This is a genomic window from Streptomyces sp. Ru73 (assembly GCF_002920575.1).
In the GTDB taxonomy this organism is placed as follows: Bacteria; Actinomycetota; Actinomycetes; order Streptomycetales; family Streptomycetaceae; genus Streptomyces.
This window is the reverse complement of the sequence record NZ_PQSQ01000061.1, coordinates 1-49,464: the sequence shown is the minus strand read 5'-3', so window position 1 is coordinate 49,464 and position 49,464 is coordinate 1. Positions and strand designations below refer to the sequence as shown.

Sequence of the window (49,464 nt, the reverse complement as noted above, 5' to 3'; positions counted from 1 at the left end):
CGGGCTTCGACTGCGATTGTCATGGAAAATCCGGTCCGCCTGCGCATCATCCCCCTGGTGCAACAGGCGGCGGGGGACTGACCGAGGAGATCCCCGGATGAGCTTCTGGGAATACGTCGCAGGCCGGCACACCCAGCTGCTGATCGATACGTATCAGCACGCCAGTGCCGTGTTCCAGTGCATGGTCCTCGCCACCCTCATCGGGGTGCTCGTCGGCGTCCTGACCTACCGGAGCGAATGGGTCGGCAACCTCGCCACCACCGCGACGGCCACGATCCTGACCGTCCCCTCGCTGGCCATGATCGGCCTGCTCATCCCCATCGTCGGCCTGGGCGTCGCGCCCACGGTCGTCGCGCTCACCCTGTACGGACTGCTGCCGATCGTCCGCAACGCCGTCGTCGGCCTGCGCGGGGTCGACCCCACGCTGGTCGACGCGGCGAAGGGCATCGGGATGTCCCGGGCCGCCCGGCTGTTCAAGGTCGAACTGCCGCTCGCGTGGCCGCCCATCCTCACCGGCATCCGGGTCGCCACCCAGATGCTGATGGGCATCGCCGCGATCGCCGCGTTCGCCTCGGGCCCCGGCCTCGGCAACGAGATCTTCCGCGGCATCGCCTCCCTGGGCAGCGCCAACGCGCTGAACCAGGTCCTCGCGGGGACCCTCGGCATCGTGATCCTCGCGCTCCTCTTCGACGCCGCGTACGTCCTCATCGGACGCCTGACCATCCCCAGGGGGATCCGTGCCTGAGCAGACCACGACGGGCGCCGCCATCCAGCTGGAAAACCTCACCAAGCGCTACCCGGGCGGTGCGGTCCCGGCGGTGGACAACGTCACCATGGACATCAAGGCCGGCGAGATCGTGATCCTCGTCGGGCCCTCCGGGTGCGGCAAGTCCACCACGCTGAAGATGATCAACCGGCTGATCGAGCCCACCGCGGGCCGCATCCGGATCGGCGACGAGGACGTCACCGACATGGACCCGGTCCGGCTGCGCCGCAAGGTCGGGTACGCGATCCAGTCCTCCGGGCTCTTCCCGCACATGACGGTGGCGCAGAACATCGCGCTGGTCCCGAAGATGGTCGGCTGGTCCCGGTCGAAGATCAAGAGCCGGGTCGAGGAGATGCTCGACCTGGTCGGCCTGGACCCGCGCGAGTTCCACGGCCGCTACCCCCGCCAGCTCTCCGGCGGCCAGCAGCAGCGCGTCGGCGTGGCCCGCGCGCTCGCCGCCGACCCGCCCGTCCTCCTGATGGACGAGCCGTTCGGCGCGGTCGACCCGATCACCCGCGACCACCTCCAGGACGAGCTGATCCGGCTCCAGCACGAGCTGCACAAGACCATCGTCTTCGTCACCCACGACTTCGACGAGGCCATCAAGCTCGGCGACCGGATCGCCGTCCTCCGCGAGCGCTCGCACATCGCCCAGTTCGACACCCCCGAGGCCATCCTCACCAACCCCACCGACGACTTCGTCTCCGGCTTCGTCGGCGCGGGCGCGGCCCTGAAGCGGCTGAACCTCACCCGCGTACGCGACGTGGAGGTCGTCGACTTCCCCACCGCGACCATCGAGGACCCGCTGCAGTCGATCTTCGACAAGCTGCGCGACGGCGCCAGCAACGAACTGCTGCTGCTGGACCGGCACAACCGGCCGTACAAGTGGCTGCGCCGCGGCGACCTGACGCTCGCCAAGGGCTCGCTCGCCCGGGCCGGGACGCTGGTGCACGACACGGTGACCCGGGACGCCACGCTGCGGGACGCGCTGGAGGCCGTCCTCACCGACAACGCGGGCCGGGTCGCGGTCACCGGGCGGCGCGGCGAGTACACCGGCGTCGTCGACATGGAGACGCTGATGAACAACGTGCACGAGCTGCTGGAGGCGGACCGGATGGACGCCATCGAGCACCGGCACGAGCTGGAGGAGCAGCGCGCCCTGCAGACACAGCGGGAGCAGGAGGGCACCGACTCCGCCCACGGGGCCTCCGCATGAGCCCCCGGGAGGAGCGGAACCGGCCGGACGACCGGCCGCCGGGCGAGCACGAGGTCATGGGCGTGGCCTTCCGGGACGAGGTGCGGGCCGGCGAGCGCGAGGACGAGCCGCCCGCCGCACCGGCCCGGCAGCGCCGCCGGATCACCTGGCAGAAGGCGACCTTCCTGCCGTTCGTCCTGCTCGCCGCGCTGCTCGCCACCTGGCTGTGGTTCCGCGGCGCGCACCTGGACTCCATCGCCCACCAGGCGGTCGACGACGGCAAGGTGTGGCTGGCGCTGCGCCAGCACCTCTGGCTGACCGCGGTCTCCACCTTCTTCGTACTGATCATCGCGATCCCGCTGGGCATCGCGCTGACCCGGGCGAAGCTGCGCAGGGCCACCCCGGCGGCGATGGCGGTCGCCAACCTCGGCCAGGCCATCCCGGCCCTGGGCCTGCTGGTGCTGCTGGTCATCTGGCTCGGCGTCGGTCCCCGCGCGGCGATCATCGGCATGATCATCTACGCGGTGCTGCCCGTGCTGGCCAACACCATCGCCGGGCTCCAGGCCATCGACCCCACCCTCACCGAGGCGGCCCGCGGCGTCGGCATGTCGCCGCTGGGCGTGCTCACCAAGGTCGAGCTGCCGCTGGCGGTACCGCTGATCCTGGCCGGCGTGCGCAATGCGCTGGTCCTGAACGTCGGCACCGCCACCCTCGCCACGTTCGGCGGCGGCGGGGGCCTGGGCGACCTGATCTCGGCCGGCATCGTCACCCAGCGCATGCCGGTGCTGGTCCTGGGGTCCGTACTGACCATCGCGCTCGCTCTGCTGGTCGACTGGCTGGCCTCGCTGGCCGAACTGCTGATGCGGCCGCGCGGCCTGGAGGGGACGTCGTGATGGGGAACCGGCGTACGTACCGGACGGCCGCACTGGCGGCGGCCGGAACGCTGCTCGCGGCGCTCGCGCTCGGCGGCTGCGGCCTGGTCAGTGGCAGCCCGATGACGGACGACGTGCAGCCCGGCAGGTCGGCCGGCTACCAGGGCCGGCCGCTGAAGGGCGCGGAGCTCACGGTGACCTCCAAGGAGTTCACCGAGCAGATCATCCTCGGCCAGATCATGGGGCTGGCCCTGAAGGCGGCCGGCGCCACGGTCGTGGACAAGACCAACATCCAGGGCTCGATCGGCGCCCGCGAGGCGGTGACCTCCGGCACGGCCGACGGCAGTTACGAGTACACCGGCACGAGCTGGATCACCTACCTCGGCCACACCGAGCCCATCCCCGACGAGCGGAAGCAGTGGGAGGCGGTGCGGGCGGCGGACGAGAAGAAGGACCTGGTCTGGCTCCCGTACTCGGAGCTGAACAACACCTACGCGCTGGCGCTGCTGCCGTCCGACCAGAAGAAGTACGGCGTCAGCAAGCTCTCGGACCTGGCGCGGATGCTCGAGGAGCACCCGGACTCGGTCACGCTGTGCGTGGAGAACGAGTTCGCCACCCGCAACGACGGCCTGCCCGGCATGGTCAAGAAGTACGGCCTGAAGATCCCGTCCGGGAACATCAAGCGGATGTCGGCCGGCGTCATCTACACCCAGGTCAAGAAGGGCGGCACCTGCACCTTCGGCGAGGTCTACACGACCGACGGGCGCATCCGGGCGATGGGCCTGAAGACGCTCGCGGACGACAAACACTTCTTCCCGAACTACAACGCGGCGCCGCAGATGTACGCGCCGACGATGAAGAAGTACCCGGCCATCGCCGACGTGCTCGCGCCGATCACCAAGGCGCTGAACAACAAGACGGCGCAGCGGCTGAACGGCAAGGTCGACGTGGCCGGCGAGGACCCGCACCAGGTCGCCAAGGACTGGCTGGTGCAGGAGGGGTTCATCAAGGCGAAGGACTGAGCGCCGGTCCGGCCGGGGCGGCTGCCGGCGGCCGGACCCGCGCGGGGCGGCCGGGCCGCCCGGCTCTCAGCAGCTGGGCACCTTGCCGCCGGAGTTCAGCGCCTTGAGCGAGTCGACCGCGCCGTTCAGCGTGGTGACGGGGATCAGCCGCATGTCCTTCGGCAGGTTGGCGCGGGCGTCGGAGCACTCGTCGCGCGGCACGAGGAAGTACTTCGCGCCGTCGCGGTGCGCGGCCTGCGTCTTGAGCGCCACGCCGCCGACCGGCCCGACCTTGCCGCCGGTGGTGATGGTGCCGGTGCCCGCGACGGAGCGGCCGCCGGTCAGGTCGTGGCCCGCGCCGTCCCCGTCGATGGTGTCGATGATGCCGAGCGTGAACATCAGTCCGGCGCTCGGCCCGCCCACGTCCGCCAGCTTCAGGTCCACCCGCACGTCCTTCGGGGAGCGGTGCAGGTAGCGCAGCGCGGCGCCGACCGCGGCCTCCTGGGACTGCTTCATCTCGGCCGCGTTGTGCTTGGCCACCTCTTCGGCGTTGTCCCCCACCGGGTACACCGCGTCGCGCGGCATCACGGCCTCGTCCCGCCGGAACCAGGCCCGCAGCACCTCCGGCAGGTGCGCCGAGACCTGCGGCCCCGTGGCGACGATGGCGGTCATCCGCAGCTCGCCGCTGGTCTTCCTGGCCTTGGCGCCGTGCACGGTGATGACCGGCTCGCCCTTGTGCTCGCCGAGGACGTTCGCGGCCGGGCCCGGATAGGCGATCGAGAACGGCAGCGGCACGAAGGCAGCGACGGCGAGGAGCGCGATGACGAGGGCGGAGCAGACCGCCAGGGTGCGGGCGCGAGAAGACACCCCGCCACCCTAGATGACCTCCGTACCGAAGATCCCACCGCGGCACGGTTCGCGGCGGTCAGGCACGGGCTGCGGAAGGTCCGCGGTACGCCGGGGCGGCCTACCGCAGCGCCTCCGCCACCTCCTTGGCCGCCGCGACCACGCGGGCGCCGACCCGCTCCGGCACGGTGTCGGCGAGCAGCACCACGCCGACGCTGCCCTCGATGCCGCTCACTCCAAGGAGTGGTGCCGCGGCCCCGCTCGCCCCGGCCTCCAGCTCGCCGTGGGTCAGCGCCAGCCCGTCGCTCTCCGTACGGCCCTGCCGGGCCAGCAGGATGGCGCGGCCCGCGGCCCCGCGGTCCAGCGGGTGCCGGAACCCCGCCCGGTACGCGACGTGGTAGTCCGTCCAGGTCGGCTCCACGACGGCGACGGCCAGCGCTTCCGTGCCGTCGACGAGCGTGAGGTGGGCGGTCGCGCCGAGGTCCTCGGCCAGCGAGCGCAGCGCGGGCAGCGCGGCTTCCCGGACGAGGGGGTGCACCTGACGGCCGAGGCGCAGCACGCCCAGGCCCACCCTGGCCCGGCCGCCGATGTCGCGGCGGACGAGGGCGTGCTGCTCCAGGGTGGCCAGCAGGCGGTAGACGACCGTCCGGTTGACGCCGAGCTTGTGCGAGAGCTCGGTGACGGTGAGGCCGTGGTCGGTGTCGGCGAGCAACTTGAGGACGCGCAGTCCTCGGTCGAGCGTCTGAGAGGTCTCCGCGGTCACGACGCCCCCTCCTCGGGTGAGTGGCGGCTCTTCGGGGAGGTAGCGCTGCCGGTCCCACGGCAGCGCTGACGAGGCCGCCGGTCTGTGGCACCGGCTGCGCTCCGCGGCGGCGCTGCCACGGGGCGTGTTCGTGACGGGGACAGTAGCGATACAGTCCGGTCAGCGGAAGAGTCCGTCCAGAATCCGGTCTCGGCTGACCGCTCTATCCGTATTGATCCTGCGCTGACGGCACTCGATGCCACCCCTCCGTCCCGAAATGCGGAAAGGGCGCCCCGCTCGCGGGACGCCCTTCACCACGCCCGCGCAGGGGCGCCCTTCACCACGCCTCGCGCGCCGGCGCCCGGCTCAGCGCATCCGCGTGGCCCACTCCTGGACCTTCTTGATCCGCTCGCGGATCTGCCCGGCCGTGGCCTCCGCGCTCGGCGGCCCGCCGCACACCCGGCGCAGCTCGTTGTGGATCACGCCGTGCGGCTTGCCGCTCTGGTGGACGTACGCGCTGACCAGCGTGTTCAGCTGCTTCCGCAGCTCCAGCAGCTCCTTGTGCGTGACCACGGGACGCCGCTCGGCGGGCAGCTCCAGCAGGTCGGCCTCCTCGGCCGGCTTCTTCTTGCTGTGCGCGATCTGCCGGGCCTGCCGCTTCTGCAGCAGCATCTGCACCTGGTCCGGCTCCAGCAGGCCGGGGATGCCGAGGTAGTCCTGCTCCTCCTCGCTGCCCGCGTGCGCCTGCATGCCGAACTCGGCGCTGTTGTAGAGCACCCGGTCGAAGACCGCGTCGGACTCCAGCGCCTCGAAGGAGAACTGCTCCTGCTCGCCGGTGTCCTCGTCCTGCTGCTTGTTCGCCTCGTCCATCTCCTTCTCGGACTCGGCGTACGGGTCGTCCTCGCTGTCCTTCTTCGGCTTGTCGAGCACGTGGTCGCGCTCGACCTCCATCTCGTTGGCGAAGCCGAGCAGCATGGGCACGGTCGGCAGGAAGACCGAGGCCGTCTCGCCACGCCGCCTGGACCGCACGAAACGGCCCACGGCCTGCGCGAAGAACAGCGGCGTCGAGATCGTCGTGGCGTACACGCCGACCGCCAGCCGCGGCACGTCGACGCCCTCCGACACCATCCGGACCGCGACCATCCAGCGGTCGTCGGACTGCGAGAAGTCGTCGATGCGCTGCGAGGCGCCGCTGTCGTCCGAGAGGACCAGCGTCGCCTTGTGCCCCGTTATCTCGCGGATCAGCTTCGCGTACGCGCGCGCCTGCTCCTGGTCGGAGGCGATCACCAGCGCGCCCGCGTCCGGGATGGACTTCCTGACCTCCGTCAGCCGCTGGTCGGCGGCGCGCAGCACGTTCGGCATCCACTCGCCGCGCGGGTCCAGCGCGGTACGCCACGCCTGCGAGACCGCGTCCTTGGTCATCGGCTCGCCCAGCCGCGCCGCGATCTCGTCGCCGGCCTTGGTCCGCCAGCGCATGTTGCCGCTGTAGGACATGAAGATCACCGGCCGGACGACGCCGTCGGCCAGCGCGTTCCCGTAGCCGTAGGTGTAGTCGGCGGCGCTCCGCCGGATGCCGTCGTTGCCCTCCTCGTACGTGACGAAGGGGATCGGGTTGGTGTCCGAGCGGAAGGGCGTACCGGTCAGCGCGAGCCGCCGGGTGGCCGGCTCGAACGCCTCCAGGCACGCCTCGCCCCACGACTTGGAGTCACCGGCGTGGTGGATCTCGTCCAGGATCACCAGCGTCTTGCGCTGCTCGACGCGGTTGCGGTGCAGCATCGGCCGGACGCCCACGCCCGCGTACGTCACCGCGACACCGTGGTACTCCTTGCCCAGCGGCCCGGCGCTGTAGTCCGGGTCCAGCTTGATGCCCAGCCGGGCCGCCGCCTCCGACCACTGCTTCTTCAGGTGCTCGGTCGGCGCCACCACGGTCACCTGCTGCACGACGTGGTGGTGCAGCAGCCACGAGGCGAGGGTGAGCGCGAAGGTGGTCTTGCCCGCGCCCGGGGTCGCGACCGCGAGGAAGTCCCGCGGCTGGGTCTCGATGTACTTGTCCATCGCACCCTGCTGCCAGGCGCGCAGCTTGTTCGCGGTACCCCAGGGGGCCCGTCCCGGGAAGGCCGGGGACAGGTGCTGGTTGTTCATGGCGCTGGTGGTAGTACTCACGGTCTCCGTCGGCTGGCTCGGCGATCGGCAACCGCGTCAGGGTACCCGTGTCGCCTCGCCGGCCGCGGAATTCCGGCCGGGCGGCGGGACGGGTGCGACTCAGCTCACACCGCCGGCTCCGCGACCGGCCCGGTGCCCGGCGCGGGCCGCAGCCGGGTGGCCACGTACGCGCCCACCAGCGCGACCAGGGACATCGCCGCGAAGACGACGGCGAAGGCGGCCGGGTGCGCGGCGACGGAAGCGCCGGGGTGCGCGCCGGCACCGGCCGTGGCGACCGCGCCGCCGCCGAAGGCGACGAAGAGGATGCCGCTCAGCCCGACGAAGACGATGTTGCCCAGCGCGTCGGAGACCTGCAGGGAGGCGGAGTTCCGCCCCGCGTCGGCCGGCGGGGAGAGCTCCAGCAGCAGCACGCTGCCGCTGGAGATGGTCAGCCCCATGCCGTACCCGGCCACGATCCAGGCGAGCGCCACCACGGCCGCCGGTACCGCCTCGATCAGCGCCAGCGGCACGAGCGCGACGGCCAGGGCCATCAGGAGCATGCCGACGCACATCAGCCGCTCGCGGTACGGGTCCATCCGCGGCCGGCTCTGGGTGTACGAGCCGAGCGCCCAGGTCAGCCCGCCGCCGGTGAGCGAGAGCCCGGCCAGCGTCGGGCTCAGCCCGCGCTGCGTTACCAGCATCAGCGGCACGAAGCTCTCGGCGGCGAGCAGCGCGCCGGCCGCGAGCCCACGGATCAGCACGACGGACGGCAGCCCGCGTGCGGCCCGGAACGTGCCCCTGGGCAGCAGCCGCAGCACGGACGGCACGAGCAGCGCCAGCCCGGCCGCAGCGGGCAGCAGCGCGAGCGGGCGCAGGTCCTGCCCGGCGTACTGCAGCAGCCCGGCACCGGCGGCCACGGCGAGCGCGAGGAGGATGCGACGGCGGTCCAGCGGCGCCGCTGCCTCCTCGGTACGCGGCAGCTTGCGCAGCGCCGGCAGCATGACGGCCAGCGGCAGCAGCACCAGCACGGGGATCGACAGGAAGACCCAGCGCCACCCCAGGTGCTCGGTGACCGTCCCCGACACCACCGGCCCGACGATCACCGGCAGCACCCAGGCGGCCGAGAACGACGCGAGCACGGCGGGCCGCAGCCGCTCGGGGTAGGCGCGGCCGACGACCACGTACAGCGCGACGATCACCAGCCCGCCGCCCAGCCCCTGCACGGCGCGCCCCGCCACGAACGTCCACATCGACGGCGCCGCACCCGCCACGACGAGGCCGCCGCCGAACACGAAGATCCCGCTGAACAGCGGCACGAGCGGCCCGTTCCGGTCGCACCACGCCCCCGACAGCGCCATCGCGAACAGACTCGCCGTGAAGTACGCGGAGAAGGCGAACGCGTACAGCTCGATCCCGTCCAGCGCCCGCGCGGCCACCGGCATCGCGGTGTTCACCGCGCTCGCCTCGAACGCGATGAGCGAGACGACGGAGATGATGCCGAGGGTCAGGGCACGGTAGGTGCGGCCGAGCACACCGCCTTCGGGGGGCGCGGCACCCGGTACCGGCACGGACTCGGGTACGGCTCCCTGGACTTCAGTGGCGGCGGCATCACTGTCGCGCGGTTCGGCGGTGGTCATTCCGCCACAGTAAGGGCCTCGGGCGGGTCATGCCCCTGTCGTTCGCCCGAATTCCGGTCCGTCGCTGGACCTACGACGCGCGGCGCACGGGACCGTCCGCCCGATCCGGGCACACTGCCTGCATGCCTCATTACCGCTCGTACGACGGCACCGAGCTGCCCTACCGCGTGCTCGGCCCCGAGGAGCCCGAGACCGGGCTCCCGCCGCTGGTCTGCCTGGCCGGCGGCCCGGCGCGGGACGCCGACTACCTCGGCGGCCTGGGCGGGCTCGACGCCGCCCGGCAGCTGATCGTCCCGGACAGCCGCGGCACCGGGTCGGCACCGGCCGCCGAGGACCCGGCCGCCTACGCCTTCCCCCGGCTCGCCGAGGACCTGGAGGCGCTCCGCGCCCACCTCGGCCTGGAACGCTTCGCCCTCCTCGCGCACAGCGCCGCCGCGGCCACCGCGCAGGCGTACGCGGCGGGCCACCCGGACCGGCTGAGCCGCCTGGTCCTGGTCTGCCCCGGCTCCCGCCTCCAGGGCGAACTCCCCGACGACGCACGGCAGATCTTCGAGTCCCGCGCCCACGAGGAGTGGTGGCCCGACGCCTCCGTCGCCGTCCAGCGGCTCTCGGAGACCGGCGACATGGACGAGGTACGCGACCTCCTGCTGCGCGCCGCGCCCCTGGCCTACGGCAGCTGGGACGAGCCCCAGCGCGCCCACGCGGCCACCGAGGGCGGCCAGCTCAACCCCGTCCCCCGCGCCGGCTTCTGGCAGTCGGTCGACGACCGCACCCGCGAGGCCCTGCTGACGGCCCTCCGCGACGTCACCTGCCCGGTCCTGGTCATCACCGGCGACCGCGACGCCCTCTCCGGCATGCGCGCCGGCGAACTGGTCGCCGCGTCCTTCCCCGACGCCCGCCTCCGCCCCCTCCACCTGGCCGGCCACTACCCCTGGATCGACGACCCGGACCGCTTCCGCACCCTCGTGGAAACCTTCCTCCACACCGGCGAGGCCCCCCTCCCCTAGCCCGTTCATGAACGCCGTGTTGCCCCCGATGACAACCCCATGGCACCGGCCCCGTCCCCCTGGCCCTCCGCCCCCGCCCCGCCCTACTGTCGAACCCACGCACCACCCCCCGGCCGTGTGCCCGAGTGGTTCAGGGACTCGCCTGCAAAGCGAGTTACGCGGGTTCGATTCCCGCCACGGCCTCTTTTTCTTCTCCCCCGGGCGGCGCCCGGGGCGTCCCTTTTCTCGGGCGTCCCGCATGAAGCGCGGCCTCGTGCGGTACCCAGCGGCTGGATGGTTCTTTGCCGGTGGGAAGGAGTCTGTGATGGGTGAGACCTATGGGCCCGGCGGGTCCAGTGCGGATGCCGTGGACGGGGTCGACAAGGATCAGCTGGAGAAGGCCGACAAGGACCGGCGGGAGGCCGAGGTGGCCGAGGAGGCTGCGGGGGACGTGACGTTCCCGCCCCGGGCCGGGGAGGCGGCCCGGGGCGGCGAGGAGCGCGGCGGAAGCGAGTAGCCCGGCCCTCAGGTCAGCGGGGTGAGGGCCGCGGCCTGGGGGCGGATGGGGAGGCGGCCTATGGGGCGGCCGGTGGCGGCGCGGACCGCGGAGGCCACCGCCGCCGGGGCCGCGACGACCGGCGCCGCGGAGACCGGCTTGGCACCGAAGGGGGCCACCACGTCGCGCTCCTCGATGAGCTTGACGATGCGGATGTCCGGGGCGTCGAGCGCGGTCGGCAGCGGGTAGCCGGTCAGGTCCGGATGGCGCACCAGGCCCCGCGTCGTACGCAGGTTCTCCATGAGCGCCGCGCCCAGGCCCTGCGTGACGCCCGCCTCGATGCGGGCGCGCAGCTGGGCGGGGTTCAGTACCCGGCCGACGTCCTGCGCGACGGACAGCTCGACGACGCGGATCGTGCCCAGCTCGATGTCGACGTCGGCCACGCAGCGGATCGCGCAGAAGGCGAGGCCCACGAAGGCGTCGCCCTGGCCGGTGTCGTCCAGCGGCTCGGTGGGGTGCGGGCGGCACTGGGCCGTGGCCCACAGTTCCTTGCCGTCCAGCGCCTCCGCGACCGTGGTGCTGAGGACGCCGTCGTAGGACGTGATCTTGCCGTCGGCGATCTGGAGGAGTTCGGTGGACATGCCGAACTTGTGGGCGAGCGGCTGCAGGAGCTGCGTACGGACCATCTTGGCCGCGCGCTCGACGGCTCCGCCCGAGACCCAGGTGTGCCGGCTGTGGCAGGCGGCGCCGGCCGGCGGCTGGTCGGTGTCGACCGCCGCGACGTGCACCTCTTCGACGCCGAGCGTCTCCTGGACGATCTGGCGCGCGAGGGTGGAGAAGCCGGAGCCGGTCTCGACGGCGGCACAAATGACCGTCGCCACCGAGCCGTTGACCTTGACCGTGGCCGTGGAGACCTCGTCCGCGCCCTCGGCGCCGAGCATGTGGACCATGCCGATGCCGTACCCGACACCGCGGCGCACGGCGGACGGGTCGCCCGCGCCCTCCGGGCCGCCCGGCAGCAGCCACTCCTCCTGCGGCGCGTCCTTCGGCAGGTCGGGCAACGGCGCGTCCTTGACGGCCTGGAGGAGTTCGGCGACCGGCGCCGGGCAGGTCACGGTCTGGGAGGTCGGCAGGATGTCGCCGGTGGCCATGGCGTTGCGCAGCCGCAGCTCCGCCGGGTCCAGCCCCAGCTTCGCCGCCAGCTTGTCCATCTGGCCCTCGTACGCGGCGCACACCTGCATCGCGCCCTCGCCGCGCAGGTGCCCGGCGGGCGGGTTGTTCGTCCGTACCGCCCAGCCCTCCACGAAGGCGTGCGGCACGACGTACGGCCCGCAGGCGAAGGACACCGCGGCAGCCAGTGCGTCGGCCGAGGTGTCGGCGTACGCGCCCGCGTCCATCAGGATCTGCGCCTCGACCTTCACCAGCTTGCCGTCGGAGTCGGCGTGATGGCGGTAGCGGAGGATCGTCGGATGCCGGTGGGCGTGCGAGAGGAAGGACTCCTCGCGGGTCGCGGCCAGCTTCACCGGGCAGCCGGTGCGCAGCGCCAACAGGCCCAGCGGAAGCTGGATACCGGGGTCCTCGCGGTCGGCCGTCGCCCCCGGCACGCCGGTCACCACGACCTTGACCTTGTCCTGCGGCAGCCCGAAGCAGGCGGCGGCGAGGTCGCGGTCGGTGTGCGGGTCGGTGGCGGCCGTGTAGATCTCCACGCCGCCGTCCGGGCGCGGCACGGCGAGCCCCGCCTCGGCACCGATGGGCGCCGGGTCCTGGCGGCCGATCCGGTACAGCCCCTCCACGACGACCTCGCCGGTCGCCTCGGGGTCCCCGAAGCGCAGCGGGATGTGCCGCACGAGGTTGCCGTCCGGGTGCAACGGCTCGGCCTCGAAGGCCAGTTGCGGGTCGGTGACCGGCTCCAGCACCTCGTACTCGACGGCGATCGCGGCGGCCGCGAGCCGGGCGGTGTCCGGGTGGTCGGCGGCGATGGCCGCGATCGGCTCGCCGTGGTGGCGCACCTCGTCCTTGGCGAAGACCGGCCGGTCGGGCGTGCCGCGCCCGTGCCCGGCGTCCCCCGGCACGTCCTCGTGCGTGACGACGGCCCGTACGCCCGGCATCTCGGCGGCCTGCTTGGTGTCGATCGACAGGATGCGGGCGCGGGGGTGCGGGGAGCGCAGGATCGCGGCCCAGAGCAGGCCCTCGGCCCACAGGTCGGCCGCGTACGGGAAGGTGCCCTGGGTCTTGGCGGGGGCGTCGGCGGACGGCAGCGAGGCGCCCAGGCCGTGCGGCAGCGGCTCGGTCGCGGCGGCCGGGGCGCTGCTGGGCGCGGCGGTCACGGTGACGGAGCCGGCGCCCTCGTTCGTGCCGGTCATGCGAGGCCTCCCGATTGCGGGTCGGCCCCCGGGCCCTGGGTGTTCGGGTCGTGGGGGTGGGGGTGGCGGTGCGTTTGCGGGTCGGGATGCGGGTCGAGGCCCGGGTCCAGGTCCTCGATCAGCGCGTCCTGGCCGCCGAGGGCGTCCCGGCCGTAGGAGTCGTGGCCGGCGAGCGCGTCACGCCCGTACGAGGTGTCATGGCCGGCGAGCGCGTCACGCCCGTACGAGTCGTGCGTGGCGTACGGGTCGCCGTTGTACGCGGGCCCCGCACCGGCGTACGGGTCGGCGCCGCCGTACGGGTCGCCGGTGAAGCCGGGAGTGGCGTACTGGTCGGCGCCGGGCACGCCTTCGGGGTACGTGCCGTCCGGATACGTGCCGTCGGCGTACCCGCCCTGGGGGTAGCCGCCCTGCGCGTAGCCGCCTTCGGGGTACGTCCCGTCGGCGTACGTGCCCTCGGAGTACGCGGGGTCGGCGTAGGAGCCGTCGGGGTACGTACCGGCCGCGTCGGCGGCGTGCCCGCCCTCGGGCAGGTGCCCGCCCTCGGGGACGTGGAAGCCCTGGCCTTCCGAGGGCTGGTCGGTGTACGGCTGCCCGCCGGACGTCCCGTCGTCGCCGTACGCCTGCTCCTGGTACGTGTCCTCGGGATACGTGTCCTCGGGGCGCTGCGCCTCGGAGTGCGGTTCGGCGGCGTACTGCTCGGTGGCGTACTGCTCGCCGCCGTACTGCCCTTCGGCGTACTGCTCCCCCGTGTACGCGTTCGGGTCGGCCGGGCCCGCCTGGTGCGGGATGCGGGCGACCGGCTCCTGATGGCCCTGTGCCGGGTCCTGGTGCTGGTGCTGGTCCTGCGGCTCGGCGTGCTCCTGCTCGTGCGCCTCGGCGGCGGCCTGGGCCGCCTCCTTGCGGGCACGGGCGACCTCCTGCACGGCGTCCAGGACGCCGCGGTACCCCGAGCAGCGGCAGAGGTTGCCGCACAGGGCCTGGCGGGTCTGCAGCTCGGTGGGGGCATGGTTGCCCTCCAGCAGGTCGTGCACGGTCATGGCCATGCCCGGGATGCAGAAGCCGCACTGCACGGCGCCGGACTCGGCCAGCGCGCGCTGCACGTCGGAGGGCGTGCCGTCCTTGGCCAGGCCCTCGACCGTACGGACCTCGCTGCCCGCGGTGGTCGCGGCGGGCACCAGGCAGGACGCCACGAGGCGGCCGTCGACCTGTACGGAGCAGGCGCCGCACTCCCCCTGGGAGCAGCCGTCCTTGGCGCCCGCGAGGCCGAGCCGCTCGCGCAGCACGTAGAGCAGCGACTCGCCGATCCAGGCATCCGTGACCGGGCGGTCGACGCCGTTCACGGCCAGGACGTAGGAGGCCCGCGGGTGCTCCAGATCGGCGTGCGGGGCGGGATCCACCGGAAGGGCGGCGGCGAGCGCCTCTTCGGGGGCGGCAGGGGCCTCCTCCGGGGCGGCAGGAGCCTCTTCGGGGACCGCGGGGGCTCCCTCGGGGCCGGCAGGTCCGGCAGGCGCCGCGAGGGCGTCCTGGGGGGTCTGGGGCTCCTGGGAGGCTCGGGCCGTCTCGTCGTTGTCCGGGGCAGGGGCGTCCTGCGCTTGAGCGGAGTCCGGTGCCTGGGCGGCATCCTGCGCCTCGGGGCCGGTCTCCGGCTGCGGTTCGGCCGCTGCCTGCGGTGCGGTGTCCGTGGGCAGCGCGGTGTCCGCCTCGGGGGCGGTCGGCGCCTCGGCTTCCGGGGTCGCGTCGGGGCCGGTGCCGGTGGCGGCTTCGGTGTTGGCGTCGGTACCGGTCTCGGCGGGGGCCTCGGGCGCCGCGGTCACGGCGGTCGCGGCGGTGTCCGGCGCCTCGGGGGTCGCTTCGGACGCCTCGGGCGCAGCGGCCTGCGTCACCTCGGGGCCGGCAGCCTCGGCAGCATCGGCCTCGACGGCACCCGCCTCGGCAGCAGCAGCCTCGGGAGCCGCAGCCGTCTCAGGAGCGGCGGGCTCGGCGGCAGCGGGTGCCGCGGGTGCCTCGGGTGCCTCGGCAGCAGGCGCCTCGGGAGTCCCGGCGGCGGCCGCCTCCTCGGGCGCGACGGGAGCCGCCCCTTCGGGGCCGGCGACAACGGCACCCGTGGAGGCGTCCGCAGACGCATCCGAAGGAGCCTCCGCCCGGGCCTCCTCGGGCTCCGCGGCGGCGTGCTCCGGGGCGGCATTCTCCGCGACAGCCTGCTCCCCCGGGCCCGGCCCGGTGCTCGCTTCCGGGTGCTCCGGTGCGCTGTCCGCCGGGTTCTCCACCCGGTTCTCCAGCGGGGGCTCCACGCGCTCGGCCCCCGCGTCCGCGCGTGCGTCCTCCGCCTTCGTGTGCTCGTCCGCCGCGCGCGTGGCCCGCGGCTCGGCGGGCACGGCGGCCCGCTGCTCCGCCTGCGCCGACTCGGCCAGCGGCTTCGGCGTGGTCCGGCCGGAGACCAGGGCGTCGGCGAGGGCGATGCCGTCCGCGATGCCGCCGCCACCGGGGGTGCTGAACAGGTCCTGGTACGAGGGCGGTTGGGTGGCGCGGCCGGGGCTCGGCCACTGCTCGCCCGCCACGGGGGGCACGCCGTGCGGCGCCGGGGCGTGGCCCGCGGCCCCGGGGTGCGGCGCCGGCAGGTCTCCGGAGGACTGCCACTGCACGGCGGCACCGGGTGCTCCGGGGGCGTCGCTGGTCCCGTATCCGCCGTACTGCAGCGCGTTCTGGGCCGCGGGGTGCGGCCCCACGTGGTACGGGCCGACGTGCTGCGGTGCGGCCTGCTGCGGCAGCCCGGGCTCGCCCGCGCGCGCGGTGCCGGCGCCGTCCTGGCCCTCGCCGCCGGGCGCCGCGCCCGGACCGGCGGATGCGTCCGCGCCGGCCGCCGCGTCCGTGTGCACCGGGTCCGTGTGCCCCGCGTCCGGTGCGCCCTGGGCCGGGTCCGCCGGGGCGTCGGGGGCCGTGCCGAGGCCCGCCGAGAAGTTCCAGTGCCCGGTGGCCTCGGGAGCGGTGCCGTGGATCGGGTAACCGCTGTGCGGGCGGCGCTCGTCCTCGACCAGGTACTCGCCGGACTCCTCCAGCACCTCGTCACCGGCGGTGGGCACGGCCCACTGGCCGGCGCCCGCGCCGAACGTGCCGTCGGCGCCGTAGCCCGCACCGCCGTCGAAGCCGCCGTCCGCGCCCGGCTGCCCGTTCGCGCCCGGCTGTCCGTGCGCATCGGCCGCGCCCGCGACCGGCCACTCCACCGTGTCCGGCCCGTCCGCGTCCCGGCCGCCGTCGCCGGCTCCGGAGGCACCGCCCTGCTCTCCGCCCTCGGGCACGCCGCTCTCGGGCACGCCTCCCTGGGGCACGCCGCCCTGGGCACCGACGTCGTACTGCATCGCCGGCGCGCCCGCCGTCGGGTCGACGAAGGGCATGGTCCACTGGCCGGTCGCCGCGGGGTCGGTGCCCGCGCCGCCCGCCGGGGCCGCGTACGGCGAGGCAGCCGCACCGTTGTTCGCGGCGTCGCCGGAAGCCGCGGCGCCGTCGCCCGCGCCGGGGAAGTAGTCCGGCGGGATGTACCCGTGTCCGGGGGCCGCGAGGGGGTCGGCACCGTAGGCGTACTGGGGCGCGCCGGCGGCGCCCGCCTCGCCCTCCGCGCCGTAGCCGCCGTGCGGTTCACCGGCGCCCGCGCCCTGCGCGCCCGCGGCGCCGTGCGCCCCGTAAATGGCCGCGCCGTACGCGCCGTGGGCATAGCCGCCCGCACCGTGCGCGCCCGGGCCGTACGCGTTCAGCCCGTACGCGTCCAGGTCGTCGGGCAGCTGAACGAAGGCCGTGGCCTCCTGGTCGTACTCGCCCTGCGGCAGTGGCTCCCAGCCCTGTCCGTGCTGGGGCTGCCGGGGGGTGTCCCCGTCACTCATGCGCCGGCCTCGCTTCGCTCGGCTCGCTCGGCGGCCACGCATGCGCCGTGCGCGCGCCTCTTGTCGGATCGCTGCCGGTTCCCGGCGGTTCGCTGCCCGTTGTCGGTTCGCTCGCTGCGCTCACTCACGAGAGCGCCCTCCCGAGTGCTCGGCGCGCCAGTGCTGCCACCGTACGGCGCAGGTGCAGGGCGGCGGGCGGCAGGGTTGCCGCCTCCGTACCGTCCTCCGGGGGTGCCGGATCGGGGATGCAGGCCGCCGCCACGTAGTCGCCGAAGGCGGTCAGCGCTTCGGGGGCCAGGCCGCGGTCGTTGTCCCAGTCGATGAGGGAGGCCACCCACTGCTCGGCCTCCAGCGGGCGCAGCGGCATCATCGCGACCGCCCCGACCGCGCAGCGCACGCCCCGGCGTGCTGGGTCGAGGACCAGCGCGACGGATGCGGCCGCGCGCCCCGGACCGGTCCGGCCGGTGGCCTTCAGGAAGGTCTGCGGCGCATGCAGGAGCGGCACGCGCACGAAGCCGACGATCTCGCCGGGGCGCAGCATCTCCATGCCGGCGAGCAGATGACTGACCGGGACCTCGCGGCGGGCGCCGCCGGGGCCCGCGATGATCACGGTGGCTTCGAGGGCCGCGAGGACCGGGAGGGTGTCGCCGGTCGGCGCGGCCGTGACGATGTTGCCGCCGAGCGTCCCGGCGTTGCGGATCTGCGGCGGTCCGGCGGCGCGGGCCGCGGCGGCGAGGCCGGGGATCAGGGCCGCGAAGTCGGGGCGCCCCATGCGGGCGAGGGTGAGCCCCGCACCGAGCAGCGCGTGGCCGTCCTGGTACTGCCAGCCGCGGATCTCGCTGATGCGGTTCAGGCCGACGAGCGCTGCCGGGCGCAGCAGCCCGGAGTTGACCGCGGCCATCAGATCGGTGCCGCCGGCCACGGGCACGGCGGCGGGCATGGCGGCCAGCGCCGCCACGGCCTCGTCGAGCGAGGCCGGCAGCGTCACGGAATGCGACGCCTGCGGTGCGTGCGTGGTCAACCCAGCTGCCCCTTCCCCGGTGTCCCGGCTGTGCTGTTCCGCCTCGCCGTACGGTACGTGCTCACGGCCCGGACGTGGCAACTCTGGCACATCTTCGCAGGCCCGCGACGCGAGGGTCCATGAAGGCAGGTTCCGTCACCGGCCGGTGCGAAGCTCCTGGTTCGCCCCGGCCCGTCCGGGACCTCCGAAGAAAGCGTATTGCCACCTTTCCCAAGCACTGAGCGTTACGGCACGTACCGCCCGTACCGCACGTACCGTGCGCCTGACGCCACTTGACGTCGTACGCCGTGCCGTACGGGCGTTCCGTGCTGGTGTTCGGCGTACCGGACCGGGCCACCCGTCCCGCGGCGTGGGTACACGGTGCCAGGGGCCCGCCGCTGCCGCGTCCGCCTTTCGGGGTGGCTCACACGTTTGGGGGCGGTCCGTCGATCGGACGTCCGAGCGGGCCCGGTACTGGCGCTCGCGCCCCGCACGCGTAACGGCCCGTCATCCACCGGCCATGCCCCGCACTTGACGTCGGCGCGGGACCGCCCATCGGAGGCCCCGGGTGTGAAAACGGTGAGAAATCGGGGCGTCGGCACGGGAAACGTCACATGGCGACTCCCGTGCGCGCGCCAACTCGCTACCGGGCGGCGACGGTTGTCCGGCGCCGGTTGTCCGGCCACGGTGGCGCGCGCGGCCGCCGTCCGACACGCCACCGGCGGCCCACAATCAGCCGCCCGGTACCGCGACACGGCTATCCATGAGGCGAGATGTCCGTCTCACCCAACTTTCAGCCGATCGTAAGGAATCCGCTCATGCGAAGGACACCGCTCAGGCGCGGCAGACGCGTCCGCGCCGCCCTGCTCTCCGCCGCCGCCCTCGGCCTGCTGCCCCTCGCGGCGGCCACGGCGCCGGCCGCAGCGGCACCCCCGCAGGCGGCGGCGCGCGAGGTGAACATCGTCATCCACGCGGGCGAGGGCACCGGCGGCCCGGTCATCGCCCAGGCCACCCTGCGCTGCTACCCCACCGGGGGCTCCCACCCCCGCCCGGAGGCCGCCTGCCGCGAGCTGGCCCGGGTGCACGGCGACTTCCGGCAGCTGCGGCCGCTGCGCCGCGCCTGCCCGATGATCGAGCGGCCGGTGACGGTGGCCGCGAAGAGCATCTGGGAGGGCAACGCCACGTACGTCGTGCGCGGCTACCCCAACCTGTGCACCGCGAGCGCCGACAGCGCGGGCGTCTTCGACCTCGCCCGGCGCGCCGGCGGCTGAGCCGGGACGGCCCCGGACCCGTCCGGCCGAGACGGGGCGTCCACGGACCCGTCCGGCCGAAACGGAACGTCCGCGGGCCCGCCCGTACGCAGGACGCCCGGCCCGCTGTCCCTCGAAGGGAGCGGGCCGGGCGTCACCGTCCGGGCGGCGGGGCGGGCCGGGGCCTACTTCTTGCCGCCGTCCTTGCCGCCCTTGTCCTTGTCGCCGCCGGCGCCCATGGACTCGTAGATCTCCTTGCACATGGGGCAGACCGGGTACTTCTTCGGGTCGCGGCCCGGGACCCAGACCTTGCCGCAGAGCGCCACGACGGGCGTGCCGTCGAGCGCGCTCGCCATGATCTTGTCCTTCTGGACGTAATGGGCGAAGCGCTCGTGGTCACCGTCGCCGTTCGACACCTGCGGCGTCGGTTCCACGAGGGTGCCGGTACCTGCCCCGCGCTCGGGCTCAAGGGGAGTGCTCATAACTGCCAAGGGTACTCACGCGCGCGCCGTACCGGGCGCCGCGCCCGGTACGAAGTTGAACGACCGGCCGGCGGACAGGCCAGCGACCGGCCGGGCGGTCAGTTCAGCGAGGGGTCGTCCGGGTACGTCGCGACCATCGCCAGCTCATTGCGCTGGCGGCGGAGCACGGCGCGCCAGAGCTGCTCGGGGGCGGGCGAGGAGACGTCGCCCGGCTCCGACTCGACGACGTACCAGGCGCCTTCCACCAGCTCCTCCTCCAGCTGGCCCGGCCCCCAGCCGGCGTAACCGGCGAAGATGCGCAGCGAGCCGAGCTCGGCGGAGAGCAGCTCGGGCGGCGCCTCCAGGTCGACCAGGCCGATCGCGCCGTGCACGCGGCGCCAGCCGAGGGGGCCGTCGCCGTCGCTGTCAGCGCCGTCCGGGACGTCCGCCCCGGGCGACCCGGCGTGCTCGCCCGCCTCGCCCGGGACGACCGCGACGCCGAGCGCGGAGTCCAGCGAGACCGGGCCGCCCTGGAAGACCACGCCCGGCTCGCCCGCCAGGTCGGCCCAGGGCTGGAGGATGTCCGCCACGCCGACGGGCGTGGGGCGGTTCAGGACCACGCCGAGCGAGCCCTCCTCGTCGTGGTCGAGGAGCAGCACGACGGCCCGGTCGAAGTTCGGGTCGGCGAGCGCGGGGGTCGCGACGAGCAGCCGGCCTGTGAGCGAGGACACCTCGGTCATGGCGACATGATCCCGCACTTCGGGCCGGTACGGAGGGCCAATGGCCGCACCCGTATGCGCGCACTCGGCACGGAGGGGACGCACGGCGACCGATCCGGCATCACGGGCCCTCTTTCACATCACGGTCCGTTCCGGCGGATAAACCGTGCGTGTTGTGACAGAGCTATTACATGCACAGGGGCCGCTCGACCCTTCGGACTACCCCTGTACCGCCCTTACCATTTCAGCTTGCCCCTGTCCGTCTCCAGGAACGCGAGATCCATGACCGACGACGTTTTGCTTGTCCACGGCGGCACCCCGCTGGAGGGCGAGATCAAGGTCCGCGGCGCGAAGAACCTCGTGCCCAAGGCCATGGTCGCCGCGCTGCTCGGCAGCGAGCCGAGCCGGCTGCGCAATGTGCCCGACATCCGCGACGTGCGCGTCGTGCGTGGCCTGCTGCAGCTGCACGGCGTGACCGTACGACCGGGCGACGAGTCCGGGGAGCTGATCCTCGACCCGTCGCACGTGGAGAGCGCCAACGTCGCCGACATCGACGCGCACGCGGGTTCCTCCCGTATTCCGATCCTCTTCTGCGGCCCGCTGCTGCACCGCCTCGGGCACGCCTTCATCCCGGGCCTGGGCGGCTGCGACATCGGCGGCCGGCCGGTCGACTTCCACTTCGACGTGCTGCGGCAGTTCGGCGCGGTCATCGAGAAGCGCGCGGACGGCCAGTACCTGGAGGCGCCGCAGCGGCTCCGCGGCTGCAAGATCCGGCTGCCGTACCCGTCCGTCGGCTCGACGGAGCAGGTGCTGCTGACCGCCGTCCTGGCGGAGGGCGTCACCGAGCTGTCGAACGCGGCGGTGGAGCCGGAGATCGAGGACCTGATCTGCGTCCTGCAGAAAATGGGCGCGATCATCTCCATGGACACCGACCGGACGATCCGCATCACCGGTGTGGACAAGCTCGGCGGGTACAACCACCGGGCGCTCCCGGACCGGCTGGAGGCCGCCTCCTGGGCGTCCGCCGCGCTGGCCACCGAGGGCAGCGTCTACGTGCGCGGCGCCTCGCAGCGCGAGATGATGACCTTCCTGAACACCTTCCGGAAGGTCGGTGGCGCGTTCGAGGTCGACGACGAGGGCATCCGCTTCTGGCACCCGGGCGGCTCGCTGAACGCGATCGCCCTGGAGACCGACGTGCACCCCGGCTTCCAGACCGACTGGCAGCAGCCCCTCGTGGTCGCGCTGACCCAGGCGTCCGGCCTGTCGATCGTCCACGAGACGGTGTACGAGTCGCGCCTCGGCTTCACCTCCGCGCTGAACCAGATGGGCGCGCACATCCAGCTCTACCGCGAGTGCCTGGGCGGCTCGGCCTGCCGCTTCGGCCAGCGCAACTTCCTGCACTCCGCCGTCGTCAGCGGCCCCACCAAGCTGCAGGGCGCCGACCTGGTCATCCCCGACCTGCGCGGCGGCTTCTCGTACCTGATCGCGGCGCTGGCGGCCCAGGGCACGTCCCGCGTCCACGGCATCGACCTGATCAACCGCGGCTACGAGAACTTCATGGACAAGCTGGTGGACCTCGGCGCCCAGGTCGAACTCCCCAACGGCCCGAAGCAGAGCTAGCAGGCCGCGGCCCCCTGGTGGGGGCCTGGGGCCCGTATCGCCGGAGGGCGGCCACCCAATACCGGGTGGCCGCCCTTCGGCGTTCTCGTGCCCGCACAGGCGGGCTCACGGCGGCGTACGGTACGTACGTCCGCACATGCGAAAGGCAGCCATCCGGCTCGGGATGGCTGCCTCTCCTGTGTCCTGGTCCGTGCCCCGTCGTCCCGGAGGCACGGTGCCGGATCACTTGCCCTTGGCGGCTTCCTTGAGCTTGGAGCCCGCGGAGACCTTCACGCTGTAGCCGGCCGGGATCTGGATGGGGTCGCCGGTCTGCGGGTTGCGCGCGGTGCGAGCGGCACGGTGGGTGCGCTCGAAGGTGAGGAAGCCGGGGATGGTGACCTTCTCGTCGCCCTTGGCGACGACCTCACCGATGGTCTCGGCGAGCGCGGCCAGAACGGCGTCGGCGTCCTTGCGGGTCACCTCGGCACGGTCGGCCAGAGCGGCCACCAGCTCACTGCGGTTCATTTATTACTCCCGTGTTCTTCTTGCCAATGGGCGTGCCACGCGGCGGAGCCGCATATCAAGCACAGCGAAGCCGATGCTGCCAGGGCCCTCGGACAGTCCCCGGAGCCGGGTCCGGTTTGCAGACCCTCGCGCCCGGTAACGCATCCTGCCCCCACCTGCGGCGGTAAAGCCAATCCGGCGCCCTGGAGGGTCACACGAAGAGCGCCATCGCCTCGAATAGGTGACGCACCGGTGACGCTCCGCGCCAGGCCCTTGGGCCGCCGGCCGGGCGGCGGCCAGTCGTGCGCTGCCCGCCACCCTATGGGGGCCCTGAGGGACGCGTGTCGTGCGACGCGCCGTACTCAGGCCGTCGTGCCGCCCGTCACAGCCGCTCCGGCGGCCTGCGCGGCGTCCCGTACGGCTCCCGCGACCGCCCCGGCGACCTTGTCGTTGAAGACGCTGGGGATGATGTAGTTCGCGTTGAGCTCGTCCTCCAGGACGACGTCGGCGAGGGCGCGGGCCGCCGCCAGCATCATGTCCTCGTTGACCGTACGCGACTGCGCGTCCAGCAGGCCGCGGAAGACGCCCGGGAAGACCAGCACGTTGTTGATCTGGTTCGGGAAGTCCGAGCGGCCGGTGGCCACCACGGCGGCGGTCTGCCGGGCCTCGCCCGGGTCGACCTCCGGGTCGGGGTTGGCGAGCGCGAAGACGATCGCGCCGTCCGCCATCCGGGAGACGTCGTCGCCGTCCAGGACGTTGGGCGCGGAGACGCCGATGAAGACGTCGGCGCCGACCACGGCCTGCTTGAGGGTGCCGGTGACGCCCTCGGGGTTGGTGTTGTCGGCGATCCAGCGCAGCGCCGAGTCGGGGTCGGCGGAGACCAGGTCCTCGCGGCCCGCGTGCACCACGCCGTGGATGTCGGCGACGACGGCGTGCTTGACGCCGGCGGCGAGCAGCAGCTTGAGGATGGCGGTACCGGCGGCGCCCGCGCCGGACATGACCACGCGCACGTCCTCGATGCGCTTGCCGACCACGCGCAGCGCGTTGGTCAGCGCGGCGAGCACGACGATGGCGGTGCCGTGCTGGTCGTCGTGGAAGACCGGGATGTCCAGGGCCTCGCGCAGCCGCGCCTCGATCTCGAAGCAGCGGGGCGCGGAGATGTCCTCGAGGTTGATGCCGGCGAAGCCGGGCGCGATGGCCTTGACGATCTCCACGATGGCGTCGGAGTCCTGGGTGTCCAGGCAGATCGGCCAGGCGTCGATGCCCGCGAAGCGCTTGAAGAGGGCCGCCTTGCCCTCCATGACGGGCAGCGCGGCCTTGGGGCCGATGTTGCCGAGGCCCAGCACGGCGGAGCCGTCGGTGACCACCGCGACGCTGTTGCGCTTGATGGTCAGGCGCCGGGCGTCCTCGGGGTTGTCGGCGATGGCCTGGCAGACGCGGGCGACGCCGGGCGTGTAGACCATCGACAGGTCGTCACGGTTGCGGATGGGGTGCTTCGACGACATCTCGATCTTGCCGCCGAGGTGCATCAGGAACGTACGGTCGGAGACCTTGCCGAGCGATACGCCCTCGATCTCGCGCAGCTTCTGGACGATCTCGTCCGCGTGCGCGGTGGACGTCGCGGCGATGGTGACGTCGATCCGGAGTTTCTCGTGGCCGGATGCGGTCACGTCGAGGCCGGTGACCGACCCGCCGGAGGACTCCACGGCCGTGGTGAGCTGGCTGACGGCGGTGCCGCTCGCGGGAACTTCCAGTCGCACCGTCATCGAATACGAGACGCTAGGCGCCGTTGCCATGGCCGACTTCCTCTGCTTTCCCTTGTTACCCATGCGCTGCCCCAGGAGTCCTAACCTCCTGCGCATCGTTCGATCGTCCCACCTACCAGCCGGTACACGGTAACCAGCCACAAGTTTCGGAAAGACTCTTCCACCATACGAGAGCTAGTCAGCTCGGCGGAACCCCCCACTCCTTCGCTTGAAAAATGGCCTTAATAGGGAGAAATTCTGGCGTACCGCCCTTAGGCTCGGGCCCGCAGGACCCCAAAATCACGCAAGGACAGGCATATGGCTCAGGGCACCGTGAAGTGGTTCAACTCCGAGAAGGGCTACGGATTCATCGCACAGGAGGACGGCGGACCCGACGTCTTCGTCCACTACAGCTCGATCAGCGGCGACGGCTTCCGGAATCTGGAGGACACCCAGCGGGTGGAATTCGAGATCGCCCAGGGCCGCAAGGGCCCCCAAGCGGAACAGGTCCGTGTCATCGGCTGACCTTCCGGCCGTACCGGTGACACGGACCTGTCCGTGACGCTGGAGAAGTAGAGGTGGCACCGACCCGCCATGCTCGCCTCGCGGCAAGTGGTCGCTCGAAGCGACTATGGTTGGGCCCGGGGGCTTGGATCGGGCCGGTGCCACCTACAGGCTAACACTGCGGCCGCCACGGGCAATTCCCCCGAACCACCGATCTCCGCAAGCGGATCCGGTAGCGCGGAGCGCGGGAACGCGGCCCCGGGCCCTCAGTCCCGCAGCAGGTCCGGCACCCCGTCCGCGTCCGGCTCGTCACGGTCCCCGGAGACCACCGTCAGCCGCTGAGTGGCCCGGGTCAGCGCCACGTACAGCACCCGCAGCCCGGCCGGCGACTCGTCCGCGATCTCGGCGGGCGAGACCACCAGCGTCGCGTCGTACTCCAGCCCCTTGGCCTCCAGCGAGCCCAGCGCGACCACCCGGTCGCCCAGCCCTGCGAGCCAGCCGCGGGCCTCCTCCCGGCGTTCCATGGCCACGACCACGCCGACCGTGCCGTCCACCTCGGCCAGCAGCCGGCGCGCCTCCTCCCGTACGGAATCGCCCAGCCGGTCCCCGGCGACGGCGAACCGCGGCCGCAGCCCGGTCGAGCGCACCGCCTCCGGCGCGACCATGCCGGGCATGGCCAGCGCCAGTACCCGCGCCGCCAGTTCGGCGACCTCGGCGGGGTTGCGGTAGTTCACGGTGAGGGTGAAGCGGCGGCGCGGTCGGGTGCCCAGCGCCTCGTCGCGCGCCTCGCCGGCCTCGTCCGGGTCCGACCAGGAGGACTGCGCCGGGTCGCCCACCACGGTCCACGTCGCGTGCCGGCCGCGGCGGCCGACCATCCGCCACTGCATGGGCGTGAGGTCCTGCGCCTCGTCGACGATGACGTGCGCGTAGTCCGTGCGCTCCTCCGCGAGCCGGTCCCGGCGGGTACGCGCCGGGGAGCTGCGGTCGGCGAACGTGGTCAGCTCCTCCAGCCCGGTGAGCTGGTCCAGCGGGTCGGCCTCGCGCGGCCGGGCGGGGCGTGCCGGGGCACCGAGGATCAGCTGCAGTTCGTCCAGGAGCGCGACGTCGTGGACGGACAGCGGGCCCTCGCCCCGTGCGTCCAGGCGGCCGCCCAGCGAGCGGGCCAGCAGCCGTGCCTCGCGGTGCTGGAGCACCCGGCGCGACCAGCGGCCCAGCAGCTTCTCGTCGGTCATCGCTGCCAGCACCCGGCGCGGGGTCAGCTCCGGCCACCAGGCGTCCAGGAAGTCGGTGAACTCCTGCTCGGTGGTGATGTCCTCGTCGAACCCGGACCGCGCCTCGGCGGCCAGCTCCGGATCGCTGTAGCGGCGGTCCCCGCCGGTCTTGGCCCACAGCGCGTCCAGGATCAGCCGGCGGGCGCGCGGGCGCAGCAGGTTGACCGGCGCGGTGCCGCCGAGCGCCGCCGTGCGGATGCGGCGCAGTTCGGCCGCGTCCAGTTCGAGGCGGGATCCGAAGGCGACCACCCGGAGCCGGTCGGTGCGCACGGCCGGGGCCGCCTCGTCCTCGTCCGGGTCGCCGAAGGACAGCTGGCCTTCCGGCTCGGCCGTCGGACCGGCGTCGGCGGCCAGCTCCAGGGCGCCGCGCGCGGCCTTGCGGAGCACCTTCACCATGCGGGACGAGCCCTTGACGCGGGCCACGTCCGGCGGGTCGTACGAGGTGGCCTCCGCGCCCTCCACCAGCGAGCCGAGCGCCCGGATGGCGACCTGGCCCTCCTCGCCGAGCGAGGGCAGCACGCCCTCGGTGTACGCGACCAGCAGCGGGGTGGGCGAGACGATGAGGATGCCGCCGGCGTAGCGGCGCCGGTCCTGGTAGAGCAGGTAGGCGGCGCGGTGCAGGGCGACCGCGGTCTTGCCCGTGCCGGGGCCGCCCTCGACCTCGGTGACGGAGGCGGCGGGCGCCCGGATCACCATGTCCTGCTCGGCCTGGATGGAGGCGACGATGTCGCGCATGGAGTGGCTGCGGGCCCGGCCGAGGGCCGCCATCAGCGCGCCGTCGCCGACCGCCGGCAGCTCCTCGCCGTTCAGCGTCGCGGTGACCTCGGGACGCATCAGGTCGTCCTCGACGCCGAGGACCTTGCGGCCCTTGGAGCGGATGACGCGGCGGCGCACGACGCGGCCCGGGGCGACCGGCGTGGCGCGGTAGAAGGGCGCTGCGGCCGGGGCGCGCCAGTCGATGACCAGCGGGCTGTAGTCGGCGTCCAGGACGCCCAGCCGCCCGATGTGCAGCGTCTCGGCGATCTCCGCGCGGTTGTCCTCGGTGACGGCGCCGTCGGCGGGCTCCACGGAGGTGTACGCGCCGTCCGGGCCCCGCTTGCCGTCCTTGCCCAGGAGCAGGTCGATGCGGCCGAAGAGGAAGTCCTCGTACTCGGAGTTGAGGCGGTGCAGATGGACGCCGGCCTGGAAGACCTGCGCGTCGCGCTCGGCGAGGGCGCCGGGCGTGCCGACCTGGCCGCGCTTGGCGGCGTCGTCCATCAGGAACTGCGCCTCGTGGATCTTCTCCTCCAGGCGCCGGTACACCCGGTCCAGGTGCTGCTGCTCACCCGTGATCTCGCGCTCGCGGACCGAGTCGCTGTCGGGTACGGAATCCGGCGCGTGCGTGGAGTTCTCCGGCGCGTGCGTGGCGTTCTGCGCGGCCACCCAAGCCCCCTTCTGCTGTGCGTAGGGCAGCCGTCAACCGTACGCGAAGCAGGTCGCGGGCGCACCTGTGCACCGGGCCCGGTGTCCGGTCACACGTCGACGGCGGCCAGCCGCTCGCCGTCCTGGGTACGGATTTCGAAGCGGTCGATCTCCGCGCGGCTCATGGCGGCGCCGCCGTTCGTGTAGAGCGGCCGGCGGCTCCACTTGGTCGTGCCGCCCTTGAGCCCGTACCCGCCGTACGGCACGGCCCAGGTGGTGACGGTCTGCTTCTCGCCGTCCTTGCCGACCGCGATGAGGGAGCAGGTCAGCGGGCCCTTGACGTTGCCGAGGCGGAGCGCGACGGCGGTCCCCCAGGGGCGGTCGGCCATGGCCACCCCCGCGCTGACGTTCGTGACCGGATCGACCGCGGTGTGCTTGTCCCGGCCGCTGTCGTACATCTGCTCGGCCGGGCTCGCGGTCTGCCGCGGCGGCCGGGCGTCCTCCCCGGTGACGGCCAGGGTGGCGAGCGGCCCGCCGGCGATCAGTGCGACGGCGGCCGCGACGAGGGCGAGCCGCCGCCGGCGCCCGCGCCGCCGTACGGCCGCGACCTCGGCCAGCAGGCCGCCCAGTACGCGCCGGGAGGGCCGCGGGACGAGCGTGGACTCGGACGGCGGGGCGCCGGTGCCGTCGTCGGCGAGCTCGGCCAGCAGCGGCGGCAGGCCGAGCAGGCGCTCCAGCTCGGCGGCGCAGCGGTCGCAGCCGGCCAGGTGTTCCTCGAAGCGGGCGGCGTGGCCGGCGTCCAGCACGCCGAGCGCGTAGGCGCCGACGTCGGTGTGGTCCGCCGGCTCGGCGGGCGGGTGGGGCCGGTTCACGCCGTCACTCCTCGTTCTTCCAGCGAGAGCTTCAGGGAGCGCAGGGCGTAGAAGACCCGGGACCGCACGGTCCCCGGCGGCACCCGCAGCACCTCCGCCGCCTCGTTGACGGTACGTCCCTTGAAGTACGTCTCGATCAGGGCCTCCCGGTGGGCCGGGCTCAGGTCGGCGAGCGCCTCGGAGATGGTCATCAGGCGCAGCGCGCGGTCGATCTCGTCGGCGGCGGGCAGCGTCTCCAGGGGCGCTGCGTCCACCTCCTGGGGGCGGGCCCGGCGGCTGCGGTGCCCGTCGATGACGATCCGGCGGGCCACGGTCACCAGCCAGGGGCGCACGGACCCGGTCGCGCGCTGCAGCTGGTCGGCGTTGCGCCAGGCGCGCAGCAGGGTCTCCTGGACCACGTCCTCGGCGCGGTGGCGGTCGCCGGCCACCAGCCGCAGGACGAACGCGAGGAGCGGTCCCGCGTGCTCCTCGTACAGGGCCCGCATCAGTTCTTCGTCGGACGTCGTCCGGTCGGCCACGACGGCATCCTCGCGCAACGCCACTCCCCGGTCGACAGTACGGACAGGACTCCGTCGGAGACGGTCTCCGGAGCCCGACGGGGAGTACGCAAGCGCGCGCCCGTGCGTTCATCCGGTGCCGCGGGAGGTGTCCGGACGCCGGTGCGGGAGGCGGTCGCCCGGTGACGGCCGAGGCGCGCAGCCGGTGCCGCGGGAGGCGTTCAGCCGGTGACGCGCGAGGCGGGGCCGAGGGTGGCGCGGCGGCGGTGCCGGGCGACCCGCTCGCGGTTGCCGCACACCTCGCTGGAGCACCAGCGCCGCCGGCGGCCGCGCGAGGTGTCCAGGTAGATCCGCGAGCACGTCTCGCCCTCGCACTGGCGCAGCTGGCCGCGGGCCACCGCGTCGGTCAGCATGCCGACCGCGTCCCGGGCGACCGCCGCCATCAGCCCGGCGCAGTCCGGCGCGCGTGCGGCGCGCCGTTCCAGTACGCCGTCCACGCCCCGTACGGCGCGCTCGGGCGGCGGCGGGGCCTCGGCGGTGGCGTTGAGCAGTGCCAGGTCGCGGTCGGCGGCCCGGCCGCGGATCTCGTCGTGGACGATGCGGCGCAGCAGTTCGCGCAGTGCCCGGAAGCGCGCGACCCAGCTGCCGTCGACGGCGTCCAGCGGGGCGCTGCGCGGCACGACGCCCGCGCCGATGAGCCAGGCCCGCAAGTGGTCGGGGCCGAGGAGCCGTTCGGCCGGCGGCTCGCCGGTCGTGGCCACCAGGTCAAGGCAGATCCGCCCGCAGTCGAACCGCAGGTCGTAAGGGGCCGCCATGTGCCTGTCACTCCTTCGGGGACAACGTCTCCTCCCAGAGTGCCCGGCCCGGCGCCCGGCCGGAACCCTCGGCACCGTGCCTCCCGTGGCGGCCGGACGCGCCGGTAGCGCGGCCCAACCCCCTCAGGAGTCCGCGTACTTGGTCTCCGCGTGCGGGTCCAGGGACAGCCGGTAGCCGCGCTTGACGACCGTCTGGATCAGCTTCGGGGCGCCCAGCGCCACCCGCAGCCGGGCCATCGCGGTCTCCACCGCGTGCTCGTCGCGGCCCGCGCCCGGCAGCGCGCGCAGCAGGTCGCCGCGGGAGACGACCCAGCCGGGCCGCCGGGCCAGCGCGCGCAGCAGCGACATCCCGGCGGGCGGCACGGGGCGCAGCTCGCCGTCGAGGAGGACGGCGTGCCCGCGGATCTCCAGGCGCCGGCCCGCCACCGGCAACGCGCGGGTGCGGCCCGGCAGTTCGTGGCAGAGCAGCTGGACGAGCGGGCCGAGCCGGAAGCGCTCCGGCTGGACGGTCGGTACGTCGTGGTTCTCCAGGGGCAGCGCGGTGACCGGTCCGACGCACGCGGGCAGTACGTCGTGCCGCAGCGCGTCGAGCACCTCCTCCTGGACGCCCCGCTCCTCGGCGCGGCGCAGCAGCGAGGCGGCGGCCGGGGCGCTGGTGAAGGTCACCGCGTCCACGGTGCGCGCCAGCACGCCGTCCAGCAGCCGGTCGACCGGGCCGATGTCCTCGGGCGGCATCCAGCGGTAGACCGGCACGCCGACCACCTCGGCGCCCGCCGCGCGCAGCGACTCCACGAAGCCGGGCAGCGGCTCGCCGTGCAGCTGAACCGCGATCCGCCGGCCGGCCACGCCCTCCTCCAGCAGCCGGTCCAGCACCTCGGCCATGGACTCCGAGGCGGGCGACCACTCCTCGGTGAGCCCCGCGGCACGGATCGCGCCGCGCACCTTCGGGCCGCGCGCGAGCAGCCGTACGCCGCCCAGCCGGGCCAGCAGCGGCGTGCCCAGGCCCCAGCCCTCGGCGGCCTCCACCCAGCCGCGGAAGCCGATCGCCGTGGTGGCCACGACGATGTCCGGCGCGTCGTCGATGAGCTGCTTGGTGGCGGCCAGCAGCTCGGCGTCGTCGGTCAGCGGCACGATGCGCAGCGCGGGCGCGTGCACGACCTCGGCGCCGCGGCGCTCCAGCAGCGTGCCCAGCTCGGCGGCGCGGCGCGCCGCGGTCACCCCGACGGTGAATCCGGCCAGCGGCTGCCCGCCGCCCCGCTGCCCGGGTCCGCTGTCGTCCTGTTCGTTTCGCTGTCCCTCGTGCATGGGCTCTCGTCCGCTCCGCAGTGGTGTGCGCCGGCTCAACGGCGGCCGGGTCCTGCCGTCCCCCGGGCGTCCGTCCCGGGCCGGTCCGGCGGACCTGTTGGTCCCCTGATGCTGCCAAGGGTCCGTGACGGCCCGGGTTCACCGTCATTTCTCCAGTGTTACGCCCGGGCGGCCCCGGACGTTCCCGCCGGGGCCGCCCTCCGGGTGCGGCCGGTCACACCTCCGCGTACGCCGGGCGCGGCGCCTCGTCCGTACGCGGCTGCGCCTCCGGGGCCGGGCGCCGGAGGTATACGGCCCAGGTCACGGCGGCGCAGAGCGCGTAGAAGGCGAGGAAGGACACGAAGGCGGGGGTGCCGGAGCCGCCGGTCATGAACGCCTGCCGGAAGGCGAGGTTGATGCCCAGCCCGCCGACCGCGCCGACCGCGCCGATCAGCCCCATGGCCGCGCCGGAGAGGCGTCGTCCGTACGCCGCTGCCGCCTCGCCCGGGAGGCCGCGCGAGACCGCCTTGGCCTGGAAGATCGCGGGGATCATCTTGTACGTGGAGCCGTTGCCGAGGCCGGTCAGCACGAAGAGCGCGATGAAGCCGACGAGGAAGACCGGCAGCGACTTCTGTACCGAGGCGGTGATCACGACGGCCGTCGCCGCGCCCATCGCGGCGAAGTTCCCCAGCGTGATGCGCGCGCCCCCGAAGCGGTCGGCGAGCTTTCCGCCGACCGGCCGGATCAGCGAGCCGAGCAGCGGTCCGATGAAGGTCAGGGAGGCGGCCTGCAGCGGGGTCTGCGCGAACTGGTTCTGCAGGACGAGCCCGAAGGCGAAGCTGTAGCCGATGAACGACCCGAAGGTGCCGATGTAGAGCAGCGACATGATCCAGGTGTGCGGGTCGCGCGCCGCCTCCTTGGCCGCGCCGGTGTCGTTGGTGACCGGCGCCAGGTTGTCCATGAACAGCGCGGCGCAGACCGCGGCGATCACGATGAGCGGGAGGTAGATCCCCAGGACGATGCGCGGGTGCGCGGCGCCCGCCGTACCGATGACCAGCAGGCCGAGCAGCTGGATGACGGGCACGCCGATGTTGCCGCCACCCGCGTTCAGGCCCAGCGCCCAGCCCTTCTTGCGCAGCGGGTAGAAGGAGTTGATGTTGGTCATGGAGGACGCGAAGTTGCCGCCGCCCACGCCGGTGAGCGCCGCGACCACCAGGAACGTGCTGTACGAGGTGCCGGGCGCCATCACGAACGCCGCGAGGACGGTGGGCACGAGCAGCATGGCGGCGCTCAGCACCGTCCAGTTGCGCCCCCCGAAGCGCGCCACCGCGAAGGTGTACGGCACCCGGAGCACGCCGCCGACCAGCGTCGGCATCGCCACCAGGAAGAACTTCCCGGCCGGGTCCACGCCGTACTCGGGCCCCATGAAGAGCACCATCACCGACCACAGGCTCCACACGGAGAAGCCGATGTGCTCGGACAGGACGGAGAACCACAGGTTGCGGCGCGCGATGCGCTCACCTCCGCCCGCCCAGAACGCCTCGTCCTCGGGGTCCCACTCCTCGATCCACCGCTTGCCCCTGCGTGCCGCCGTCATCGTGCCTCCCGGCTGTCGAAGTCTCCCGACCCGAAGCTAGGGACGGCGCGTTTCGCCGCGGTGCCGCCAGGTGTCACCGACGCAATATCGGGCTCACCCGGCACCGCGCGGCACGGTGAGTACGCCAGCGCCGTGCCCTCAGGCGGCCATCAGCCGGGCGTCCTCGGGGGGCAGCCACGCGGCCTCGGGGCGGGCGAGCCAGCCGCCCTCCGTGCCCAGCTCGCGCGCCGCGCAGCGCAGCACGTCCAGCCCCGGGTGGCGCAGCCCGCGCCGCCAGACCACCGACACCGGGGACAGCGGCACGGGGTCCACGAGGGGCCGCAGCACCATCCCGGGCACCTCGATGAACTCGACGCTGGCCAGTACGGACCAGCCGCGCTTCCGTACGACGCGGAGGAATTCGGCCGGGCCGTCGATCTCCGGGTACGGCGCGGCCGCCCGGATGCCGCGCCCTTCGAAGAGGCGCGCGGCCAGCGCTGTCCACTCCGCGGTGTGCGCGTTGCCCGCACCCGTGTACAGCGTCTCGCCGGCGAGCGCCGCCACGGGCACGGCGGGGCGTGCGGCCAGCGGGTGCTCCGCCGGCAGCAGGACGGCCATCGGCTCGTACCGCACCGGGTGGTGGGCCAGCCGGTTCCGCACCCCGCGCGGCAGCCCGGCGACCCGCCCGAAGGACACGTCCAGGTCCCCCGTCAGCAGCCCTTCCGCCGCGCCCGTCAGGCCGCTGTGGAAGCGGGCGGCGAACTCCAGGTCCGGTGCCGCGGCCCGGGCCCGCTCCAGCACCCGGTGCGCCGTGCCGACCGGCGCGCCGACGTCCACCAGCAGCGGGCGGGCGCGGTCGGCCTCGCCGTGGAACGCCGCCGACAGCTCGTCGTGCGCGGCGAGCACCCGCTGCGCATACGGGAGCAGCCGCTCGCCCTCGGGGGTGAGCCGGACCTGCCGGGTGGTGCGCAGGAACAGCAGGGTGCCCAGATCGCGCTCCAGGCGGCGGATGTCCCGGCTCAGCGCTTGCTGGGCGACGTACAGGCGGGCGGCGGCACGGGTGAAGTGGAGCTCGTCGGCGACGGCCACGAAGGCGCGCAGCAGGCGGGGCTCTATGTCGTGGGGCACGCACCCATGGTGACAAAGACGAGATGGCGCCCCGGAGTACTGGTGGCCAACGGATTGACAACCGGGGGCGGTGAATGGGTGGAGAGAAGGTGTTGGACGCCGCGGGGCGGCCGGCCCGACCGTTGACGGGTGATCCTCTTCCTCGCCGCCCGGCCCGTGACCGCCCCGCCCGTTCCCGCCCGGCCGCGCCGCGCCGCCGGCCGTCGCGGCGGCCCGCGCCCGCCGTTCCCCGGCCCGTACGGGCGCCTCTTCGCCGTGCCCGGCACCCGGGCCTTCACCGCGGCCAACCTCCTGGCCCGGCTGCCCATGGGCATGTTCGGCGTCAGCGCGGTGCTCATGATCGCCGGATCGCGCGGCTCGTACGCGCTGGCCGGGGCCGTGACCGCGGCCGGGCTCGCGGCGACCGCCGTGGCCGGCCCGTGGACCGCGCGGCTCATCGACCGCTACGGGCAAGCCAGGGTCGCGCCGCCCGCCGCCCTGCTGGCCGCCGCCGGCTCGCTGGCCCTCGTGCTGTGCGTACGGCTGGACGCGCCCTCGTGGACGCTCTTCGCCGCCTACGTGTGCACCGCGACCACGCCCAACACGGGCGGCATGTCGCGCGCCCGCTGGGCGCACCTGCTGCGTGACGACCCCCGTGCCCTGCACACCGCGCTCTCCTTCGAGCAGGCGGCGGACGAGGTGTGCTTCATGCTCGGCCCGGTGCTCGCGGCCTTCCTGTGCACGGCGCTGTCCCCGGTGGCGGGCACCCTCACCGGAGCCGTGCTGCTGCTGACCGGCGTGCTGCTGTTCGCCGCGCAGCGCCGTACGGAGCCGCCGCCCGCGCCCCGTACGGGCCGGACCCGCTCCCCGCTGCGCAGCCCCGGACTGGCGCCGCTGCTGCTGGCCTTCGTGTGCACGGGCGCCGTCTTCGGGTCGCTGGAGGTGGTCACCCTCGGGTTCGCCGACGGACACGGCGTCCGCGCCGCCGCGGGCGGCATCCTGGCGCTCCAGGCCGCCGGGTCGTGCGCCGCCGGGCTGCTGTACGGGCTGCTGCCGCCCGCCGGCCGGCCCGCCGCGCGCTTCACCGGCTGCGTGGCGGCCATGGCGGCCCTGATGCTGCTGCCGCTCCTCGGCGCGGCGAGCGGCAGCCTCGCGGCGCTGGCGGGCGCGCTGCTGGTGGCCGGGATGGCGACCGCGCCGACCATGGTCACCGGCATGGGCCGGGTGCAGGCCCTGACGCCCGAGGGCCGCGTCACCGAGGGGCTGACGCTCGCCGTCACCGCGCTGCTCACCGGCATCGCGGCCGGCTCGGCGGCGGGCGGCTGGGCCACCGACCACCTGGGCGGCGGCCCGGCCGGGTACGGCGTACCGGCCGCCGCCGCTGCCCTGGCGGCGGGCGTGACGCTGCTGGGGCACCGGCGGGCTCCCCGGCCCGCGTGAGGCGCCGTGCGGCCGGAGGGAGGCCGCCGCGCGGCCGACTCCCGGCCCGCCCGGCCGGGGCCTCGCAGCGGACCGGCGTGGCCGTTTCCCGGCGGCCCCGCCGGTCCGCTGCCGCGTCGCGGTCACGCTCTGTCCGCGACGCCCTCTACCGTCGGCGCATGACCCCTGACCGACCGCACGCCGCGACCACTGCCGCCGTCACCCCGTTCCGTATCGACATCCCCGAAGCGGACCTCGCCGACCTGCGCGAACGGCTCGCCCGGACCCGCTGGCCGGACGAGCTGCCGGGCGTCGGCTGGAGCCAGGGCGTGCCGCTCGCGTACCTCCGGGAGCTGGCCGCGTACTGGCACGAGGGCTACGACTGGCGGCGGCACGAGGCCGAGCTGAACCGCTTCCCGCAGTTCACCACCGCCATCGACGGCACGACCGTGCACTTCCTGCACGTGCGTTCCGGCGCGCCGGACGCGCTCCCCCTCGTGCTGCTGCACGGCTGGCCCGGCTCGTTCGTGGAGTTCCTCGGCCTGACCGGGCCGCTCACCGAGGCGGGCTACGACGTCGTGGTGCCGTCCCTGCCCGGCTACGCCTTCTCCGGGCCGCCCCGGCAGCCCGGCTGGGGCGTCCCGCGCATCGCCGCCGCCTTCGCCGAGCTGATGCGGCGGCTGGGGTACGCGCGGTACGGGGTGCACGGCGGCGACTGGGGCGCGATGATCGCGCGCGAATGGGGCCGGCTGCACCCGGAGGCGGTGGCCGCCGTCCACCTGACGATGCTGCCCTCGGCCGTCGCCACCGCCGAGCCCACCGAGGAGGAGCGCGCGGGCCTCCTCGAAGAGCAGCTTGCCGAGGTGCACGCCTCTCTGGAGCGGCGTGCGCAGGTCCAGAAGGAGGAGATGGGCTACGGCATGCTGCAGTCCACCCGGCCGCAGACCCTCGGGTACGCGCTCACCGACTCCCCCGTGGGCCAGCTCGCCTGGATCACCGAGAAGTTCAAGGTGTGGACCGACTGCCGGGACGCGCCCGAGGAGGCGGTCGACCGCGACCGCCTCCTGACGAACGTGACGCTCTACTGGCTCACCGGCACCGCCACGTCCTCGGCCCGGCTGTACTACGAGACGATGCACTCCGGCGCCGGGTGGGGCGGGAACACCGTGCCGTCCACCACCCCGACCGCCGTCGCGGTCCTCCCCGCCGACCTCTCCCGGCCCGTCCGTCACCTCGCGGAGCGGTCGGACGCCGTGGTGCGCTGGACGGAGTACCCGCGCGGCGGCCACTTCCCCGGCCTGGAGGTGCCGGACCTGCTGCTGGACGATCTGCGGGAGTTCTTCCGCGCCTTCCGGTGAGACGGGCCGGGCTCCGGTGCGGCGCGCGGGACCGGTCGGCCGGGGCTCAGCCGGCCAGACCCCAGCCCCTGCCCATCTCGTACGCGGCGCAGAGGTTCACGTCGAGCATGTAGGCGCCGGCCGTGCCGCACTGCGCGGGGCCGGTGCCGGGGTCCAGCGGCTGCCCGTGCCCCATGCCGGTGATCTCGTACGTCTCGGCCGCCACGGCGCCCGCCGCGTCCCGGTACACCGCGTGCGGGTAGCCGCCCACCGTGTCCTTCGCGTCCGCCGTCTGATCCGTCCCGTGCACGTTCGTCCACTGCTCGACCAGGTCGGCCATGTTCACCGGCTCGACGGTCGTGTCGGCCGTCCCCTGGAAGACCGTGAGCCGGGGCCAGGGGCCGGTGTACCCCGGGTTCTGCGCCCGGACCCGGTCGCCCCACTGCGCGGGCGTCTGCGTGGCGCCCACGTACATGCACACGTACGGGGAGCCCGCCGCCTGCGCACAGCCGTACGGGAGGCCGGCGACCACGCCGCCCGCCGTGTACGTCTCCGGGTACGCGGCCATCATCACCGCGGTCATGCCGCCGCCGGCCGACAGCCCGGTGACGTAGGCGCGGGAGCCCTGGGCGTCGGCGAGCTGGCGCGCGGTCATCTGCTGGACGGAGGCGGCCTCGCCCCGGCCGCGCTCGATGTCGCCGGACTGGAACCAGTTGAAGCAGTTCTGCAGGTTGTTGGCGCTGGTCTGGCCGGGCAGCACGACGGAGAAGCCCCAGCGGTCGGCGAGCTCGGTCCAGCCGCTCCGCCGGCCGTAGTCGGCGGCGTTCTGCGTACAGCCGTGCAGCGCGACGACCACGGGGCGGCCGGCGGGCAGCCCGGCGGGCACGTAGCGGTACATCCGCAGCGCCCCCGGATTGCTGCCGAAGCCGGTGACTTCCTCGATGGTGCCGGTGGCCTGCGCGGGGCCGGTGGCCGCCTGCGCGGTGGCGGCGGGCAGGAACAGGGCGGCCAGGACGGCCGCGAGCAGGGTGCTCAGCACACCTGTGATTGTCTTGTACATGCCCGATGACGGTAGGGACGGACGACGGCCGCCGACATGGCGCGGAACGACACATCCGGCCGCCCCGGCATGGGCCCGGCATGACGAAAGCCCCGCTGCCTGACGGCGGCGGGGCTTCGCCCACATGGGATGTCCGGAGGCCGGGGCCTCCGTTCGGTGGAGATGGCGGGAATCGAACCCGCGTCCAACGGTGCAGAATCAGGGCTTCTCCGAGCGCAGTCCGCTGCGATTTTCTCGGCCCCGGAGATCACGCGGACAAGTCTCCGACGGGCTCAGTCACTGTTTGATGTCTCCACAGAACCCCGTGACCGGGCTCAGTGGATAAGACCCCTAGCTGATGCCAGGATCCGGGTCGGGATCATCCCCGGGCTGACACTTCGCAGGTCGCTACTTAGGCAGCGAGGGCGAAGGAATCGCGCTTGGTGTTGGCGATTATTGGTTGCGACACATGGTTAACGAGATCATTGCCGCTTCCTCGGCTCGCTTCCCCTGCTTCGACATCCGCTGTCGAAACCGATCATCCCCATGTTGTGTTTTCAAATGTGGGCCCCGCCTGAGCGGGATCCGCGCACCCCGTCCAGCGGGGTACGTGTGCCATCGTACGGGAACAACGCGGCACCGTGCCAGCATATTCCCGGGGGCTTTCGCCCGGCACTCCGTGCAGGTCAGGCCCGCTGCCGACGCCGGGCGGCGGAGATCGCGCGGTCCGCCTCGCGGCGGTCCTGCTTCTCGCGCAGGGTCTGCCGCTTGTCGTACTCCTTCTTGCCCTTGGCCAGGGCGATCTCGACCTTGGCCCGGCCCTTCAGGAAGTACAGCGACAGCGGGACGATCGTGTGCCCGGTCTCCTGGGACTTCGCCGCCAGCTTGTCGATCTCCACCCGGTGCAGCAGCAGCTTCCGCTTGCGGCGCGCCGCGTGGTTGGTCCAGGTGCCCTGCGCGTACTCGGGGATGTGCACGTTGTGCAGCCAGGCCTCGTCGTTGTCGATCTGGACGAAGCCGTCCACGAGCGAAGCCCGCCCCTGCCGCAGCGACTTGACCTCCGTACCCGTGAGCACGAGACCGCACTCGTAGGTGTCGATGATGAGGTAGTCGTACCGCGCCTTCTTGTTCTGCGCGATGAGCTTGCGCCCGGCCTCCGCGGCCTGCCGCTTCGCCTTCGTGTTCGCGTTCGCCTTAGCCATAGTGCGGCCATTTTCGCACTACGACCCGCCCCCCAGGCCACTCATTACCGTTCTGGCCCGGCTCTCCGCGCGGTCGTCGGCGGGGATGTCCGGGCTGATGCCCCGGCCGTCGACGCCGCGCCCGGACGGGGTGCGGTAGTGCCCGACGGTCAGCTCGGCGACCGAGCCGTCCGCGAGCTTGCTGGGCATCTGGACCGAGCCCTTGCCGAAGGTCGGCGAGCCGATCACCACCGCGCGGCCGCGGTCCTGCAGCGCCCCGGCGAGCAGCTCGCCCGCGCTCATCGTGCCGCCGTCGACCAGCACGACCAGCGGCGACTTCGTGGCCCGGCCGCGGTCGGCGTACAGCGCCCGCTGGCTGCCGCGCACGTCGTACGTGGCGACCAGGCCGCCGTCGAGGAACGCGGCGGACGCCGTGACCGCCTCGGCGACCAGCCCGCCGGAGTTGCCCCGCAGATCCAGCAGGATGCCGCCGGGCGGGGCCGAGCGGACCGCCTCGCGCACCTCCTCGCCGGTGCCCTTGGCGAACGCCTCGACCTTGATCCGGGTCATGCCTCCGGGCGCCGAGGGACGCTCGACGGTGACGTTGGTCGCGCGCAGCCGCGCGCGGTGCAGCGTCGATGTCCAGTCCCGGTCGGCGCGCCGCAGCTTCAGCTCGACCGGGGTGCCGGGGGCCGCGGGGACGGCGCCCGCGCGCTTCGAGGCGGCGCGGCCGTCGCCGCGCAGCCGGGCCACCACGTCGGTGACCGGGCGGTGCCGCGTGCTGCTGCCGTCGACGGCGAGCAGGTCGTCCCCGGGGGCGATGCCCGCGCGGGCCGCCGGGCTGCCGGGGCGTACGCGGGAGACCTGGACGCGGCCCTCCCCGCCCTGGCGCAGCCACAGGCCGACGCCGACGTACTCCCCGTCGAGCTCGCGCCGGAAGTCCTCGTACTCGCCCGCGGTGTACACCGTCGACCAGCGGTCGCCGCTGCGGCTGACCACGTCGGCGGCTGCCTGACTGCCGGACTTGCCGGCCTTCAGTGCCTTGACCGCGGCCTCCTCCACGGCCTTGCGGTCGGCCGTGCCGTCCGCGGCTTCCCTGCCGTCGGCGACGGTACGCACCGGTATGCGCTGCTCCGCCCCTTCCGGGCCTTCGTCGTGCCACGTACCGGCTGCCGCGCCGGTGCCGAGCACGCTCGCGAAGACCAACGTCAGGGCCGCCCCGCGGCGGATGCGGCGGGGCCGGACAAAGTGCAATCGGCCCGACATGCCGGTGAGTCTAGGCCAGAAAGAAGCGCCGTACGGGCAGTTGCCCGTACGGCGCTCTTGGCATAACTCACACCTTCAGATACTTGCGGAGCGCGAAAAACGCGGCGAGCGCCGGCATGAGCAACCCGATGAGCAGGACCAACGGCAGTACCGCCACGACCGAGTCCCAGCCGATGAAGTTGATCACCTGGATCTTTTCGGCCAGCCAGTTGTTCACGAGGACGAACTTTCCGCCCACGATCAGGACACACGCGAACGCGGCACCGATCAGGCCGGCGATCGCGGCCTCCAGGATGAACGGCATCTGGATGTAGAAGCTGGACGCGCCGACCAGCCGCATGATCCCGGTCTCCCGCCTGCGGCTGAACGCCGACACCCGCACGGTGTTGACGATCAGCAGCAGCGCAACGACGAGCATCAGCCCCATCACGCACAGCGCGGCGATGTTCATGCCGTTGAGCAGGTTGAACAGCGGCTCGACGGTGTCCCGTTGGTCCTGGACCTCCTGGACGCCGGGCCGCTCGCTGAAGGCCGATTTGATGACCGCGAACTTGGTCGGGTCCTTCAGCTTGACGCGGAAGGACTCCGGCAGCTGGTCCGGCGTGACGAGCCCCGCGACGGGGGTGTCGCCGAACTGCTCCTTGTAGTGCTTGTACGCCTGGTCGCTGGACTCGTACTGCACCTTCTCCACGATCGGCAGACGGTTCAGCTCGGCGCGGATGTCGTTCTTCTGCTGCGTCGTGGCCGCGCCCTTGGCGCAGTTGGCGCCGGAGTCGGCGTCGTTCTTGTTGCAGAAGAAGATCGAGACGTTGACCTTGTCGTACCAGTAGCCCTTCATCGTGCTGACCTGGTCGCGCATCAGGAGCGAGGCGCCGAAGAGGCCGAGCGAGAGAGCCACGGAGACGATGACGGCGAAGGTCATCGTGAGGTTTCGGCGGAGACCGACGCCGATCTCCGACAGGACGAACTGGGCGCGCATGGCGTCCTTTCAGTACTGGTAGCCGTACACGCGATTCAGTGCTGATAGCCGTAGACGCCGCGCGACTGGTCGCGTACGAGCCGGCCCTTTTCGAGTTCCATGACCCGCTTGCGCATCTGGTCGACGATCTGCTGATCGTGAGTGGCCATGACCACCGTGGTGCCGGTCCGGTTGATCCGGTCCAGCAGCTTCATGATGCCGACGGAGGTCTGCGGGTCGAGGTTGCCGGTCGGCTCGTCGGCGATCAGCAGCATCGGGCGGTTGACGAACGCCCGGGCGATCGCCACGCGCTGCTGCTCACCGCCGGACAGCTCGCCCGGCATGCGGTCGTCCTTGCCCCCGAGCCCGACGAGGTCCAGGACCTCGGGAACGGTCTTGCGGATCTGGCCGCGCGGCTTGCCGATGACCTCCAGGGCGAACGCGACGTTCTGCCCGACGGTCTTGTTCGGGAGCAGCCGGAAGTCCTGGAAGACCGTGCCGATCTGGCGCCGCATCTGCGGGACCTTCCAGTTGGACAGCTTGCCGAGGTCCTTGCCCAGTACGTGCACCGCACCGTGGCTGGCCCGCTCCTCGCGCAGGAGCAGCCGCAGGAAGGTGGACTTGCCGGAGCCGGAGGAGCCCACCAGGAACACGAACTCGCCTCGTTCGATCTCGAGCGAGACGTCCCTGAGCGCGGGGCGGTTCTGCTTCGGGTAGGTCTTGGAGACGTTGTCGAATCGGATCACTGATGCACCACGGTCGACCTGGGTAGGGGCACGGGTTGCCGTGTTGCGGCTCCCGTCGGTGAGCGTGACCATACGCGAAGCGCGCGCCGCGGCGCAGTCGGCGTTCGGTCTTGGTGCGTTTATTCACGGCACCTACGGGGACAAAACGAACACATTCCGGCTCCGGTGGAGGGCCCGTACGCGGCTGGAATACGCCGTGCGCTGCGAGGATTCCGGTAGGCGCGCCGATGCTCCGGCGAGCTGGCACAGTAGAAGAGGGAACCAATGCGCCGGCCCGCGCGTTGGAGCTGGTGAGAAGGAGGTCGCATGACGTACGACCGGCTGGTGTGCGCCAACTGCGCGGCCCCCGTGAGCGAGGGCCGCTGCCCGGTGTGCCGGGCGAGCAGGGAGCGGCTGCAGCAGCAGAGCGGCCTGAGCGGGCTCTTGGCGCAGGTCAGCCCGGCGGCACTGGTGGTGCTGCTGGCGGTGCTGTTCGCGGTGGGCCTGCTGCTGCACCGGGCGGGCTGAGCCCTCCGCCGACGCGGGAGCCGAGCGGACCGCTGACCCGATCCGATCTTGTCCGGACGCACTTTTGTCCGTACGCACCAGGGCCCGGCGCGGAATCCGCGCCGGGCCCTCTGCTGTGCTGTGACGCCTACGGCATCACGCGCCGGCCTCAGGCCGCCGCGGCACCGCCCTTGTTGATCAGGCGCGGCAGCATGCGGAAGCCGACGCCGCCGGCGATCATGGTCGCCGCGCCGATGAGCAGGAAGGTCGTGCCGGACGAACCGGTCTCGGCCAGCTCACCGTCGGCCTGCTGCTGGCCACCCTTCGGGGTGTCCTGGGCCTGACCCGGCGTGTTGGCGATGTCCTCCTTGGAGTCGCCCGGCTGCTCGACCGGCGTCTGGCCCTCGTTGTCGGGACCGGGGCCGGTGTCACCGGTGGCACCGCCGTTGTCGCCGCCACCGTTGCCGCCGTTGCCGCCACCGGCCTGGCCGCCGTTGTCGCCACCGCCGTTGCCGCCGTTGCCACCGCCGGCCTGGCCGCCGTTGTCACCGCCGCCGTTGCCGCCGCCGACCTGGCCGCCGTTGTGGCCACCGTTGTCGCCGCCGTTGCCGCCGCCGACCTGGCCACCGTTGCCGTTGTCGCCGCCGTTGCCGCCGTCGCCACCGCCGATGGCACCGCCGTCGTCGTCACCGCCGCCGATCGCGCCGCCGTCGTCCGAACCGCCGTCACCGCCACCGATGGCACCGCCGTCGTCCGAACCGCCGTCACCGCCACCGATGGCACCGCCGTCGTCGGAGCCGCCGTCGCCGCCGCCGATCAGGCCGCCGTCGTCCGAACCGCCGTCGCCGCCGGTGTCGCCGCCGCTGGCGCCGCCGTTGTCCTGGCCGCCGTCGCCGCCACCGATGATGCCGCCGATGAGGCCACCGATGATGCCGTCGTCGTCCTGGGCCTGAGCGCTCGGCGTGGCCGCCGAAGCGACGCCCGTCACGGTGAGCGAAGCGCCCACAGCGATCACGGCACCGGCCGCAACGCGTGCCACACGCACCCGCGTCTTCTTGGTCATCTAGTGCTACCCCCAGTAGCTACATGTGTCATTGGGGCATCGCTGTGCGGGGCAACGGCCGATGCGGGACGCGGTCCGCTCCGTCTCTCGCAGGCGGTTACCTCAGATCCCCGTTTCACACGCGCCCCAGACATACGCATGCCGCGCTCTACCCTTCCCAGATCCCAAGGGACCGTCAAGGTCAAATAAAGAGCGGATGACCGTATTGACCGGCTTTGTTGGGGTCGGCGGCGTACGACTGTAACCAAATCAGCACAACAAAAAGCAACCGCCGCCCGAAGGCGGCGGTTGCTGCCGGTTCGCCCGGCCTACTTCCCCTGCTCCTGCTGCTTGCGCCAGCGGATGCCGGCCTCCAGGAAGCCGTCGATGTCGCCGTCCAGCACCGCCTGCGGGTTGCCGACCTCGAACTCGGTCCGCAGGTCCTTGACCATCTGGTACGGGTGCAGGACGTACGAACGCATCTGGTTGCCCCAGGAGTTGCCGCCGTCGCCCTTGAGCGCGTCCATCTTGGCCTGCTCCTCCTGGCGGCGCCGCTCCAGCAGCTTCGCCTGGAGGACGTTCATGGCGGTGGCCTTGTTCTGGATCTGCGAGCGCTCGTTCTGGCAGGAGACCACGATGCCGGTCGGGATGTGCGTCAGGCGGACCGCGGAGTCCGTGGTGTTGACGCCCTGGCCGCCGGGACCGGAGGAGCGGTACACGTCGATCCGCAGGTCCGACTCGTCGATCTCGATGTGGTCGGTCTGCTCGACGACGGGCAGCACCTCGACGCCGGCGAACGACGTCTGGCGGCGGCCCTGGTTGTCGAACGGGGAGATGCGGACCAGGCGGTGCGTGCCCTGCTCCACGGAGAGCGTGCCGTAGGCGTACGGCACGTTGACGGCGAAGGTGGTCGACTTGATGCCGGCCTCTTCCGCGTACGAGGTCTCGTACAGCTCCGTCTTGTACCCGTGCCGCTCGGCCCAGCGCAGGTACATGCGCTGCAGCTTCTCGGCGAAGTCGGCGGCGTCCACGCCACCCGCCTCGGCGCGGATGTTCACGACCGCCTCACGGGAGTCGTACTCGCCGGACAGGAGGGTGCGCACCTCCAGCTCGTCCACGGCCTTGCGGACCGCGGCCAGCTCGGCCTCCGCCTCGGCCCGGGTGTCCTCGTCGCCCTCGTCGGCGGCCAGCTCGAACAGCACCTCGAGGTCGTCGACCCGGCCGCGCAGCTCCTCGGCCTTGCGCAGCTGGCCCTGGAGGTACGAGAGCCGACTGGTGACCTTCTGGGCGTTCTCCACGTCGTCCCAGAGGTCGGGGGCCGCTGCCTGCTCCTCGAGCACAGCGATATCGGCCCTCATCTTGTCGAGGTCCAGGACGGCCTCGATCGACCCCATGGTCGAGGCGAGGGACTTCAGCTCTTCGGATACATCGACGACTGCCACGACTCCAGCCTAACGGCTGGGGGAGCCGACCCGAGCCGTGGCCGTCCCGGACCTTCCGGCGGGCCGCGGCCGGCGGCCCTCCGCGGCGCAGCCGTGGCCGCTCGCGGGTTCCCCCTCCTGCGGGGCGCTGATCTCCGCTCGCCACCGGCACGAAGGCCCCTGGCCCGCTACGGCACCTCCGGGGAGGACTGCTGTGTACCGGGGCGGGCGTCGTCCGGGGCGTCGTCGCCGGAGGCGAGCCAGGTGGTCAGGCCCGCCACGGCCACCAGACCGGCCGCCGCGATGCCCAGCCGCACCCGCCGCTTGCGCACCCGGTGCCGTGCCGAACCCGCCCGGCGCTCGCCCGCGGCCCGGGGCGTGCGGGCCGTGCCGTGCGCTCCGCCGGCCAGCTCGTCCGGGCCCGGCACCCGCATGCTCGTGTGCGTCTCCCGGTTGGAGTCCGGGGCCGCGCCGTGCACCAGCGGCACCGCGCCGCGCACCCGGCCGCCCTCCTCGGGCACCGGGTGGTACGGGCCCTCCTCCCGCGCCGCCTCCGGTCCTGCGGCCGCCTCGTCCGTCTCCTCCTCGCTCTCCGGCTCGTCGATGTCCAGCGGCGGGATGCCGGCCAGCGAGGGCAGGATCTCCCGCAGCCGGGCCGCCAGCTCGGGGGCGCGGAGCCGGGAGGCCGGGGCCTTGGCCAGGCACTGGACGAGCAGCTGCCACAGCTCGTCCGGGATGCCGGGGAGCGGCGCGACCCGCTCGGTGACGTGCCGGCGGAGGACGGCGCCGGGGTGCCCGCCGCCGAACGGGGTGAAGCCGGCCAGCAGCTCGTACAGGACCGTGGCCAGCGCGTACACGTCGACGGACGCGCGGGGCGGGAGCCCCTCGATGATCTCGGGGGCGAGGTAGTCGGGGGTGCCGATGACCCGGGTGGAGCGGGTCCGGCGCGGGGAGTCGACCAGCCGCGCGATACCGAAGTCGGTGAGCAGGGCGGGGTGCGCGCCGCCGGGCCCCGGCGGGGCCTCCATGTCCAGCAGGACGTTCTCGGGCTTCACGTCGCGGTGCACGATGCGCGCGGCGTGCGCGGCGGCCAGCCCCTCGGCGACGTCGGCCACGATGGCGACCGCGGCCTCCGGGGCCAGCCGGCGCTGGGCGTCCAGCCGGGTCCGCAGGTCGGTGCCCCGGACGAGGTCCATGACCAGGGCCAGGTCGTTGCCGTCCACGACCAGGTCGCGGACGCCGACCACACGCGGGTGGTCCAGGCTGAGCAGCGCCGCGCGCTCCTGGACGAAGCGGCCGACCAGCTCCTGGTCGGAGGCGAGGTCCTCGCGCAGCAGCTTGATCGCCACGGGCCCTTCGGGGCCCTCGCCCAGCCACACCGTGCCGGCGCTGCCCCGGCCCAGGATCTGGTGGGCGGTGTACCGGCTGCCGATCTTCCGTGCCAAGACTGCTCCGACGGGTCTTGTCCGACAGGTGACGGCCCGCGGCGCGGATGCGAGGGGGCCGCGGCCCGGGGCGCTGGATGCGCGCGGGCCGATGCTGGCGACAAAACTACGCGGGCCGCGGCGCTTTCGGCGCCCCGGACGCCGTCAACCCGCACTTCTCCGCCGGAAAATCTCCTGGGATGTCGATAAATCTCCGGCGTCGCCCGTCCGGAGGACGAGTGGCGGGCCGACGGGTCCGTGTACGGCGGGCCGCTACTGGCCCACCGACTTCTTGGCCTCGCCGATCGTGGACACCCAGTCCGAGACGTCGGTCCACCACTGGCTGAGCTGGTTCCAGAAGCTGCGGCCCTGGCCGATCCAGTCCTGGAGCGGGGTGAGCTCCCAGATGAGCCAGCAGCCGACCACGATCAGCACGATCATGATCAGACAGCCCTTGAGGCAGCCCAGGCCCGGGATGTGCACCGGATTGGCGCTGCGCCGGCGCGGCTCGCGCTCGCGGCGGCGCGGCTCCGGGGCCGGCGGCCGCGGCTCGTACCGCTGCGGCGGGGGCTGCCGGCGCTGCGGCTGCTGCTGGTACGGCGGCGGCTGCTGGCGGTACTGCGGGGGCTGCTGCGGCTGCCGGTACTGCGAGGGCGGGGGCTGCGCGGGCCGGCGCTGGGGGCGGTGGCGCAGCGGGTCGTCCTCGGGGCTGAGGTACTGGACCTGGGTCTGCTCGTTCCGGTCCCGGGCGGCGCGCAGCTGGTTCTCCCAGGGGTGCGGCCCCTCGGGCTGCTGCGGGTCGCCGCCGGGCGGCCCCGGCGGCACGGGCGGCATGGCGCGGGTCGGGTCGGCGTCGTCCCGGCCGCGCCCGGAGTCGGAGGCGAACCCGGCGGCCGCCGCGCCCGCGGCGGCTCCGGCAGCGGCGGCACCGGTGGTCGGCAGGACGTTGGTCGCGGCGGACGGGTCGTACTGGCCGCCGCCGGCGCCCGTGGAGGGCAGCACCTGCGTGGGGTCGGCGTCTCCGCTGCCGCCGCCGTCGGCGCCGGTGTCGGGGACCGGCGCGGGCGCCGGGTCGGGCGCGAGCAGCGCGGCGACGCCGAGCGCGGCCTCGGCCTCGGCGGGCGAGGCGTGCACGCCGATGCCGGCCGCGACGACGCGCAGGGCCCGGGCGAGGTTCTCGGCGCTGGGCCGCTCCTCGGGGCGCTTGCGCAGGCAGCGCTCTATGACGGTCCACAGCGGCTCGGGCACGCTGCCGGGGCGCTGCGGCTCCTCGCTGAGGTGGCGGTGCAGCACTTCGAGGGCGGTCGCGCCGGCGAACGGCGGGCGGCCCGTGACCAGCTCGTACAGCAGGATGCCCGCGCCGTAGATGTCCACGGCGGAGGTCTGCGGGCGGCCTTCGGCGGACTCCGGCGCGACGTACGCGGGGGTGCCGACGAACTCCTGGGTGCGGGTGAGGCCCGGCGAGTCGGCGAGGCGGGCGATGCCGAAGTCGGTCAGCATCGGGTGCATCTCGGCGGCCCCGTCGGCCCCGGCGAGCAGGACGTTCGCGGGCTTGAGGTCGCGGTGCACGATGCCGTCCGCGTGGCTCGCGGCCAGCGCGTCCGCGATCTGCGCGGTGAGCAGCGCGGCCGCGACCGGGCTGAACGGGCCGTTCCTGCGGAGGTACTGGTGCAGGTCGGGGCCGTCGACCAGGTCCATGACCAGGGCGAGCAGGTCGCCCTCCACGACCAGGTCACGGGTCCGGACGATGTTCGGGTGGGTGAGCCGCAGCAGGACGGAACGCTCGCGCAGGAAGCGCATCACCACGTCCGGGTCGTGCGCCAGCTCCTCCTTGAGGACCTTGATCGCGACCGTCTCGCCGGGCTGTCCGGCGACGGCGGCCTCCTCGCCCGCCGTCTCCCGCTGGCGGGCACGCCAGACGGTGCCCGTGGCGCCGCGTCCGAGCGGCTCCTCGAGCAGGTACTTGCTGCCTACCGGCCGCACGTCATGCGCTCCCTGGTCGTTGCTGAGCAGCTGCCTGATCTGCGCTGTCTGTCGGGCTGTGGGGGATGCCGGCCGCTCCGGAGGTCCGGGCGGCCCCTTCCGCCCCACCATAGTGCCGTGTTCCACGGCCACGGCCGGGCGGATCCCGTGGTCCGGGGCGGTTCCGGCCGTGCGGTCGGGTCCGGACCGGGCGGGGCTCCGGGGAAAGACGCCAGTTCCGGGCGGATGGTTGCTCCTTACCCCGATCGCTGACCACTCAGTGGACGATCTTTGGCCGATCATGGTTCGCAAGCAGCCACTTTTGCGAACATGGGTGACCGAACAAGATCACTGAAGGACAGTCGCCACGCGTCTTGTCGGTGGCAGGTGCGAGGATGCTTTCCAGCACGGCAGCGGTGGGGAACGGGGGCGTTGCGCCGCGGCGTGCGGCGTGCGCATGCACGCGGACTTGGACTTGTACGTGCCGACGTGTCCGGGCGCGGTAGGGGGAGGTGTCGGTCCCCCGCCGCATTGCCGGGCGGAAGGGACCGTTGACGGCGATGCAGATCCGGCTGACCGTCCTCGGGCCGCGCAGCGGCCACTCCACCCGTGCCTGCGACGTGCTCGTGACGGCCCCCGCCGGCACGGCGCTCTCGGCCGTGGCCAGCAGCCTCGCGGCGGCCGTGGCCGGCGCCGGGGCCGACGTCGGCGGGGCCGGCGCGGGCAGCGGTCCCGTCGTGCTCTACGCCGGCCAGGAGCGGCTCGACCTCCAGCGCGCCGCGCTCGGCGAGCCGCCGCTCATAGACGGCGCCGTCCTCTCCCTCCAGGGCCCCGGCCCCGCGCCCGCGCACGGCCTGCCCGCCGGATACGCCCGGCTGCGCGTCGTCTCGGGTCCGGACGCGGGCGGTGTCCACCTGCTGCACGGCGGCCAGATCCGCGTCGGCCGCTCGACCGACGCCGACGTACCGCTGGACGACCCCGACGTCTCCCGGATGCACTGCGCCGTCACGGTGGCACCGGACGGCGCGGTGACCGTGGCCGACCTCCGCTCGACGAACGGCACGGTGGTCGACGGCGCCGAGCTTGACGACCGCCCGGCGGCACTGCCCCCGGGCGCCCTGCTCCGCATCGGGGAGTCGGCGCTGCGCCTCCAGCCCGCCGCCGTCTCCCCCGACCCCGTGCTGCCCGCCACTCCGGACGGCGAGGGCCGGCTCCGCGTCCACCCGGCGAGCGCGGACGACTACGACTCCTCCGGTGACCACCGCCCCGGCCCCGCCGCTCCGTACAGCGGTACCGCGGCCGCGTACGGCGACCGGGGCGCGGCCGCGTCGGCGCCGTACGACACCGGCCGGTACGACCACCGGACGGGCCCGCAGGCTGCCGGACCGGCGGCTTCCGGAGCGGCGGCCGGGCATCCCGGCCCGGCGGCCCGGAGCGGGGCCGTGCGCGCGGACGGCGTGGGCGCGGGCCGGATCGACGCCGGCCCCGGGCGCGCCCCCGCGTCCCCGGGCCCGCTCCCGGCGCAGGACACGTACGGCGCCCGGGCCGCCACGGCCGCACCGTACGGAGCGCAGCCGCCGGCCGCCGCGCCGTACGGCGCGGACGGGATACGGCGGGGCGCACGCGACAGGCCCGTACGCCGCGGGGACGCCGGGCG

At 73.6% G+C, this 49,464-nt stretch carries 40 protein-coding genes, 1 tRNA gene, 1 other RNA gene and 1 pseudogene; 15 read left to right on the top strand and 28 right to left on the bottom strand.

Features of this window, described 5'->3' with window-relative positions; genetic code table 11:
* The 5 genes and pseudogenes from C3486_RS38205 to C3486_RS23940 form a co-directional block, all read left to right on the top strand.
* A pseudogene (locus C3486_RS38205) lies at positions 1–81 on the top strand (Lrp/AsnC family transcriptional regulator); the annotation flags it as partial.
* 16 nt (positions 82–97) lie between these two features.
* The gene (locus tag C3486_RS23955; protein WP_103834823.1) at positions 98–745 is read left to right on the top strand and encodes an ABC transporter permease; all 648 of its coding nucleotides are present in this window, start codon (positions 98–100) and stop codon (positions 743–745) included.
* Positions 738–1,982 carry an ABC transporter ATP-binding protein gene (locus C3486_RS23950; RefSeq protein WP_103834822.1) on the top strand — a complete coding sequence of 415 codons (1,245 nt, stop codon included), beginning with the start codon at positions 738–740 and terminating at the stop codon, positions 1,980–1,982. The genes C3486_RS23955 and C3486_RS23950 overlap by 8 nt, the downstream gene beginning before the upstream one ends.
* Positions 1,979–2,854 (top strand): ABC transporter permease, encoded by an 876-nt coding sequence (locus C3486_RS23945; protein ID WP_103834821.1) that lies wholly within the window; start codon positions 1,979–1,981, stop codon positions 2,852–2,854. Before C3486_RS23950 ends, C3486_RS23945 begins: the two co-directional genes overlap by 4 nt.
* Positions 2,854–3,855: a glycine betaine ABC transporter substrate-binding protein gene (locus C3486_RS23940; protein ID WP_103834820.1), complete on the top strand. Its 1,002-nt coding sequence runs from the start codon at positions 2,854–2,856 to the stop codon at positions 3,853–3,855. Before C3486_RS23945 ends, C3486_RS23940 begins: the two co-directional genes overlap by 1 nt.
* Before the next feature lie 66 nt (positions 3,856–3,921).
* Here C3486_RS23940 and C3486_RS23935 read toward each other — a convergent pair whose 3' ends face one another.
* The 4 genes from C3486_RS23935 to C3486_RS23920 all read right to left on the bottom strand — a co-directional run bounded on the left by C3486_RS23935 (position 3,922) and on the right by C3486_RS23920 (position 9,201).
* Positions 3,922–4,701, bottom strand: coding sequence for a S16 family serine protease (locus C3486_RS23935; RefSeq protein WP_103834819.1), 780 nt, complete (start codon positions 4,699–4,701; stop codon positions 3,922–3,924).
* A gap of 100 nt (positions 4,702–4,801) precedes the next feature.
* Positions 4,802–5,443 carry an IclR family transcriptional regulator gene (locus tag C3486_RS23930; protein WP_103834818.1) on the bottom strand — a complete coding sequence of 214 codons (642 nt, stop codon included), beginning with the start codon at positions 5,441–5,443 and terminating at the stop codon, positions 4,802–4,804.
* 345 nt (positions 5,444–5,788) lie between these two features.
* Complete coding sequence (locus C3486_RS23925; RefSeq protein WP_103834817.1) at positions 5,789–7,564, bottom strand: DEAD/DEAH box helicase; 1,776 nt, start codon at positions 7,562–7,564, stop codon at positions 5,789–5,791.
* A gap of 125 nt (positions 7,565–7,689) precedes the next feature.
* Complete coding sequence (locus tag C3486_RS23920; RefSeq protein ID WP_103834816.1) at positions 7,690–9,201, bottom strand: MFS transporter; 1,512 nt, start codon at positions 9,199–9,201, stop codon at positions 7,690–7,692.
* A gap of 122 nt (positions 9,202–9,323) precedes the next feature.
* Here C3486_RS23920 and C3486_RS23915 point away from each other — a divergent pair, with 122 nt between their 5' ends.
* The 3 genes from C3486_RS23915 to C3486_RS23905 all read left to right on the top strand — a co-directional run bounded on the left by C3486_RS23915 (position 9,324) and on the right by C3486_RS23905 (position 10,704).
* The gene (locus tag C3486_RS23915; protein WP_103834815.1) at positions 9,324–10,208 is read left to right on the top strand and encodes an alpha/beta fold hydrolase; all 885 of its coding nucleotides are present in this window, start codon (positions 9,324–9,326) and stop codon (positions 10,206–10,208) included.
* A gap of 111 nt (positions 10,209–10,319) precedes the next feature.
* Positions 10,320–10,391: transfer RNA gene (locus tag C3486_RS23910), tRNA-Cys, on the top strand.
* Between the two features lie 121 nt (positions 10,392–10,512).
* A complete protein-coding gene (locus C3486_RS23905; RefSeq protein ID WP_103834814.1) occupies positions 10,513–10,704 on the top strand; it encodes a hypothetical protein in 192 nt (63 codons plus the stop codon).
* An 8-nt stretch (positions 10,705–10,712) separates the two neighbouring features.
* Here C3486_RS23905 and C3486_RS23900 read toward each other — a convergent pair whose 3' ends face one another.
* The 3 genes from C3486_RS23900 to C3486_RS23890 form a co-directional block, all read right to left on the bottom strand.
* Positions 10,713–13,046, bottom strand: a complete 2,334-nt coding sequence (locus C3486_RS23900; protein WP_103834813.1) for a xanthine dehydrogenase family protein molybdopterin-binding subunit — start codon at positions 13,044–13,046, stop codon at positions 10,713–10,715.
* Positions 13,043–16,921: a 2Fe-2S iron-sulfur cluster-binding protein gene (locus tag C3486_RS38200; RefSeq protein ID WP_258052966.1), complete on the bottom strand. Its 3,879-nt coding sequence runs from the start codon at positions 16,919–16,921 to the stop codon at positions 13,043–13,045. The genes C3486_RS23900 and C3486_RS38200 overlap by 4 nt, the downstream gene beginning before the upstream one ends.
* Positions 16,922–17,045: 124 nt before the next feature.
* A complete protein-coding gene (locus tag C3486_RS23890; protein WP_052867103.1) occupies positions 17,046–17,942 on the bottom strand; it encodes a xanthine dehydrogenase family protein subunit M in 897 nt (298 codons plus the stop codon).
* A gap of 797 nt (positions 17,943–18,739) precedes the next feature.
* On the opposite strand from C3486_RS23890, the gene C3486_RS23885 reads away from it, so the two are divergent.
* Positions 18,740–19,192: an SSI family serine proteinase inhibitor gene (locus C3486_RS23885; protein WP_103834812.1), complete on the top strand. Its 453-nt coding sequence runs from the start codon at positions 18,740–18,742 to the stop codon at positions 19,190–19,192.
* 164 nt (positions 19,193–19,356) lie between these two features.
* Here the strand turns inward: C3486_RS23885 and C3486_RS23880 are convergent, their stop codons facing one another.
* Together C3486_RS23880 and C3486_RS23875 are read right to left on the bottom strand one after the other, a co-directional pair.
* Positions 19,357–19,653 carry a DUF3039 domain-containing protein gene (locus C3486_RS23880; RefSeq protein WP_078888553.1) on the bottom strand — a complete coding sequence of 99 codons (297 nt, stop codon included), beginning with the start codon at positions 19,651–19,653 and terminating at the stop codon, positions 19,357–19,359.
* Positions 19,654–19,751: 98 nt separating this feature from the next.
* The gene (locus C3486_RS23875) at positions 19,752–20,372 is read right to left on the bottom strand and encodes a YqgE/AlgH family protein (protein WP_103834811.1); all 621 of its coding nucleotides are present in this window, start codon (positions 20,370–20,372) and stop codon (positions 19,752–19,754) included.
* Positions 20,373–20,633: 261 nt separating this feature from the next.
* On the opposite strand from C3486_RS23875, the gene murA reads away from it, so the two are divergent.
* Complete coding sequence (gene murA / locus C3486_RS23870; protein WP_103834810.1) at positions 20,634–21,971, top strand: UDP-N-acetylglucosamine 1-carboxyvinyltransferase; 1,338 nt, start codon at positions 20,634–20,636, stop codon at positions 21,969–21,971.
* A gap of 222 nt (positions 21,972–22,193) precedes the next feature.
* Here murA and C3486_RS23865 read toward each other — a convergent pair whose 3' ends face one another.
* Together C3486_RS23865 and C3486_RS23855 are read right to left on the bottom strand one after the other, a co-directional pair.
* Positions 22,194–22,475: an HU family DNA-binding protein gene (locus C3486_RS23865; protein WP_103834809.1), complete on the bottom strand. Its 282-nt coding sequence runs from the start codon at positions 22,473–22,475 to the stop codon at positions 22,194–22,196.
* A 341-nt stretch (positions 22,476–22,816) separates the two neighbouring features.
* Complete coding sequence (locus C3486_RS23855) at positions 22,817–24,250, bottom strand: NAD-dependent malic enzyme (protein ID WP_103834808.1); 1,434 nt, start codon at positions 24,248–24,250, stop codon at positions 22,817–22,819.
* Positions 24,251–24,517: 267 nt separating this feature from the next.
* Between C3486_RS23855 and C3486_RS23850 the strand changes: the two genes are divergently transcribed.
* Positions 24,518–24,724 carry a cold-shock protein gene (locus C3486_RS23850; protein WP_030250355.1) on the top strand — a complete coding sequence of 69 codons (207 nt, stop codon included), beginning with the start codon at positions 24,518–24,520 and terminating at the stop codon, positions 24,722–24,724.
* Positions 24,725–24,969: 245 nt separating this feature from the next.
* Here the strand turns inward: C3486_RS23850 and C3486_RS23845 are convergent, their stop codons facing one another.
* The 7 genes from C3486_RS23845 to C3486_RS23815 form a co-directional block, all read right to left on the bottom strand.
* A complete protein-coding gene (locus C3486_RS23845; protein ID WP_103834807.1) occupies positions 24,970–27,396 on the bottom strand; it encodes a UvrD-helicase domain-containing protein in 2,427 nt (808 codons plus the stop codon).
* Positions 27,397–27,485: 89 nt separating this feature from the next.
* The gene (locus tag C3486_RS23840) at positions 27,486–28,247 is read right to left on the bottom strand and encodes an anti-sigma factor (protein ID WP_103834806.1); all 762 of its coding nucleotides are present in this window, start codon (positions 28,245–28,247) and stop codon (positions 27,486–27,488) included.
* Positions 28,244–28,732, bottom strand: a complete 489-nt coding sequence (locus C3486_RS23835) for a sigma-70 family RNA polymerase sigma factor (RefSeq protein WP_258052967.1) — start codon at positions 28,730–28,732, stop codon at positions 28,244–28,246. Before C3486_RS23835 ends, C3486_RS23840 begins: the two co-directional genes overlap by 4 nt.
* A 233-nt stretch (positions 28,733–28,965) precedes the next feature.
* Positions 28,966–29,559: an ABATE domain-containing protein gene (locus tag C3486_RS23830; protein WP_103834804.1), complete on the bottom strand. Its 594-nt coding sequence runs from the start codon at positions 29,557–29,559 to the stop codon at positions 28,966–28,968.
* A gap of 123 nt (positions 29,560–29,682) precedes the next feature.
* On the bottom strand, positions 29,683–30,864 hold the full coding sequence (locus C3486_RS23825; RefSeq protein ID WP_103834803.1) for a uroporphyrinogen-III synthase: 1,182 nt from the start codon (positions 30,862–30,864) through the stop codon (positions 29,683–29,685).
* Positions 30,865–31,078: 214 nt separating this feature from the next.
* Positions 31,079–32,440: a NarK/NasA family nitrate transporter gene (locus C3486_RS23820; protein ID WP_103834802.1), complete on the bottom strand. Its 1,362-nt coding sequence runs from the start codon at positions 32,438–32,440 to the stop codon at positions 31,079–31,081.
* Positions 32,441–32,578: 138 nt separating this feature from the next.
* Positions 32,579–33,547 (bottom strand): LysR family transcriptional regulator, encoded by a 969-nt coding sequence (locus C3486_RS23815; RefSeq protein WP_103834801.1) that lies wholly within the window; start codon positions 33,545–33,547, stop codon positions 32,579–32,581.
* A 129-nt stretch (positions 33,548–33,676) separates the two neighbouring features.
* Here C3486_RS23815 and C3486_RS23810 point away from each other — a divergent pair, with 129 nt between their 5' ends.
* The gene (locus tag C3486_RS23810) at positions 33,677–34,966 is read left to right on the top strand and encodes an MFS transporter (RefSeq protein WP_103834800.1); all 1,290 of its coding nucleotides are present in this window, start codon (positions 33,677–33,679) and stop codon (positions 34,964–34,966) included.
* Positions 34,967–35,124: 158 nt separating this feature from the next.
* Entirely contained in the window at positions 35,125–36,303 is a 1,179-nt protein-coding gene (locus tag C3486_RS23805; protein ID WP_103834799.1) for an epoxide hydrolase family protein, read from the top strand.
* A 46-nt stretch (positions 36,304–36,349) separates the two neighbouring features.
* On the opposite strand, the gene C3486_RS23800 is transcribed toward C3486_RS23805, so the two are convergent.
* From C3486_RS23800 to ftsE, 6 genes are all read right to left on the bottom strand, one after another.
* Positions 36,350–37,342 carry a PHB depolymerase family esterase gene (locus C3486_RS23800; RefSeq protein ID WP_181138666.1) on the bottom strand — a complete coding sequence of 331 codons (993 nt, stop codon included), beginning with the start codon at positions 37,340–37,342 and terminating at the stop codon, positions 36,350–36,352.
* Positions 37,343–37,496: 154 nt separating this feature from the next.
* Positions 37,497–37,867, bottom strand: a transfer-messenger RNA (tmRNA) gene (gene ssrA, locus C3486_RS23795).
* A gap of 140 nt (positions 37,868–38,007) precedes the next feature.
* Positions 38,008–38,523 (bottom strand): SsrA-binding protein SmpB, encoded by a 516-nt coding sequence (gene smpB, locus C3486_RS23790; protein WP_103834797.1) that lies wholly within the window; start codon positions 38,521–38,523, stop codon positions 38,008–38,010.
* Between the two features lie 18 nt (positions 38,524–38,541).
* Entirely contained in the window at positions 38,542–39,768 is a 1,227-nt protein-coding gene (locus C3486_RS23785) for a S41 family peptidase (protein WP_103834796.1), read from the bottom strand.
* Between the two features lie 67 nt (positions 39,769–39,835).
* Entirely contained in the window at positions 39,836–40,747 is a 912-nt protein-coding gene (gene ftsX, locus C3486_RS23780; protein WP_103834795.1) for a permease-like cell division protein FtsX, read from the bottom strand.
* Positions 40,748–40,782: 35 nt separating this feature from the next.
* Positions 40,783–41,472, bottom strand: coding sequence for a cell division ATP-binding protein FtsE (gene ftsE / locus C3486_RS23775; protein WP_103834794.1), 690 nt, complete (start codon positions 41,470–41,472; stop codon positions 40,783–40,785).
* Positions 41,473–41,778: 306 nt separating this feature from the next.
* Between ftsE and C3486_RS23770 the strand changes: the two genes are divergently transcribed.
* Entirely contained in the window at positions 41,779–41,979 is a 201-nt protein-coding gene (locus tag C3486_RS23770) for a hypothetical protein (RefSeq protein ID WP_103834793.1), read from the top strand.
* A 148-nt stretch (positions 41,980–42,127) separates the two neighbouring features.
* On the opposite strand, the gene C3486_RS23765 is transcribed toward C3486_RS23770, so the two are convergent.
* From C3486_RS23765 to C3486_RS23750, 4 genes are all read right to left on the bottom strand, one after another.
* Complete coding sequence (locus C3486_RS23765) at positions 42,128–43,021, bottom strand: hypothetical protein (RefSeq protein ID WP_103834792.1); 894 nt, start codon at positions 43,019–43,021, stop codon at positions 42,128–42,130.
* Positions 43,022–43,329: 308 nt separating this feature from the next.
* A complete protein-coding gene (prfB, locus tag C3486_RS23760) occupies positions 43,330–44,442 on the bottom strand; it encodes a peptide chain release factor 2 (RefSeq protein WP_103834791.1) in 1,113 nt (370 codons plus the stop codon).
* Positions 44,443–44,609: 167 nt separating this feature from the next.
* Positions 44,610–45,866: a serine/threonine-protein kinase gene (locus C3486_RS23755; protein WP_103834790.1), complete on the bottom strand. Its 1,257-nt coding sequence runs from the start codon at positions 45,864–45,866 to the stop codon at positions 44,610–44,612.
* Between the two features lie 252 nt (positions 45,867–46,118).
* The gene (locus tag C3486_RS23750; RefSeq protein WP_103834789.1) at positions 46,119–47,828 is read right to left on the bottom strand and encodes a serine/threonine-protein kinase; all 1,710 of its coding nucleotides are present in this window, start codon (positions 47,826–47,828) and stop codon (positions 46,119–46,121) included.
* Between the two features lie 539 nt (positions 47,829–48,367).
* Here C3486_RS23750 and C3486_RS23745 point away from each other — a divergent pair.
* A partial coding sequence (locus tag C3486_RS23745) for an FHA domain-containing protein (protein ID WP_146075048.1) occupies positions 48,368–49,464 on the top strand: 1,097 nt, incomplete at its 3' end.

Excerpts from the sequence above, each read along its gene's own strand:
- C3486_RS23945 (WP_103834821.1), top strand. The coding sequence starts at position 1,979 with ATGAGCCCCCGGGAGGAGCGGAACCGGCCGGACGACCGGCCGCCGGGC.
- C3486_RS23820 (WP_103834802.1), bottom strand. The coding sequence starts at position 32,440 with ATGACGGCGGCACGCAGGGGCAAGCGGTGGATCGAGGAGTGGGACCCC.
- C3486_RS23850 (WP_030250355.1), top strand. The coding sequence starts at position 24,518 with ATGGCTCAGGGCACCGTGAAGTGGTTCAACTCCGAGAAGGGCTACGGA.
- C3486_RS23800 (WP_181138666.1), bottom strand. The coding sequence starts at position 37,342 with ATGTACAAGACAATCACAGGTGTGCTGAGCACCCTGCTCGCGGCCGTC.
- murA (WP_103834810.1), top strand. The coding sequence starts at position 20,634 with ATGACCGACGACGTTTTGCTTGTCCACGGCGGCACCCCGCTGGAGGGC.
- C3486_RS23865 (WP_103834809.1), bottom strand. The coding sequence starts at position 22,475 with ATGAACCGCAGTGAGCTGGTGGCCGCTCTGGCCGACCGTGCCGAGGTG.
- C3486_RS23805 (WP_103834799.1), top strand. The coding sequence starts at position 35,125 with ATGACCCCTGACCGACCGCACGCCGCGACCACTGCCGCCGTCACCCCG.
- C3486_RS23830 (WP_103834804.1), bottom strand. The coding sequence starts at position 29,559 with ATGGCGGCCCCTTACGACCTGCGGTTCGACTGCGGGCGGATCTGCCTT.
- C3486_RS23825 (WP_103834803.1), bottom strand. The coding sequence starts at position 30,864 with ATGCACGAGGGACAGCGAAACGAACAGGACGACAGCGGACCCGGGCAG.
- C3486_RS23855 (WP_103834808.1), bottom strand. The coding sequence starts at position 24,250 with ATGGCAACGGCGCCTAGCGTCTCGTATTCGATGACGGTGCGACTGGAA.
- ftsX (WP_103834795.1), bottom strand. The coding sequence starts at position 40,747 with ATGCGCGCCCAGTTCGTCCTGTCGGAGATCGGCGTCGGTCTCCGCCGA.
- C3486_RS23925 (WP_103834817.1), bottom strand. The coding sequence starts at position 7,564 with ATGAACAACCAGCACCTGTCCCCGGCCTTCCCGGGACGGGCCCCCTGG.
- smpB (WP_103834797.1), bottom strand. The coding sequence starts at position 38,523 with ATGGCTAAGGCGAACGCGAACACGAAGGCGAAGCGGCAGGCCGCGGAG.
- C3486_RS23905 (WP_103834814.1), top strand. The coding sequence starts at position 10,513 with ATGGGTGAGACCTATGGGCCCGGCGGGTCCAGTGCGGATGCCGTGGAC.
- C3486_RS23785 (WP_103834796.1), bottom strand. The coding sequence starts at position 39,768 with ATGTCGGGCCGATTGCACTTTGTCCGGCCCCGCCGCATCCGCCGCGGG.
- C3486_RS23920 (WP_103834816.1), bottom strand. The coding sequence starts at position 9,201 with ATGACCACCGCCGAACCGCGCGACAGTGATGCCGCCGCCACTGAAGTC.
- C3486_RS23900 (WP_103834813.1), bottom strand. The coding sequence starts at position 13,046 with ATGACCGGCACGAACGAGGGCGCCGGCTCCGTCACCGTGACCGCCGCG.
- C3486_RS23940 (WP_103834820.1), top strand. The coding sequence starts at position 2,854 with ATGGGGAACCGGCGTACGTACCGGACGGCCGCACTGGCGGCGGCCGGA.
- C3486_RS23770 (WP_103834793.1), top strand. The coding sequence starts at position 41,779 with ATGACGTACGACCGGCTGGTGTGCGCCAACTGCGCGGCCCCCGTGAGC.
- C3486_RS23880 (WP_078888553.1), bottom strand. The coding sequence starts at position 19,653 with ATGAGCACTCCCCTTGAGCCCGAGCGCGGGGCAGGTACCGGCACCCTC.
- C3486_RS23875 (WP_103834811.1), bottom strand. The coding sequence starts at position 20,372 with ATGACCGAGGTGTCCTCGCTCACAGGCCGGCTGCTCGTCGCGACCCCC.
- C3486_RS23955 (WP_103834823.1), top strand. The coding sequence starts at position 98 with ATGAGCTTCTGGGAATACGTCGCAGGCCGGCACACCCAGCTGCTGATC.
- C3486_RS23885 (WP_103834812.1), top strand. The coding sequence starts at position 18,740 with ATGCGAAGGACACCGCTCAGGCGCGGCAGACGCGTCCGCGCCGCCCTG.
- C3486_RS23765 (WP_103834792.1), bottom strand. The coding sequence starts at position 43,021 with ATGACCAAGAAGACGCGGGTGCGTGTGGCACGCGTTGCGGCCGGTGCC.
- C3486_RS38200 (WP_258052966.1), bottom strand. The coding sequence starts at position 16,921 with ATGAGTGACGGGGACACCCCCCGGCAGCCCCAGCACGGACAGGGCTGG.
- C3486_RS23915 (WP_103834815.1), top strand. The coding sequence starts at position 9,324 with ATGCCTCATTACCGCTCGTACGACGGCACCGAGCTGCCCTACCGCGTG.
- C3486_RS23835 (WP_258052967.1), bottom strand. The coding sequence starts at position 28,732 with ATGCGGGCCCTGTACGAGGAGCACGCGGGACCGCTCCTCGCGTTCGTC.